At 71.5% G+C, this 57671-nt stretch carries 40 protein-coding genes (2 of these 40 running past the window's edge); 22 read left to right on the top strand and 18 right to left on the bottom strand.

Annotated elements, in window-relative coordinates; genetic code table 11:
* Positions 1 to 1604, top strand: partial view of a D-alanine--D-alanine ligase family protein gene (locus WMF27_RS04695; protein WP_437761451.1) — the 3' portion only. Its footprint begins 757 nt before the window's first position; only the last 1604 of its 2361 coding nucleotides appear in the window; its start codon lies off the left edge, out of view; it ends in the stop codon at positions 1602 to 1604.
* Positions 1601 to 2806 carry a P1 family peptidase gene (locus tag WMF27_RS04690; protein WP_437761452.1) on the top strand — a complete coding sequence of 402 codons (1206 nt, stop codon included), beginning with the start codon at positions 1601 to 1603 and terminating at the stop codon, positions 2804 to 2806. Before WMF27_RS04695 ends, WMF27_RS04690 begins: the two co-directional genes overlap by 4 nt.
* A gap of 150 nt (positions 2807 to 2956) precedes the next feature.
* On the opposite strand, the gene WMF27_RS04685 is transcribed toward WMF27_RS04690, so the two are convergent.
* Entirely contained in the window at positions 2957 to 3334 is a 378-nt protein-coding gene (locus WMF27_RS04685; RefSeq protein ID WP_437761453.1) for an STAS/SEC14 domain-containing protein, read from the bottom strand.
* 336 nt (positions 3335 to 3670) lie between these two features.
* Entirely contained in the window at positions 3671 to 4912 is a 1242-nt protein-coding gene (locus WMF27_RS04680) for a glycosyltransferase (protein ID WP_437761454.1), read from the bottom strand.
* A 179-nt stretch (positions 4913 to 5091) separates the two neighbouring features.
* Between WMF27_RS04680 and WMF27_RS04675 the strand changes: the two genes are divergently transcribed.
* The 5 genes from WMF27_RS04675 to WMF27_RS04655 all read left to right on the top strand — a co-directional run bounded on the left by WMF27_RS04675 (position 5092) and on the right by WMF27_RS04655 (position 12214).
* The gene (locus WMF27_RS04675) at positions 5092 to 6180 is read left to right on the top strand and encodes a Gfo/Idh/MocA family protein (protein ID WP_437761455.1); all 1089 of its coding nucleotides are present in this window, start codon (positions 5092 to 5094) and stop codon (positions 6178 to 6180) included.
* Entirely contained in the window at positions 6177 to 7187 is a 1011-nt protein-coding gene (locus WMF27_RS04670; protein ID WP_437761456.1) for an NAD-dependent epimerase/dehydratase family protein, read from the top strand. The genes WMF27_RS04675 and WMF27_RS04670 overlap by 4 nt, the downstream gene beginning before the upstream one ends.
* A complete protein-coding gene (locus tag WMF27_RS04665) occupies positions 7184 to 9649 on the top strand; it encodes a hypothetical protein (RefSeq protein WP_437761457.1) in 2466 nt (821 codons plus the stop codon). Before WMF27_RS04670 ends, WMF27_RS04665 begins: the two co-directional genes overlap by 4 nt.
* A 106-nt stretch (positions 9650 to 9755) precedes the next feature.
* Positions 9756 to 10721 (top strand): hypothetical protein, encoded by a 966-nt coding sequence (locus tag WMF27_RS04660; RefSeq protein ID WP_437761458.1) that lies wholly within the window; start codon positions 9756 to 9758, stop codon positions 10719 to 10721.
* A gap of 116 nt (positions 10722 to 10837) precedes the next feature.
* Entirely contained in the window at positions 10838 to 12214 is a 1377-nt protein-coding gene (locus WMF27_RS04655) for an O-antigen ligase family protein (RefSeq protein WP_437943879.1), read from the top strand.
* A gap of 73 nt (positions 12215 to 12287) precedes the next feature.
* On the opposite strand, the gene WMF27_RS04650 is transcribed toward WMF27_RS04655, so the two are convergent.
* Positions 12288 to 13019, bottom strand: coding sequence for a sugar transferase (locus WMF27_RS04650; protein ID WP_437761460.1), 732 nt, complete (start codon positions 13017 to 13019; stop codon positions 12288 to 12290).
* A gap of 65 nt (positions 13020 to 13084) precedes the next feature.
* On the opposite strand from WMF27_RS04650, the gene WMF27_RS04645 reads away from it, so the two are divergent.
* From WMF27_RS04645 to WMF27_RS04625, 5 genes are all read left to right on the top strand, one after another.
* Positions 13085 to 13672, top strand: a complete 588-nt coding sequence (locus tag WMF27_RS04645) for an ATP-binding protein (protein WP_437761461.1) — start codon at positions 13085 to 13087, stop codon at positions 13670 to 13672.
* Positions 13669 to 13968, top strand: coding sequence for an STAS domain-containing protein (locus WMF27_RS04640; protein WP_012233514.1), 300 nt, complete (start codon positions 13669 to 13671; stop codon positions 13966 to 13968). Before WMF27_RS04645 ends, WMF27_RS04640 begins: the two co-directional genes overlap by 4 nt.
* A gap of 331 nt (positions 13969 to 14299) precedes the next feature.
* Positions 14300 to 15856 carry a GumC family protein gene (locus WMF27_RS04635; RefSeq protein WP_437761462.1) on the top strand — a complete coding sequence of 519 codons (1557 nt, stop codon included), beginning with the start codon at positions 14300 to 14302 and terminating at the stop codon, positions 15854 to 15856.
* Positions 15849 to 17708, top strand: a complete 1860-nt coding sequence (locus WMF27_RS04630) for a hypothetical protein (RefSeq protein WP_437943878.1) — start codon at positions 15849 to 15851, stop codon at positions 17706 to 17708. The genes WMF27_RS04635 and WMF27_RS04630 overlap by 8 nt, the downstream gene beginning before the upstream one ends.
* A gap of 88 nt (positions 17709 to 17796) precedes the next feature.
* A complete protein-coding gene (locus WMF27_RS04625) occupies positions 17797 to 19206 on the top strand; it encodes a hypothetical protein (RefSeq protein WP_437943877.1) in 1410 nt (469 codons plus the stop codon).
* Positions 19207 to 19245: 39 nt separating this feature from the next.
* Here the strand turns inward: WMF27_RS04625 and WMF27_RS04620 are convergent, their stop codons facing one another.
* From WMF27_RS04620 to WMF27_RS04605, 4 genes are all read right to left on the bottom strand, one after another.
* Complete coding sequence (locus WMF27_RS04620; protein WP_437943876.1) at positions 19246 to 20940, bottom strand: SpoIIE family protein phosphatase; 1695 nt, start codon at positions 20938 to 20940, stop codon at positions 19246 to 19248.
* Positions 20941 to 21403: 463 nt separating this feature from the next.
* On the bottom strand, positions 21404 to 22738 hold the full coding sequence (locus tag WMF27_RS04615; RefSeq protein ID WP_437943875.1) for a nucleotide sugar dehydrogenase: 1335 nt from the start codon (positions 22736 to 22738) through the stop codon (positions 21404 to 21406).
* Positions 22739 to 23034: 296 nt separating this feature from the next.
* On the bottom strand, positions 23035 to 24516 hold the full coding sequence (locus WMF27_RS04610; RefSeq protein ID WP_437761468.1) for an oligosaccharide flippase family protein: 1482 nt from the start codon (positions 24514 to 24516) through the stop codon (positions 23035 to 23037).
* A gap of 2 nt (positions 24517 to 24518) precedes the next feature.
* On the bottom strand, positions 24519 to 25130 hold the full coding sequence (locus tag WMF27_RS04605; protein ID WP_437761469.1) for a polysaccharide biosynthesis/export family protein: 612 nt from the start codon (positions 25128 to 25130) through the stop codon (positions 24519 to 24521).
* A gap of 283 nt (positions 25131 to 25413) precedes the next feature.
* Here WMF27_RS04605 and WMF27_RS04600 point away from each other — a divergent pair, with 283 nt between their 5' ends.
* From WMF27_RS04600 to WMF27_RS04585, 4 genes are all read left to right on the top strand, one after another.
* On the top strand, positions 25414 to 26736 hold the full coding sequence (locus tag WMF27_RS04600) for a 3-dehydroquinate synthase (RefSeq protein ID WP_437761470.1): 1323 nt from the start codon (positions 25414 to 25416) through the stop codon (positions 26734 to 26736).
* Complete coding sequence (gene eboE / locus WMF27_RS04595) at positions 26733 to 28232, top strand: metabolite traffic protein EboE (protein WP_437761471.1); 1500 nt, start codon at positions 26733 to 26735, stop codon at positions 28230 to 28232. The genes WMF27_RS04600 and eboE overlap by 4 nt, the downstream gene beginning before the upstream one ends.
* Positions 28229 to 29110: a UbiA family prenyltransferase gene (locus WMF27_RS04590; RefSeq protein ID WP_437761472.1), complete on the top strand. Its 882-nt coding sequence runs from the start codon at positions 28229 to 28231 to the stop codon at positions 29108 to 29110. Before eboE ends, WMF27_RS04590 begins: the two co-directional genes overlap by 4 nt.
* A gap of 372 nt (positions 29111 to 29482) precedes the next feature.
* The gene (locus WMF27_RS04585; RefSeq protein WP_437943874.1) at positions 29483 to 30862 is read left to right on the top strand and encodes a hypothetical protein; all 1380 of its coding nucleotides are present in this window, start codon (positions 29483 to 29485) and stop codon (positions 30860 to 30862) included.
* A 59-nt stretch (positions 30863 to 30921) separates the two neighbouring features.
* Here the strand turns inward: WMF27_RS04585 and WMF27_RS04580 are convergent, their stop codons facing one another.
* The 3 genes from WMF27_RS04580 to WMF27_RS04570 are packed head-to-tail and all read right to left on the bottom strand — an operon-like array spanning position 30922 to position 33974.
* Entirely contained in the window at positions 30922 to 32295 is a 1374-nt protein-coding gene (locus WMF27_RS04580) for an alkaline phosphatase family protein (protein WP_437943873.1), read from the bottom strand.
* A gap of 12 nt (positions 32296 to 32307) precedes the next feature.
* A complete protein-coding gene (locus WMF27_RS04575) occupies positions 32308 to 33192 on the bottom strand; it encodes a TatD family hydrolase (RefSeq protein WP_437761475.1) in 885 nt (294 codons plus the stop codon).
* Between the two features lie 23 nt (positions 33193 to 33215).
* Positions 33216 to 33974 carry an EboA domain-containing protein gene (locus tag WMF27_RS04570; RefSeq protein WP_437761476.1) on the bottom strand — a complete coding sequence of 253 codons (759 nt, stop codon included), beginning with the start codon at positions 33972 to 33974 and terminating at the stop codon, positions 33216 to 33218.
* A gap of 104 nt (positions 33975 to 34078) precedes the next feature.
* Between WMF27_RS04570 and WMF27_RS04565 the strand changes: the two genes are divergently transcribed.
* The 3 genes from WMF27_RS04565 to WMF27_RS04555 all read left to right on the top strand — a co-directional run bounded on the left by WMF27_RS04565 (position 34079) and on the right by WMF27_RS04555 (position 38425).
* Positions 34079 to 35524 (top strand): PQQ-dependent sugar dehydrogenase, encoded by a 1446-nt coding sequence (locus WMF27_RS04565; RefSeq protein ID WP_437761477.1) that lies wholly within the window; start codon positions 34079 to 34081, stop codon positions 35522 to 35524.
* A 111-nt stretch (positions 35525 to 35635) separates the two neighbouring features.
* The gene (locus WMF27_RS04560; RefSeq protein WP_437943872.1) at positions 35636 to 37495 is read left to right on the top strand and encodes an MYXO-CTERM sorting domain-containing protein; all 1860 of its coding nucleotides are present in this window, start codon (positions 35636 to 35638) and stop codon (positions 37493 to 37495) included.
* A 168-nt stretch (positions 37496 to 37663) separates the two neighbouring features.
* On the top strand, positions 37664 to 38425 hold the full coding sequence (locus WMF27_RS04555) for a YdcF family protein (protein WP_437761479.1): 762 nt from the start codon (positions 37664 to 37666) through the stop codon (positions 38423 to 38425).
* A gap of 17 nt (positions 38426 to 38442) precedes the next feature.
* Here the strand turns inward: WMF27_RS04555 and WMF27_RS04550 are convergent, their stop codons facing one another.
* From WMF27_RS04550 to WMF27_RS04540, 3 genes are all read right to left on the bottom strand, one after another.
* Positions 38443 to 39567 carry a glycosyltransferase family 2 protein gene (locus tag WMF27_RS04550; RefSeq protein ID WP_437943871.1) on the bottom strand — a complete coding sequence of 375 codons (1125 nt, stop codon included), beginning with the start codon at positions 39565 to 39567 and terminating at the stop codon, positions 38443 to 38445.
* 114 nt (positions 39568 to 39681) lie between these two features.
* The gene (locus WMF27_RS04545) at positions 39682 to 42075 is read right to left on the bottom strand and encodes a peptidylprolyl isomerase (protein WP_437943870.1); all 2394 of its coding nucleotides are present in this window, start codon (positions 42073 to 42075) and stop codon (positions 39682 to 39684) included.
* A 2-nt stretch (positions 42076 to 42077) separates the two neighbouring features.
* Positions 42078 to 42623 carry a YdcF family protein gene (locus WMF27_RS04540; protein WP_437943869.1) on the bottom strand — a complete coding sequence of 182 codons (546 nt, stop codon included), beginning with the start codon at positions 42621 to 42623 and terminating at the stop codon, positions 42078 to 42080.
* A gap of 429 nt (positions 42624 to 43052) precedes the next feature.
* On the opposite strand from WMF27_RS04540, the gene WMF27_RS04535 reads away from it, so the two are divergent.
* On the top strand, positions 43053 to 43886 hold the full coding sequence (locus tag WMF27_RS04535; protein WP_020733205.1) for an MBL fold metallo-hydrolase: 834 nt from the start codon (positions 43053 to 43055) through the stop codon (positions 43884 to 43886).
* Between the two features lie 298 nt (positions 43887 to 44184).
* Here WMF27_RS04535 and WMF27_RS04530 read toward each other — a convergent pair whose 3' ends face one another.
* Positions 44185 to 45012, bottom strand: a complete 828-nt coding sequence (locus WMF27_RS04530; RefSeq protein WP_437761483.1) for a sigma-70 family RNA polymerase sigma factor — start codon at positions 45010 to 45012, stop codon at positions 44185 to 44187.
* A gap of 388 nt (positions 45013 to 45400) precedes the next feature.
* Here WMF27_RS04530 and WMF27_RS04525 point away from each other — a divergent pair, with 388 nt between their 5' ends.
* Complete coding sequence (locus WMF27_RS04525; RefSeq protein ID WP_437943868.1) at positions 45401 to 47284, top strand: S41 family peptidase; 1884 nt, start codon at positions 45401 to 45403, stop codon at positions 47282 to 47284.
* Between the two features lie 6 nt (positions 47285 to 47290).
* Here WMF27_RS04525 and WMF27_RS04520 read toward each other — a convergent pair whose 3' ends face one another.
* The 4 genes from WMF27_RS04520 to WMF27_RS04505 form a co-directional block, all read right to left on the bottom strand.
* Entirely contained in the window at positions 47291 to 51502 is a 4212-nt protein-coding gene (locus tag WMF27_RS04520; RefSeq protein WP_437943867.1) for a DnaJ domain-containing protein, read from the bottom strand.
* Positions 51499 to 54327, bottom strand: a complete 2829-nt coding sequence (locus WMF27_RS04515) for a protein kinase domain-containing protein (protein WP_437761486.1) — start codon at positions 54325 to 54327, stop codon at positions 51499 to 51501. Before WMF27_RS04515 ends, WMF27_RS04520 begins: the two co-directional genes overlap by 4 nt.
* Before the next feature lie 138 nt (positions 54328 to 54465).
* Positions 54466 to 55398: a 3D domain-containing protein gene (locus tag WMF27_RS04510; RefSeq protein WP_437761487.1), complete on the bottom strand. Its 933-nt coding sequence runs from the start codon at positions 55396 to 55398 to the stop codon at positions 54466 to 54468.
* Positions 55395 to 57176 carry a hypothetical protein gene (locus WMF27_RS04505; RefSeq protein WP_437761488.1) on the bottom strand — a complete coding sequence of 594 codons (1782 nt, stop codon included), beginning with the start codon at positions 57174 to 57176 and terminating at the stop codon, positions 55395 to 55397. Before WMF27_RS04505 ends, WMF27_RS04510 begins: the two co-directional genes overlap by 4 nt.
* A 321-nt stretch (positions 57177 to 57497) precedes the next feature.
* Between WMF27_RS04505 and WMF27_RS04500 the strand changes: the two genes are divergently transcribed.
* Positions 57498 to 57671: the beginning of an SDR family oxidoreductase gene (locus WMF27_RS04500; RefSeq protein WP_437761489.1), read on the top strand. It continues 969 nt past the right edge of the window; 174 of the gene's 1143 nt are visible here — the first part of the coding sequence; the start codon lies at positions 57498 to 57500; its stop codon lies off the right edge, out of view.

The raw sequence follows: 57671 nt of genomic DNA, 5'->3' as shown, positions 1-57671 counted from the left end.
GGCCCGCGCAGCTGCCCGCGGCCACGCTCGAGCGCATCCGGTCGCTCACGGCGCGCGTCGTGCGCGCCCTGGACCTCAAGGATCACGCGCGCTGCGAGTTCCGGGTCACGCCGTCCCCCTCGCGCGGCCAGGGCCACGACGTCCACTTCCTCGAGGTCGACGGGCTGCCCACCCTCCAGCCGGGCGCCAGCGTCTTCGTCGCGGCGGCGCAGCGCGGCGTCGACTTCGACGGCGTGATCCGGGCCATCGTGAGGAGCGCCTGCAAGCGGCGGGGGCTCCTGCCGCTCCTGGAGAGCAACCAGCCGCGCCGGGCGAAGCGGACCGCGCTCCGCGTCGGCTTCACCTACAACATGAAGCGGAGCGACACGGCCGCGGCCGACAAGGCGGGCCCCGGCACGCTGCACGACCTGGAGGCGGAGTTCGACTCGCCGCGCACGATCCAGGCGATCGCGAGCGCCATCGAGAGCTACGGCCACACCGTGGTCCCGCTCGAGGCGACCCCGGACCTGCCGCGCGCGCTCGCGGCTTCCGGGGTCGACGTCGTCTTCAACATCGCCGAGGGGCTCCGCGGCCGCGGCCGCGAGGCGCAGGTGCCAGCGCTCTGCGAGCTGCTCGGCATCCCCTACAGCGGCTCGGACGCGACGACGCTCTCGCTCGCCCTCGACAAGGGCCTCACGAAGCAGATCCTGCGGGCGGCCGGCATCGACACGGCCGAGTGGCAGGTGGTCACGACCGGGCGCGAGAAGCTGAAGCCGTTCCGCTACCCGGTGATCGTGAAGCCCAACGCCGAGGGGACCTCGAAGGGGATCACCTCCGCGTCCGTCGTCAAGGACGAGGCCGCCGCGCGCGCCGCGGCGAAGCAGCTGGTCGATCGCTACCACCAGCCGGCCCTCATCGAGGAGTACATCACGGGCCGCGAGTTCACCGTGGGCCTGCTCGGGGAGCGGCGGCCGAAGGTGCTGCCGCCGATGGAGGTCGTCTTCGTCGACCCGCCCACCTACCCCGTCTACGGCTACGACGAGAAGCAGTCGGACACGCCGCGCGTGCGCTTCCAGTGCCCCGCGCAGCTCACGCCGTCGGAGCTCCGCCGCATCGAGAAGGTCGTGCGCGACACGTTCGCGGCCCTCGCGTGCCGCGACGTGGCCAGGGTCGATCTGCGCATGGCGAAGGACGGCAGGGTGTACGTCATCGAGATCAACCCGCTGCCCGGCCTGACGCCCGACTTCAGCGATCTCTGCGTGATCGCGAGGGTGGCGGGGATGGATCACCGGATGCTGATCGGCGAGATCCTGGCCGGCTGCCTCAAGCGCTACCGCGACGCCCGCGCCACGTCGCCGCGGGCCGCGTTCACCGCGGCGGCGCCTGCGGCGGGCGCGGCCGCGCCCTCTGCGAGCGCGGCCGCGCCCGCCGCGAGCGCGGCCGCGCCCTCCGCGAGCGCAGCCGCGCCCTCCGCGAGCGCGGCGGTCGCCTCGCCGGCCGCCGATCCGGGCCTGCTGGCCGCGCCCGGCCTGGCGCTCGCCGGGCCCGCGCCGCTCCCGGCGGAGGCCGCGCCGCCCCTCTCCGACACGATCTCCGTCACGAACGGCGAGGTCGCCGGCCCATGAGCGCGCCCTCGGCCGCGCTCAGGCGCCCTCGGCTGCGCGATCTCGGCGTCGCGATCGGCCGCTTTCCGACCGGCCCGGAGAACGCGATCACGGACGTCCCCGGGGTGCGGGTCCACCACGTGACCAAGATCGAGGGCGAAGGCGAGCTCGTCCCCGGCCTCGGTCCGGTGCGCACGGGCGTGACCGCGGTCGTCCCGGCCGACGGCGACGTCTTCCTCGATCGGGTGTTCACCGCGAGCTACGTGCTCAACGGCGCGGGCGAGGTGACCGGCCTCTCGCAGATCAACGAGTGGGGCCTCTGCGAGACGCCGATCCTGCTCTGCAGCACGCTCTGCGTCGGCCGCGTCCTCGACGCGACCGTCGCGTGGCTCTCGCGCAAGCACCCCAAGATCGGCAAGGACTACGACGTCGTGATCCCGGTCGTCGCCGAGTGCGACGACAGCTTCCTCAACGACGCCGTGGGGCGCCACGTGGCGCAGGCCGACGTCGACGAGGCGATCGACAACGCCCGGGGTGGCCCCGTGGCCGAGGGGTGCGTCGGCGCCGGCACGGGCATGCAGACGTTCCACTTCGCGGGCGGGATCGGCACTTCGAGCCGGTCGGTCCCTGTCGGCGGGGTCGACGCCCTCGTGGGGGCGCTCGTGCTGTCGAACTTCGGCGATCGCGAGATGCTCCGCGTCGATGGCGTCCCGGTCGGGCGGCTCATCAGCGACCGCTTCAACCACGTCCCGCGGCGGGGCCCCGCCGGCTCGATCATCGTGCTCGTCGCCACCGACGCCCCGCTCATCCACCGCCAGCTCGCGCGCCTCGCGCGGCGCGCCGCGCTCGCGATCGGCCGGACCGGCGGGTATGCGGCCAACAACTCGGGCGAGATCGTCCTCGCCTGGAGCACCGCGAACCGGGTGCCTCGCCTCCCCACCACCAAGCAGTGGAGCGCCCCCCGGTCGAGCCGCCCGCTCAGCGTGCACCCCCTCGCGCCGGGCCGGCACATGGCCGAGCTCGTCCTCGACACCGAGGTCGACGCGCTCTACGAGGCCACCGTCGACGTGGTGGAGGAGGCGATCCTCAACGCGATGTTCGGCGGCGCCGACATGATCGGCCACAGCGGACACCACGCGCCGGCCCTCCCGCTCGACGCCGTGGCCGAGATCCTGAAGCAGTACCGCCCCCCCCACCCCTCCGACCCCCCCCCCCTCTTCTAGCCCGCCCCCTCTGTCACAGGCCCCGCCGAGCGGCGGTCACCCGCACAGGAGACGGGCCCAGATCGGCGTTTTCGGCGCGGAAGCGCACTCATGTGCGCTGAGCACCGAAAACGTCGAGATGGGCCCGTATCCGAAGCGGGTGCCCGCCGCTCACTCGGGGTCGCCGTGGAGGAGCCACTCGTGGGCCGCGTCCTCGTCCCAGAAGCGCCGGAGGACCTTGTCCGTGCCGCTCTCGCGCGCCACGCGGTTCAGCTGGAGCGCGACGATGTCGCTCTCGATGATCTCGGCGACGCGCATCACCCCGAGCTCCAGGCCGAACTCCTGGACGGCGCGGATCTTCTCCGCCACATCGGGGGACATCGGCCTGAACCCGCGGACATCGGCCTTGATCTTGATCTCCCGGCCCTGGAGGCTCTCGCACGCCTTCCTCAGCTCACTGACGAAGTGCTCCATCTCCTCGAGGCGGACACGCCCCTCAAGGACGAAATCCACCATGGCGATGATCCGGTCGACTTTGATCTCGAACACGTTGAGAGACCTCCTGCCAGTTCCCGAAGGGGCGGGATGGGGCCGCGTGATCATACCTCGGATCGCGCGAGGACGCGCCTGGCACTGCTGCGGGAAGTTGCCCCGAAGCGGCAGAACAACCGCCAAGCCGCCAAGGACGCCATGGGGAGAGGGGGAAGGGGCCGTCCGGGCATCCCCCTATTCCCCGGTTTTCTTGGCGCCCTTGGTGGCTTGGCGGTTCCCTTCCCGGTTCCCTTCCCCGGCCGACTCCCCGCGGTAGAGCCAGGGCTCGCGACGCTCACGCGGCAGCGACGCTGGCCGCCGGCCGTGGGGAGCCCGGGCCGGGGTCGCCGCCCTTCACGCCGCGTGCGGCTCGCCGACGCGCGACTTGCCCTGTCCGCGCCGCACGGCGATCGCCTGCTCGTAGATGGTCTCGTACCGCGAGAGCAGCGTGGGCCACTGCCGCTCCTTGAGGATCCACGCCCGCGCGTTCTTGCCGACCTCCTCGAGGCGCGCCGGGTCCTTGAGCGCCTCCACACACCGCCTCGTGAGGTCGGCGCTGTCGCCCGCCTTGAAGACGAACCCGGTCTCGCCATAACGGACGAGCTCCCCCATGGCCGCGACGTCGCTCACCATCACGGGCCGGGCCATGGACATCGCCTCGAGCGGCTTCAGCGGCGTCGTGAGCTCGGTCGTCCGGGTCCGGATGCGGGGATACACGAGCAGGCTCGCCATCGCGTAGATGTTGAACACCTCGTCGTGCGGCACCCGCCCGGTGAAGGTCACCTTGGACTCCACCCCTCGCTCGCGGGCGAACGCCTTGAGCTCCATCTCCTGGCCGCCGGCCCCGGTGATCACGACGTGCGCGTCCGGGATCTCCCGCGCGATGTCGCCGATCGCCGCGATGAGCGTCTGGAGCCCCTCGTACGGCTGGAAGGTGCCGACGTAGCCGATGAGCTTCTTCCCGGCGAGCCCGAAGCGCTCCCGGGCGCCGGGCGGGGCCTCCCGCGGCGCGAACTTGTCCGAGTCGACGCCGTTGCCCACGACGTGGAGCGCGTCCGTGCTGCGCACCCGCGGCGCGACAGCGCTCTTCAGGGCCTCGCAGATCGTCACCGTCGCGTCAGCGTACTTGTAGACGATCGTCTCGAGGCCGGCCGCGATCTTGTAAGGCGCCGAGTCCTCTTTGAATTTGCCCCGGTCGACGGAGGCGTTCTCCCAGAGGTCGCGCACCTCGTAGACGAGCGGCAGCCCGAAGCGGCGCGCCGCCGCGAGCGCCGGCAGCCCGACGAGCATCGGCGAGTGCGCGTGCACGAGATCGGGCTGAAACTCCCGGATGGCGTCCTCGACGCGCGCCTCCAGCGCCCGCACGAGCTGGAGCTCCCTGACCAGCGGCAGCTTCTTGCCGGTAGGCTCGCGCGTCCGCCAGTACGAGATGCCGCCGATCTCGTCCTTCAGCGCATCCCCGGACCCCTGCTGCGCCGACGTCACCACCGCCGGCCGCATCCCGTGCTCGGCCTGGTGCTTGATGATGTAGTCGCTGCGGATCGTGTACCCCGCAATGACAGGCAGCGACGTATGAAGAACATGGAGCACGCGCACGAATCACCACCCTTCTTTATGCTGCGCCGCGCAGCCTACCCGAGGCCGCAGCGACCGTCATCAAGCTCCTCCACGTGCGTGGAGGCGCGTGGACGCGCGCGCCGCGGCGTCCGCGCTGAACGCGGGCCGGCCGAGAGCCTAGCTCTCGGCCGCCACGTTGCGGTACGCTCCGCCGCCGCATGACCCTCAAAATCGCGATCGTCGGCTGCGGCAAGATCGCCGACGGCCACATAGAAGAGATCCAGAAGATGCCGGAGCGGGCTCGGGTCGTCGCCGTGTGCGACCTCGAGCTCCTGATGGCCGAGCAGATCGCGGTGCGCTACGGCATCCCGAGCCACTACGACTCGTTCGACCGGATGCTCGACGTCGAGAAGCCCGACGTCGTCCACATCACCACCCCTCCGCAGTCGCACCTGTTCCTCGCCCGGCGCGCCATCGAGGCGGGCGCCCACGTCTACGTGGAGAAGCCGATTGCGCTGAACCTCGCGGACGTGCGGCGCCTCATCGAGCTCTGCACCGCCGCCGGGAAGAAGATGACCGTCGGCTGGGAGTACCAGTTCGATCCCCCGGCCGTCGAGATGCGCAGGCTCGTCGGCGACGGCGTGCTCGGCGATCCCGTCCACGTGGAGAGCTGCTTCGGCTACAACCTCGCCGGCCCCTTCGGCACGGCGCTCCTCGGCGACGGCACGCACTGGGTCCATCGCCTCCCGGGCAAGCTGTTCCACAACAACATCGATCACCTGCTGAACAAGATCGTCGAGTTCGTGGACGACGAGCAGCCGACGGTCACCGCGACGGCCTACGCGCTCCGGGAGAAGCGGTTCGGCGACTCGCGCGACGACATGCTCGACGAGCTCCGCGTCACGGTGCAGGGCGCGCGCGTCAGCGCCTACGGGACCTTCTCGTCGCACGCGCGGCCGCCCGGGCACTTCCTCCGCGTCTACGGAACGAAGAACACGCTCCACGTCGACTTCACGAGCCGCACGGTCACCCTCGACGCGTCGCCGAAGCTCCCGAGCGCCATCGGGCGCGTCGTCCCGGCCTTCGATCAGGCCCTCTCGTACCTCCGCGAGGGGGGCAAGAACGTGGTGCGGTTCGCCCGCAGCGACTTCCACTTCTTCTCGGGGCTGAACCGCCTGATCGGCCTCTTCTACGACAGCATCACGCGGGGCGCGGAGCTGCCCATCTCGTACCGGGACATGATCCGGGTCGCGTGGATGATGGATGAGATCTTCCGGCAGGTCCCGCAGGAGAAGGCGCGCACATGAAAGTCCTTGTCACCGGCTCGAACGGCTTCCTCGGATCGGCCCTCGTCGACCGGCTGCTCGCCCACGGCGAGGCCGACCTCCGCTGCCTCGTCCGCCCCGCGAGCAACCGCGCGCGGCTCGAAGAGATCGAGAAGCGGCGGGGCGTCCCCCTCGAGATCGCGGTGGGCTCCCTCGCCACGAACGAGGCCGCCGAGCGCGCGGTCGAGGGCGTGGACGTCGTCTACCACGTGGCCGCGGCCATGGGCGGCGCGCCCGCGGACATGTTCCTGAGCACCGTCGTCGCCTCGAAGAACCTGCTCGAGGCGCTCGTCCACACCGGCCGTTCGCCGCGCGTCGTCCTGGTCAGCTCCTTCGGCGTCTACGGCGTCGCCGACCTCCCGCGGGGGTACATCGTCGACGAGAACACGCCCCTGGAGACGCGGCCCGCGCAGCGCGATCTCTACTCGCAGGCGAAGCTCCGGCAGGAGAAGCTCTTCTGGGAGTACCAGGCGCGCTACGGCTTCCCGCTGACGGTGCTCCGCCCCGGCGTCATCTACGGCCCCGGCGGCAACGCCTTCTCCAGCCGCGTCGGGATGAGCCTGTTCGGCGTGTTCCTGCACCTCGGCGGCCGCAACGTCCTGCCGCTATCGTACGTCGAGAACTGCGCGGAGGCGATCGCCGTCGCCGGCCGGAGCGACGTCGCGCGGGGGCAGGTCTACAACGTCCACGACGACGACCTGCCCACGGCCGACGTCTACCTCGCCCGCTACAAGCGCGAGGTGAAGCCGATCCGCTCGCTCACGGTGCCCTACTTCGCCCTCGCCGGGATATCGAAGCTCGTCGAGCGCTACCACGCCCACTCGAAGGGGCAGCTGCCGGCCATCTTCACGCCCTACAAGAGCGCGACCTCGTGGAAGGGGAACCGGTTCGACAACACGAAGCTGAAGGCGCTCGGGTGGAAGCAGCTGGTCTCCACCGAGGAGGGCCTCCAGCGGACGTTCACGTACCTCAAGGAACGCGCGACATGACGGGGTCGCGGTCGCTCGCGTCGCTCGGCCTCGCGCTCGGCCTCGCGGGTCTCCTCGCCGGCTGCGACCGGCGGCAGACCCCGGGGCCCCCGGCGGTCCACAGCGGCGAGGGCATCCAGTCCGCGACCGCCGCCCTCGCGGTCGCGGCGCCGCGCTTCGACGCGCCGGCCGCGCCGCCGGCCACGCCGGCCAAGGGGCACCCCCGGCTCTGGGTGCGCGCGGCCGATCTGCCGAAGCTCCGGGCGCGCGCCACGCAGGCGAACCCCCTGTTCAAGGAGCTCGCCGCCGTGGCGGCCGAGGCCGCGGCGGCGATGGACAAGGGCAACATCCCCTCGGAGGGCGACTGCACCCACGCCCGCATCTACTGCGAGGCGCACGCGGAGCTGTTCGCCTTCATGTCGCTCGTCTCGAGCGACGAGGCGGCCCGCAACGACCACGCCGCCCGCGCGCGCAAGATCCTGCTCTACATCGTCGATCGCGTGAACAAGGGGGATCCGCAGGATCCCTTCGTCCGCAGGTTCTCGACCGGCGACCGCGCCCGCTGGGCCGGCGAGTCGTTCGGCCTCACGGTCGACTGGATCTACGGGTACCTCTCGGCCCAGGACAAGGCGGCGATACGGCCCGTCTTCCTCCGCTGGGCGGAGGAGCAGCTGAAGTCGTCGACGACGAGCCACGATCACCCCGAGCCCGTGGGCAAGCTGAACGACCCGGCGATGCTGAAGGAGCCGAAGAAGCGCAGGTACGCCGTGAACAACTACTTCACGTCGCACATGCGCAACCTGACGCTCCTGTCGCTCGCGTTCGACGAGGCCGACGATCCGCCGGATCCGAAGCCGAGCGGCACCTACCCGCGGCTCAGGGACTACTTCGCCAACGTCACCGGGGCGTGGCTCTACATGACCGACAGCGTCCTGCGGAACGACGCGCGCGGCGGCGCGCCGCCGGAGGGCTTCCAGTACGGCCCCGCGACGCTGGCCTACGTGAGCGAGACGCTGCTCGCCATCCAGACGGCCGGCGAGGCCGATCCGGCGAAGTGGGGCCCGCAGGTGCACCTCGACGGCAACCCGTTCTGGCACGAGTTCATCCCGGCCCACCTCCACAGCCTGAGCCCCGCCACGCCGGCGGGCCGGCTCGGGCCGACCCACGAGGCCGCGTGGACGGGCGACGGGGAGCGCTACGAGTACACGGATCACATCGACCCGTTCGCGGCGCTCGGCCTCCACGCCGAGAACAGCGGCAACGCCGAGCGCCTGAACGCGCTCCGCTGGATGGCCATCCACGCCGGCCCGGGCGGCGCCGCGGCCCTCGCCCGGCGCGCCCGCTCGCAGCTCGGCCAGGTCCACAAGCGCCACTCGATCATGTACTTCCTCCTGCTCGACCCGGCGGTCACCCCGACCGACCCGCGCCCCTCCACCCCGCTCACGCACTACGGCCCCGGCCTCGGCCAGGTCTTCGCGAGGACGAGCTGGGGGCCCGAGGCCACGTGGCTCCATTTCCAGCTCGGCTGGGAGCAGATCGACCACCAGCACGGCGACGGCCTCAGCTTCGGCTTCTACCGCGGCGGCGAGTGGCTCACGAAGGAGCGCGTCGGGTACGGCTCCTTCATGGGGAGCTCCGAGCAGCACAACACCCTCGCGGTCGAGAACGACAGGAACCGCCGCCACGACGACCCGAACCGCGGCGAGCTCTGGCGGCGCGGTTCTCAGTGGCCGCTCGTGCACACGGGCGATCCCCGGGTGCTCGCGAAGAGCTTCGCGCAGGACTACGTCTACGTCCTGGGCGACGCGACCCCGCTCTACAACTCCGAGTACGAGAACATCCGCGACGTCACGCACGTCAGCCGCGCGCTCGTCTGGCTCAAGCCGGACCACCTCGTCCTCTACGACCGCGCCGCCACGGGCAAGGACGGGCGCTTCAAGCGCTTCTTCGTGCAAACGCCGAGCGCGGCGCAGGTCGCGGGGAAGCTCGCGACGGCCACGACCCCGAAGGGGCAGAAGCTCTTCGTGACCACGGTCCTGCCGGAGAGCGCCGTCGTCGTGGCCGAGCCGTACAAGCCGACGGGCACCTGGGACACCAAGCCGGCCGAGAAAGAGCCGATGCTCGCGACCCTGCGGGTCGAGCCGCCGGCCCCGATGCCGAAGGACACGCGCTTCCTGCACGTGCTCCAGGGCGCGGCCGGCAACGCGACGGCGGATCCGGTGACGCTCGTGCGCACGAAGCGCGGGACGCCGTTCGCCGGCGCGGCGGTGAAGGGCACGCTGGTCCTGTTCCCGGTCGAGCTGGGCGCTGTGTCCGAGGTGCAGTTCACCTCGCTTCCTGGCGTGGCGAAGCACGTCGTCACGGGGCTCTCCCCCGGCGCGTCCTACGACGTGATCAGGAAGCCCGCGGGCGGCGGCGACGAGATCACGATCCGCGCCGGCTCGGCCGCCAAGGCCGACGAGGGCGGAGTCCTCGCCTTCTGAGCGCCGTGCCGCAAACGTGACGCCGGCGCCCTCCGCGCCCGCTTGTCCTCGGCGCGGCGCGCTGCAATAATCCATTCTCCTTGCCCACAGCCTGTACGGAGATGCCATGAGCAAGAAGCGACTCGTCTCTGCCGGTGCATTCCTCGTCGCGCTGGGCGCCCTGTTCATCCCCATCGAGGGCACGGCGCCGGCCGCGACCGGCCCCATCGCGAAGGCCGGCTCGCTCGATCTGTCCGGCTTCGCGAGCACCCGGCCCGATACCCCGCTGGATCTCCTGTTCATCCACCACTCGTGCGGCGGCCAGCTCCTCACGGAGACGGGCGCCGAGAAGGAGAAGGCGTCGTGCGTCTACGAGGCGCACCCGAACGGAGGCGGGCTCAAGAAGAAGCTCACGGAGCAGGGCTACCGCGTCCACGAGGCCTCCTACGGCAGCGAGATCGGCGAGAACACCGATCTCTTCGACTGGGCGCCCAAGTTCCGCGACAAGATGGACAAGGTGCTCCGGGTCGCGCTGAACGACCAGATGCACCCGGACGGCGTGGTGAACCGGATCGTCGTCTTCAAGTCCTGTTATCCCAACAACCGCTTCGTCGGCGAGGGCTCCGCCCCCGGCAACCCGGCCGGCCCGGAGCTCACCGTCTGGAACGCGAAGGCCACGCTGGCGTCCATCCTGCCCGACCTCGCGAAGCGGAAGGACACGCTGTTCGTCTACATCACCGCCCCCGCCAACATCCTCAAACGCTCGAAGGAGCCCGCCTGGAAGTGGACCGCGAAGCGGCTCCTCGGGAAGCCCTCCGACGCCGAGATCGCGCAGCGGCAGGCGGATCTCGCCCGCTCGTTCAACAACTGGGTCAAGTCGCCCGACGGCTGGCTCAGCGGCTATCCGGAGAAGAACGTCGTCGTCTTCGACTACTACGACGTGCTCACGAACAAGGGCGAGTCCAACTTCTCCCTGCACGGCTCGGAGGGGAACACCGACCACCACCCCTCGAGCGCGGGAAACGCGAGGGCCGCGGATGAGTTCGTCCCGTTCCTGAACCAGGCCGTGCGCCGCGTGGGCCTCAGCACGTAGCCTCGATGACCCAGAAACCACGCCGGAGGGAGCGAGCGCAAGTCGCTTGACGCGAGCCGCGATCCTCCGGAACGTCCCCTACCACCCGAACGGCGTCTCCGCCGAGGACCCTCGACATGCTCGCGCTCCCCGGGGTCATCCTTCTCATCGTCTTCATCTACGGCAGGCCTCAGGAGTGGGACGAGCGCTTCGAGAGCCTGCCGTTCCTGTACCTCTGGCTCGGCCTCGCCTTCATGGGCATGGGCCTCGACCTCGCCATGGGCAAGGTCAGGCTGAAGGCGACCCCGCAGCTCCGGTGGGCCATCGTCGTCTACTCCTGGTGCGTGCTCACGCTGGGCTTCCGGAACCCTGCCGAGTTCTCCGAGGGCTTCGTCTCGATCAGCGTGACGTTCGTCCTCTTCTTCCTGATCGGGCACAGCCCCGACGGCTTCAAAGGGTTCCAGAAGCTCGCCGCCACGGTGCTCATCATGGGCCTCTTCGTGGCGGGCGTCGCGATCCACCAGGGGTTCTCCTCGTTTCAGTGCCTGGCGATGACGCAGACCATCGGAGGCTCGCGCGGCGAGGCGGGCATCCCCGACGGCCGGTCCTGCGAGCGCCGCGTGGACTGCCGCGAGGGGCCGGGCGCCGATCCCGAGGTCGAGTACCTGTGCGAGCGCGTCGGCCTCTTCAAGACGTCGACGATCAACGGCCGCGTGCGCTGGCGCGGCGTGCTCCAGGATCCGAACGAGCTCGCCCTCACGGCGGGCATCGTGCTGCCGTTCAGCTTCGCGATGTTCGAGCAGAAGCGCTCCTTCACGCGCGCGCTCCTGGTCTTCGGCTCGCTCCTCCTCATCGCGACCGCGATCATCCTCACGCAGTCCCGGGGCGGCCAGCTCGTCTTCGCGACGGTGCTGGGCGTCTACTTCGTCAAGAAGTACGGCCTCCGCGGCGCGATCTTCGGCGCGATCTGCGCGGCGCCGCTCATGATGCTCGGCGGCCGCGGCGGCGGCGAGGCGGATGAGTCGGCGAACGAGCGCACGGAGATCCTGGGCGAGGGCCTGAACATCTACCGGATGTTCCCGCTGATGGGCGCGGGCTTCCGCCAGTTCACGGAGCACCACTGGCTCACCGCGCACAACGCGTACCTCCTCGCGCTCTCGGAGCTCGGTCCGCTCGGGATGTTCGCGTGGACGGCGATGATCTACCTCACGCTCAAGATCTCGCTGGTCGCGCTCAAGCGGTACGAGCACGGCGCCCAGTTCGCGGCGATCCGCGCCTGGTCCATGGCGATCATGGCCGGGTTCTGCGGGATGATGGTCGGGATCTTCTTCCTCTCGTTCACCTACCACTACGTGCTCTGGATCTACTTCGGCCTGGCGGGGGCGCTGTACTCCGCCATCAGGAGCGTCGATCCGAACTTCTCGATCCGGCTCGACAAGCGCGACATCTACCGGCTCATCCTGGCCGATCTCGCCCTGGTGCTCGTGATCGTCGTGCTCAGCAAGAGGGCCTAGCGGCGCCGCGGGAAGCGCCCCCGGCGCAGCGGAGAGAGCGCCATGGCGCCGGGGTCCGGAGGCGCGGGCCCGCTCAGCGCCCGAGGCCGAGGACCATCACGAGCGGCGTCTTCACGATGATCGAGAGCTCCATCTGCAGGAACGTCGTGAGCTTCTCGAGCGACGCGGCGTACGCGAGATCGAAGAGCAGCTTCATCCGCATGTCGTCGGCCTCGGCCCCCTCCGCCTCCTCGAGGCCGAACGGGTTCGTCAGCGTCGCCTCGAACGCGGCGACCTCGCTCTCCGCCGGGGCGCGTCCGGTATACCCGAGCGACACCTGCGCGAGCCCCGTGATGCCCGGCTTGATGTCGCGCATCCGCTCCTCGAAGAAGGGAATGGCGAGCGCGAGGTTGACGAGCAGCTCGGGGCGCTCGGGGCGCGGCCCCACGATGCTCATGTCGCCCATGAGCACGCTCCAGAACTGCGGGATCTCATCGAGGCGCGTCTTGCGCAGGAAGCGGCCGACCCGGGTGATGCGCGGGTCGTCCTGCTGGGCGAGCACGGGCCCCGTCATCTTCTCGGCATCCACGCGCATGGAACGAAACTTGCGCATATGGAATTCGACGAACCGGGGGTAGGCCACGCCGTCCCGCACTTCCGTGCCGATGAGCATCCCGGCACGGCGCTGCATGTAGAAGATCGGCCCGGGCGACTCGAGGTAGATGGCCGCGCCGATGAGGGGGTAGAGCGGGAGGGTCAGCGTGAGACCCACGAGCGAGCCCGCGATGTCGATCGCACGTTTCGCTACACGAACGCCAGGTGTCACTGTTTACCTTGTGGCTCCCATAGTCGAGAACGTGGTAGGGTACAAGCTCGGATGGAGGTTTGGGCGTGATCCGACTCCGCGTACCAGGTTCGTTGACCTATCGCCACCTCGCCCTCCGCGTGGTGGCGGCCGCATGCAAGATGGCCGCGCCTGGGAGGGTCGAAGGCGGGTCGCCCGGCCTCACCCAGGAGGATTTCGAGGACCAGACCGTCTCGGCGTTCGGCGAGGCGTTCAACAACATCGCGATTCACGGATACCGCGCTGGCCCGCCGGGCGACGTCGACATCGAGATCGAATCCGACGCGGACGGCATTATCATCCGTTTGATGGACACGGGCTGCAGCTTCGATCCCGCGGCCATCGACAACCCTCCCATCGACGACCTCCCCGAGTCCGGGATGGGGCTCTTCATCATCAAGTCGTTCATGGATGAGGTCGATTACTGTCCCGGCAGTCCGAATGTCCTCCGTCTCGTGAAACGGAGGGAGGGCAGCTCGTGTATTGTCGGTGACGGGGGTGAAGGCAGCAGCGAACAAGAGCATTCCGACGCCGATTTCGCCGGGGCGACAGGGCATCGGACGAGCAGTTTTCGAATGCGGAGCGTCTCCCGTTCGGGCGCGACCCGCGCCGCAGGGGGAATCAAAATCCAATGAGTTATACGCGGACCGATAACGGCAGTGAGACGGTCGTGCAGTTCGAGGGGACCCTCGACGCAGTGACCGCACCGGAGTTCAGGACATTGGTGGACGAGCTGGTGGCCGAGAACCGGCAGAACATCACGCTCGAGCTCTCGTCCCTCCGGCTGATCGACAGCTCGGGCGTCGGCGTCATCGTCTCGCTGTTCAAGCGGGTACGGGCCAACGGCGGCCAGGTGCGCATCGTCGGGCTGAGGGATCAGCCGCGCGCGATCTTCCGCCTGCTGCGCCTCGATCGGGTGTTCCCCACGTGACGCCCGGTGGCGGCGCGCGCGCCGCCACCCGGGCCCCTCGGCCCACCCGTCGACAACGGCTGCGGTGGCAGCGCCGCGCGGCAAGTATCGCGCGGGCGGCGCTGAGCGGCAGGAGTCGCCCGGACGGTGCCTCCGGTCGCCGCGGCGCTGGTTCCGCGTGCTGCGCGTGCTGGGGGCGTGTTAGGCGTGGGGTTGCGCGCGGCTGGTACAGCCGAGCGCAACAAGCTGGCGCTCGCGCGTCGCACGTCTACCATAGGCAGCCAGCCTGCCAGACCGGGGTGCGCGTCCTCCGGACCGGGCGGAGCAAGGCAACCTTCGAGGAGCGGGGACCATGGACAAGAAGATGAACCAGCAGCTCTCCGGGCCTACCCCGCCCCAGGAGGCGCTCGGGGCGATCCCCGCCGACGCAACGGCGCGGCCTGCAGGTCCGCAGCCGCCCAGCGTCAGCGCGATGATCAACCGGACGCTGGCGCACTGGTACGTGGCGGTGCTGGTGGCGATCGCGGGGCTCGGGTTCACGGTGCTCGTCGTGCAGTCGAGGAAGCCCGCGTACCGCTCCGAGACCGTGATCTTCTACCGCGAGGGCGTCAAGGCGACGTACCTCGGGCCCGACGGGCCCGACCCGCTCCGCACCCTCTCCGCGCGGCTCAAGGAGACGCTGCTCGCGCGTTCCAACCTCGAGAAGGTCGTGACGGAGTTCAACCTCTTCCCCGAGGTCCTCGAGAAGCGGGGCATGGTCGACGCGGTCGATCGGCTCCGCGCCAAGATCACCTTCAAGGCCCGCTCGCAGGACACCTTCGCGATCTCGGCCGAAGGGGCGACGCGCGAGCAGGCGCAGGAGGTGACGCAGCGGCTCGCGGACATCCTCGTCGAGGAGACGACCCGCATGCGCAGATCGCAGGCGAAGCTGACGAACGAGTTCCTCGACGCCGAGCTGAAGCGCGCCGAGCAGGACGTCGAGAAGGCCGAGACCGAGCTCGCGGCGTTCCTCGCCGAGCACCCCGAGTTCGCCGCCGAGCAGAACTCGCCCGGCGGCGCGCAGGGCGGCGCCGCCATCCGCGAGCGGGAGCGGCGCGCCACCGGGACCGACCCGACCCTCGAGGCGCTCGAGCGGCAGGTGCCCCGCCTGCGCAGCCGGCTCACCGGCAAGCCGGAGCAGCCGGCGGCGAGCGCCGCCGGGGTGCCCTCCCCCGCGCTCACCCGGCAGCGGGATCAGGCCGAGCAAGAGCTCGCCACCGCGCGGCGGGATCTGGCCGACAAGCAGTCCCGCTTCACCGAGCAGCACCCCGACGTCCGGGCGGCGGGGGCCCGCGTGACCAACGCCGAGGCGGCGCTGCGGCGCGCCGAGCAGGCGCTCATCCTGCCGCCGGAGCCGGTGGTGGAGGTCCCCGCGACCGACGAGGCCGAGAAGGCGAAGATCAAGTCCCAGCTCGCCGCTCTCGAGCGGGAGATCGCGGCGCGCAGGGGCGCGAAGAAGGGCAACGCGGCCGACGCGAGCGAGGCGGCGAAGCAGATCATCAACACCGAGACCGACTGGTCGCGGCTCAGCCGCGAGAAGGCGCGCGCGCAGCAGCGCCTCTCCGACCTCGAGGGCAAGTCGTTCCGCGCGGAGATCGCCGCGAGCTCGGAGCAGGGCGGCTACTCGGCGCAGATCGAGGTGCTCGACCCGGCGTACCGGCCGAGCGCGCCGTCGAGCCCGTCGCGGTTGATCATCGCCATCGGCGGGCTGTTCTTGTCCGTTGCGGCCGGCATCGCGGCCGCCGCGGCGCGTGGCATCGTGTTCGACGATCGGGTTTACGACATGGAAGATATCGATCGAATGGCGCTCGCTCCGGTGCTCGTCGTCGTACCGCCCGCCGCGCGCGCGCCCCGAGGGCGCCGTGGCTGAGACAGGCGGAGCTGAGCCGGGAAAGCCCCCGCCGGTCGCTTCCCTCGAGCGGGCGCTCGATCAGGTCTGCGATTTCCTGAGTCGCGCGGAGCAGACCGCGCGGGTCCGCGCCCTCGTCATCGAGGCGCGCCGGCTCCGCAACGTGGTCGGCAACTGGCGCTCGATCGCGCCGGATCCGGACGTGCGCGAGGAGATGATCGCCCGCGTCCTGCGCCTCGCGAACGACGCGGAGGACGTGGTCTCGGCGGAGCGCCCGAGCTCCAGCCAGGACGACGCGAGCGCCGCGTTCGACTCGCCGACCATCCGGCAAGATCTGCCCCCTCCGGGGCCGCAGCACCCGCAGGCGATGGGGCTGCGCTTCGGCGCCGCGCAGGCGCCGGGCGCTCACCCCGGCGCGCAGCAGCCGCTCAGGGGGCCGCCGCCAGCGACGGCGCTCTTCCTCGGGGGTCCCGCGGCGAACCACGGCGAGCACCGCGCGCATCCGGGTACCGCGACGGTGCTGGGCATGCCCACGCCGGCGCTGCCGCACGGCGCCGAGCGGCAAGGCTCATCCCCCGCGATCGCGCGTGTCGTCGATCTGAGCGCGACGCTGAGCAGCCCTGGGCTCGCGTCGAGCGGCGGGAGGCCGGGCAGCTCGCCGGCGCTGCCGGTGCCGATCGAGCGGGTCATCGCCTCGCCATCGCGCGACGTGGGGGTCCGGGACGCGGCGGCGCCCCCCGGGGGAGCGCCGTCCATCGAGCGATCGTTCAGCGGCGCGTTCTCCTCGCCTCCTTCGCTCGTCTTCGATCGCGTGGTGCCGCCCGCGACGCGCGAGGTGACGGTGCGCGAGGTGCCGCAGCCGCATCAGCAGCCGCCGCCGCATCAGCCGCCCGAGAGGCCGCTCGAGCGCTCGCTCACCAGCACGTTCAGCTCGCCGCCCTCCCTGATCTTCAACCGCGTGGTGTCGACCCCGGCGCACCAGGCCGTGGACGCGAAGCTGCAGTCGCTGGATCCGACGTTCGAGGAGCCGCCGTCGCTGCACATCGAGCAGCTGCGCTCCCTGCCCACCACGCCGGAGAGCCCCGGGTTGCTCCCGGAGGAGTCGCTGCGCGGCCCGGGCGAGATCACCGTGCGCCCCGTGCCGCTGCCGGACGCCGTGGATCCGAACATCGTGATGCTCCGCGCGCCCTACTCGCCCCAGGCCGACGCCTACCGGACGCTCCGGCGCAAGCTGCCGACGGGCGCGGGGATCACCATCGCCGTGACGAGCGCGGGGCCCGGCGAGGGCAAGACCTCGTGCGCCATCAACCTCGCCCTCGCGCTCCGCGAGACCGTCCGCGGGAAGATCCTCCTCGTCGAGGCGAACATCCGCAAGCCCGGCATCGCGAAGGCGCTGCGGTTCGAGCCCCCGAGCTGCTTCACGGAGCAGCTCCAGCGCCACGTCAACGAACGGTTCGCGCCCTGGGTCGTCGTCGATCAGGCGGCGCCCGCCGTGACGCCCGGCGACGACGGCGGCGAGTCGTCGTCGGACAGGAACGCCGCGCCGATGGGCGGCAGGTCGCCCGACGCGAGGCTCGCCCTCCAGACGCCCGTCCACATCCTGGCCGTCGATCCGCGCACGGAGCGGCCGCCGATCTTCGACGGGGTGGCGTTCTCGACCGCGATCGAGAGCCTCAAGCGCGCGGGCTACTCGTACATCATCATCGACACGCCGCCGGTGCTCGGCAGCATGGACCTGAACGTCATCGGCGACTCGGTGGACGGCGTGGTCCTGACCTCGCTGGTCAAGAAGTCGACCCGCAAGGCGATCCGCCAGGCCATCGAGCAGCTCCGACCGGCGCCCATCCTCGGTGTCGTCCTTCTCGACGCCTGAACGGCCGGCGCGCGGCGCTCGCCTCCTTGCGCCGAAAGGTCGGGGAGGCGTAGCCGAGCGCCGGCTCCATTGTTACCTTGCAGCCCTCATGCGCTCCGGACGAGGCATTGCGGTCGCGGTCTTCGGCTGCGCGATCCTCACCCACCACGACGCCCGGGCGCAGGACGCAACTCTCCACGGCGTCTTCACCGGGTCGATCGGCGTCACCGACAACGTGACCTCCGCGGCCGAGCCCCCGGCCGGGCCCGGTCCCGACGCCGACGGCCTCGCGACCGCGAGCCCCGGCCTGATCTTCACCTACACGACGCCGCGGACCGCGCAGACGCTGTCCTACACGTTCTCGACGAGCCTCTTCTTCCGGCACGCGGAGGCGAGCTCGTACTCGAACGTGGCCGCGTGGTCCGGCCGCTTCGTCACGTCGCCGCGGACCTCGCTGACGCTCGGGGCGTCCGGATCGCAAGGCCAGCTCAACACGTTCCAGCTCGAGCAGACGCCGGGGACCACGACGCTCCAGGGCAACGCGGGCGGGACGACGAACTTCGTGCAGGGGTCGTTCAACGAGGGGTTCTCGTTCCAGCCCTCGCCGGTCTGGTCGCTCGGGCAGGCGGCGACGTTCGCCGTCTACAACCCGCTCCTGGATCGCCCGCAGCGCACGTACAGCGTGACGAACACGCTGAACGCGAACCGGAGCTTCCGTCACGACGTCGCGGCCCTCGCGCTCTCGGTCGGCTACACCCATTTCGACAACGTTCCGGTCACCGACACCGATCCCACGACCGAGGACACGACTACGTCGCGCGACCAGCTCCTCAGCACGCTCGTGGCGAGCTGGCAGCACGACCTCGGGCGTCGCTTCTCGAGCCAGCTCGACCTCGGCGGGGTCGTCGCGACGGACCTGGCCGGCGGCGCCGGGTCGCTCGCGCGCCCGAGCGGGCTCGCGGCGCTGCGCTACTTGCACGAGCGGGGCGACGCGGCCGAGCTCGCGTACACCTACGCGGCCACGCCGAACGTCTTCCTGCAGCAGATCCAGCTCTCCCACATGCTGACGCTCCGCGCCGCCGTGCCCATCCGCCCCGCCTGGCACCTGTCGGTCGAGGGCTCGGCCAGCGGGCAGCTCTCGCAACCTCTGGAGACGAACGCGGAGGGTGATCTCGACACGGGGCCGACCACGCTCGCGGTGCTCACCGACGTCGGGCTGCTCTGGAGCCCCGTCATCGTCATCCCCGATTTCGCGCTCGCGCTCCGGTACCAGCACGCGAACCAGCGCACCGAGGCGAGGACGGCGGAGCTCCCCGACACGCGCGTCGTCCGGAACACGCTCCTCCTGTCCGTGTCGGGCGCGTTCCCGCGGCAGGTGGCGCCCGGCTCGCGCATCTTGATGACCCAGCCCTTCGGCTCGGCAGGCCCTTCCGGCACGCCGCGCCGGGAGCCGGCGCCGAGCGAGCCGCTGGAGGGCGAGGCGCCGGCGTCGGCTGGCGCCGGCGACGCCGCTCGCTGAGCGCTCAGGGGCTCCGCCGGGCGGCCGACGGCGGCGCGCTCAGGTGCGCCGCGCGAGGAGGAAGGCCCTGTCGTCCTCGGGCAGCTGGTCGCCGCGGAACTCCTCGAGCATGAGCGTGAGCTTGTCGGCGATCGACGCGACCGGGCGGCCAGCGCTGGTGGCGCAGAGCTTGGCGAAGCCCGTGCCGAGCGCGTGCAGGCCGAGCATCTGCTTCGACGAGTTGCGCAGCTCGGTGAGCCCGTCGGTGTACATCGCGAGCACCTCGCCCGGCGCGAGCACGCTCTGGTGCGCCTCCATCGGCACCGGGCCGACCCCGAGCGCCGGGTTGACGGCCGCCTGGAGGTGCCGCAGGCCGCCCTCCGCGGTCGCCACCAGCGCCGGCGGGTGCCCTGCGTTGACGCACTCCATGCGGCCCGTCGCGGGGTCGAGGGCGACGGCCACCATCGTGACGAACGAGTGCTCCGGCAGGTACTCGCAGAGGTAGGCGTTCAGCCGGTCCATCATGCCCGTGATCCCGCGGCCGGCGTCGACCGTCGCGCGCACCATCGTGTGGACGCTCGAGCCGATGAGCGCGGCCTGGAGCCCCTTGCCGCAGACGTCCGCCACGGCGAGCATGAGGCGGCCGTCCGGCATCGGGACGATGTCCACGTAGTCGCCCCCGACCCACCGGCACGGCTCGAAGCCGAGCGCCACGTCCAGCGCCTTGAACTCCAGCCGCTTCGGGACGAAGGTCCGCTGGATCTGGTGCGCCATCTCGAGCTCGCGCTCGATCGCCGCGTGCGCCTGCGCATGGCGCCGCGCCTCCCAGGCCGACTCGGCCTGCTGATAGACCTCCGCCGCGAGCGCGATGAGCCCGAGCCACTCGACGCTGCCGAAGTCGGGCGGCAGGGTCACGTAGAGCAGGTTCATCATCTGCTCCTCGACGCGCAGCGGACAGGCCACGACCCAGAGGGCCATGACGTCGCGCGACATCGTGAGCTCGACCGTGGCGCTGTCGCTCACCAGGTTGCCGGCCAGCACCGGCTCGCGCGTGTCCTGCACCGCCGCGAGCACGCGGCGCGAGATGTACGGCGGGGCGACGGAGTCCTCGCGCCGGAGCGACTGGAACGGGCGGTGCGGCCCGGACAGGATCGTCAGCGCGCCGTTCTGCCGGAGCCGCAGCGCGAGCGCCATGCTGCCGTGGAAGTCCTCGCGGACCATCAGCTGGCAGAGCGCGTCGAACCGATCCGTCGCGTCCTCGATGCTGAGGAGCCGCCGCGACAGGTCCATCAGGGTGAACAGGTGCTTCGCCGCGATCCGCGGCGGGTCGAGCTCGCCGAGCTTGCGGATCGCGGTCGGTTTGTCCTCCTCGAAATGGAGGCCGCCCGGGTCGATCGGCACGCGAGGGGCCCGCGCCGTGAGCTGGAACTCGAGGATGTAGTCGCCGATCCCGATGCGATCGCCCGGCTTCAGCACCTTCTCGTTGATCCGCTCGTCGTTGACGAGCGTTCCGTTGGTGCTGCCGAGGTCGCGGATCCACCACCGGCCGAACGGATCGCAGAAGAGCTCCGCGTGGCGCCGTGAGACCGTGTAGTGGTCGAGCGTGAGCTGCACGCCCGGCGCCCTGCCGATGACGATGTGGGACTCCGTCAGCGGCCGTCGCGTCCCCGGGAGATCGCCGAGCCGGATCTCCAGGTAGCCCTTCCAATCCGAGCTCGACGGCGCAGGGCCCAGGCTGTCATCTGCAGGCGACATCGTTCGACCTGGCCCGACCACGGGCGGCGGCGTGGACATGGACCGTCTTTGATGGGTACCGAACCGGCGCCCTGACATCAAGGGGATGCTCGCGATTTCGCGAGCTCGGCAAGAGCTGCATCGGTTACTGGGTTACCGGGTCACCGGGTTACGGCGTTACGGGGTCACGAGGATATGTGGTGACGAGGATACGCGGATACAAGGTGACGCGGCTACGAGGTCGCGAGGACACGCGGAGCCCCTCGCGGTCGAGTCACCCAGGAGCTCCGCCGCGGCGCCCGCGCCGTGGCGTGGGCGCCACGGCGATGCCCGCGGCGCGCCGCCCACAGCGTGGGTATTGAGCGACACGCCACGGGGCCAGCGGCGACGCGGCAACGACGCCGCCGCTGGAGGCCTGGTCACCAGGACCGCCGCGCTGGCGTGCGACGCCTGCCCGCGCCGCTCCGGACGCCCTCGCCCTCCGTCAGGCCTTGATCACCTTGGGGTTCGCCGCGCGGTAGACGCCGCGGGCGTCGACGATCAGGGCGGCGTGGTTCAGCACCAGATCGTAGTCGACCACGGAGTGGTCGGTGACGACCATGACCGCGTCGTGGCTCTTGAGCGTGTCCTCGTTGAGGGGGACGGACGAGAGCTCCGGCAGATGCGGCCAGGTGCGCATGCGCGGCAGCTTGGGCACGTGCGGGTCGTGGAAGCTCAGCACGGCCCCGAGCTTGCGCAGGAGCTCGATGATCTCGAACGCGGGGCTCTCGCGCGGGTCGTCGATGTCCTTCTTGTAGGCGACGCCGAGGAGCAGGACCTTCGTGCCTTTCAGCGCCTTGCCGCGCTCGTTCAGCGCGAGCTGGAGCTTGTTGACGACGTAGTGCGGCATCTCGACGTTCACCTCGCCGGCGAGCTCGATGAACTTGGTGGACACGCCGTACTCGCGCGCCTTCCACGCGAGGTAGAACGGGTCGAGCGGGATGCAGTGGCCGCCCCAGCCCGGGCCGGGGTTGAACCGCATGAAGCCGAACGGCTTGGTCGACGCGGCGTCGAGCACCTCCCAGACGTCGATGCCCATGGCGTCGTAGACGACCTTGAGCTCGTTCACGAGGGCGATGTTGATGGCCCGGAAGATGTTCTCGGTCAGCTTCGCCGCCTCGGCCGCGCGCGCCGAGGAGACGGCCACGACGCGCGCGATCGCCTGCGAGTAGAGCGCCTGCGAGAGGACCAGCGACGCGCGATCGACGCCGCCGACGACCTTCGGGATGGTCGCGGTGCTGTGATCGCGGTTGCCCGGGTCCTCGCGCTCGGGCGAGAAGGCGAGGTAGAAATCCTGCCCCATGCGCAGGCCTGATTGCTCGAGGATGCCCTTGACGAGCTCATCGGTCGTGCCGGGATACGTGGTGGACTCGAGGACGACGAGCTGCCCCTTCCGCAGCCGCTCCTTGATCTTCTGGGCGGAGCCGACGACGTAGCTCATGTCGGGCTCCCGCTGGGCCGTCAGCGGGGTCGGGACGCAGATCAGGATGGCGTCAGGCTCGCCGAGCCGGGAGAAGTCCGCCGTCGCCTCCAGTCGGCCCGTCTTGGCCGCCGCCGCGATGCGCGCGGGATCGAGGTGCTTGATGTAGCCCTTCCCCTCGCTGAGCGCGGTGACCTTCGCCGGGTCCACGTCGAAGCCCAGCACGCGGAAGCCCTTCTCGATGAACGTGAGCGCCAGCGGCAGGCCGACATAACCCATGCCGATGATGCCCACCTGGGCTTCGCGGGAGTTGATCTTGGCCAGGAAGCTCTCGACCGCAGGGGGATGCGTCTCTGCCATGTCCTTTTATCTCCAGTGGTGGAGGGGAGCCGCCATGCGGATCCCGACCCAGTTTCGAAGAGAGGGGCCCGACGCTACCACAGGCCCCCCAATTTCGCTCGAGTGTCGCGTGGGGCCCCAACGTCCGGAGGGGAAAAATGCTCCTCGTTGCGGTCCGCACGCTGGTTACGCTCGTTACGCTCGTTACGCTGGCCACGCTCGTTACGCCGGCCACGCTCGTTACGCTCACCGCACTCATCACGCTCGCTGCGCGCGCTTCGCTCGTCACCCCGGGTCGGTGACATTCAGGAAACGCCTTAACGACGGCGGCGGACCGCTTCGCGTGCGAGCTGGAGGAAGTCCCGTGATGCCTGCCGCGCGATGAGCAGCGCGGAAGCGACGAAGGCGAGCCCGCCGACCACCACCTCGGCGCCAAGGCGGCCCCCGCGGGGCAGGTCGTGGAGCGACCGCATTCCGTAGCGAACGGCGAGCACCGCGGCGACCATGGGCACACACGCGAGGAGCGGGCGGACCAGCGGGCGCAGGAGCCGCATGTACGGGACGCCGTCGGCGCGCTTGACCACCCAGAGGCTCGCCAGGGCGTGCACCCCGAACGCGACGCCGACGCCGGCGCAGGCCCAGAGGACGCCGCCGATCGTTCCGAGCAGCGCGATGCCGCCGACGATCGCGGCCACCTTGAGCCACTCCAGGACCATGATCGTCCGCGTCCGGCCGTAGACCTGCATGTACGAGGACAGGACCCAGCCGATCGGGCGCGTGACGCCGAGCGCGGACAGCACGGCGAGGAGCGGGCCGGCCGGCTCCCATGCCTCGTTGAAGAACGTGTCGTTCAGGATGGTCGGGGCGACCGCGCCGAGGCCCACGGCGAGCGGGAAGATGATGAGCGCGAGCAGCGTGAGCGCGCGGACGAGCGCCGCCTTGCGCTGCTCCGGCTCGAGCTTCGCGAACGACGGGACGAGCACGTCGCCGATGCGCTCGCCGACCTGGGAGGCCGGGATGTCGGCGAGGTTCCACGCGAGGTTGTAGAGCCCGCCGACTTGCTCCCCGAACAGGCGGATCATGACGAGGTTGTCCCACTTGGAAGCCCCGAAGTTCGCCAGCGACCCGAAGTTGAGCGGGATGCCGAAGGCGAACAGCTCGCGCGCCTTCTCGCGCGACAGCGGGCTCGGCGTCAGCCACTCGGCGAGCTTCACCGCCGGGACCGTGGTCACCACGCGCACGACGGCGCGCAGGAGCGTCGCCACCACGATGGCGTTTCCCCCCCAGCCGAGCACGGCGAGGGAGACGGACGCCGCGGTGTAGGTGAGCTCGCCGGCGGCGTTCCGGAGGCTGACGCTGCGGAAGCGCATCTCGCGGATGAGCAGGCGATCGGGGACGTACCAGATCCGATCGATGAACATCGCGAGAATGAGCCCCGGCATGAACTCGAGCATCCCGGGCGCGCCGACGAGGTGCACCGCGATCGGCTCCCGGAGGAGGTACACGACGGCGATCGCGACGAGGCCCGCCACGTGGAAATAGACGGTCGCGTTGAAGACCATCTGGCGGTCGAGGTTGGGCCTCGACGCGATGAACTGGCCGGTCCCGAGGCTCGACATGAAGTGCGCCGTCATGATCACGACGGACGCTGCCGAGACCTCGCCGTACACATCCGGCGCGATGAACCGGGTGAGCACGAGGGTGCCTATCAGGCCGAGCACGCGCGAGCCGAGCCCGGTCGCGATCGTCCAGACCGCGCCGAGGACGGCCTTTCGGGCAAGCGCGGAGGAGCCGGCCACGATCAGGGCACGAAGACGGTATCGCCAGCCTTGAGCACGAGGTCCTGCTCGGGCCGCTTGCGCGAGGCGATGTCGTCGTAGTTGATGGGGATGTGCCGGAATTTGCCCGGGCTATCCATGCGGATGAGCAGGATCTGATCCGTCGAGGCGAACTGGTTGGGACCGCCGGCGAGCGCGAGCGCCTCGGAGACGGAGACGAAGTAGTTGGAGGCGAAGATGCCGGCGCGCGCGACGTTGCCGCTGACCACGAACCGGTAGCTGTTGATCCCGGTCACGGCGACGGTGATCACGGCCGTCTCGTCCTTCACGAACTCGGCGAGCCGCTTCTTCAGCTCCTCGCGCACCTGGGTCGGCGTCCTGCCGGCCACGTAGACGTCGCCGATGAGCGGCATCGTGATGACGCCATCGGCCCGGACGAGCGCCTCGCTCGACAGGTCGGCCATGCGCCAGACGTTGATCCGGATCTGGTCCCCTACCCCGATCGTGTATTCGTGCTTACGCGGGTCGTACTCCTTCGCGTAGTTCGCGGGATTGTAGACGTACGTGGGCGCGCACCCGGCGGAGAACGCGGCGAGGGCGAGCCCTGCCGCTGCCGTCAGAAGCACTCCTCGCATGAAGGACCGTTTCGTGGGACGGGCTGTGCCTTCCATGGGCGTCTGCATTGAGGAGGATGTCAGGCGGTACGGGGTTGCGATCACACGGCGATCACGGGGCGATCACGGGGCGATCACGGGGAACGAGGTGAACTCGGCCATACGGCGGCGCGATTCACCGAGCGGCGCCAGCATTGCAGGAAGGCCGTCCGCCGCCAAGGGGAAGTTTTCGTACCGCGGCAAGACGCGGGATCCTCGCGAGGAACCAACTTGACGGGCCGATGACCTCTCTCGAAAGTCGGCTTTGATGCTGCTTCATCTGCAACGGATCGCGGTCCCCTTCGAGTACCCCGTCTACTTCACGGAGGGCGTCTTCTCGCCGAGCAACGCCGACCTGGCGGCCGCCATCGCCGCGAAGGAGCCGCGCCGGCGTCACCGCGTGCTGCCGGTGATCGACGGCGGCGTCGCGGCGGCGTGGCCGTCTCTGGCGGACGAGATCGCGCGGTACGTGGACGCGCGGCCGGACCTGCTCACGCTCGCGGCCGAGCCGATCGTGGTGCCCGGCGGCGAGGCGGCGAAGAACGACGGCGCGGCGACGGCGGCGCTGCAGGCGAGGCTCGACGCGCTGGGGATGGATCGGCAGTCGTTCGTGATGATCGTCGGAGGCGGCGCGGTGCTCGACATGGTCGGCTACGCGGCGGCGACGGTGCACCGAGGCGTCCGGGTCGTGCGGATCCCGACCACGGTGCTCGCGCAGGCCGATTCCGGGGTCGGCGTGAAGAACGGCGTCAACGCGTTCGGGAAGAAGAACCTGCTCGGCACGTTCGCCCCGCCGTTCGCGGTGCTCATCGATCCGCGCTTCCTGGAGACGCTGCCCTTGCGCGACAAGGTGGCGGGGATGGCGGAGGCGGTGAAGGTCGCGCTGATCCGGGACGCGCGGCTGTTCTCGTGGCTGTCCGAGCACGCGCCCGCGCTCGCGTCGGGGTCGCTCGCGCCGCTCGCGCAGCTCGTGCGCCGCTCGGCGGAGATCCACCTCCAGCACATCGCGAGCGCGGGCGACCCGTTCGAGCTCGGGAGCGCGCGGCCGCTCGACTTCGGGCACTGGGCCGCGCACAAGCTGGAGTCGCTCACGAAGCACAGGCTCCGCCATGGCGAGGCGGTCGCGATCGGGATCGCGATCGACACGCTGTACGCCGAGCTGGCCGGCCTGTGCAGCCAGGCGACGGCGACCGCGGTGGTGGCGGCGCTCGAGGCGCTCGGCTTCACGCTGTGGGACGACGCGCTCGCGCTGACGCGCACGTGCGAGAGGGCGGAGCGGGGCGAGCGGGGCGAGCGGCTCTGCGTGCTCGATGGGCTGGACGAGTTCCGCGAGCACCTCGGCGGGGAGCTCACGGTGACGTTGCTCGAGGACGTGGGGCGCGCCCGCGAGGTGCACGCGATGGAGGAGCGGCACATCGTCGCGGCGATCGCGCGGCTGCGCGAGCACGCCGGGCGGCGGGGCGCGCTCGCGGCGACCGGCGCGACGGGAGCGGCGAGCGCGGCCACGGGAGCGGCGAGCGCGGCCACGGGAGCGGCGAGCGCGGCCACGGGAGCGGCGAGCGCGGCCACGGGAGCGGCGCAATCATGAGGCTCGCGTGCGCGGGCGCGCCGCACCTCACGTACTGCACGAACATCCACGCGGGCGAGACGTGGTCGGAGGTGAAGCGGAGCCTCGAGACGCACCTGCTCGCGATCTGGTCGCGCGCGGCCGGCGGGGAGGAAGGAGCGCTGCGCGGAGGAGGCGGCGGAAGCGGCGGAGGCGGCAGCGGGGCGGAGGGCCTGGGACCGAGCGCGCGCCGCCGGTGCGGGGTGGGGCTGCGGCTCTCGGCAAGGGCGGCGGCGGAGCTCGCCGAGCCGGCGGAGCTCGACGCGTTCCGCGATTTTCTCGAGCGGAACGGCCTCTACGTGTTCACGCTGAACGGCTTCCCTTACGGCCGGTTCCACGGCGCGCCGGTGAAGGAGCGCGTGTACCTGCCCGACTGGCTCGACGAGGAGCGGCTCGCGTACAGCGATCTCCTGGCGACGCTCCTCGCCGAGCTGCTGCCGGCGGACGAGGGCCTGATGGGAAGCGTCAGCACGTTGCCCGGCGCGTTCAGACCGCGGGTGCGCACGCCGGGCGACGCGGCGGCGATGGCGCGGCGGCTGGTCGAGCACGCGGCGCACCTCGTGGAGATCCGCCGCCGCACGGGCAAGCACATCGCGCTGGCCCTCGAGCCGGAGCCGTGCTGCTTCCTCGAGACGACGCCCGAGGCGATCGGCTTCTTCGCCGATCACGTGTTCGCGCCGGAGCGCGCGCGCGAGCTGTCGGCGCTGGCCGGGATGAGCCTGCCGGGCGCCGAGGAGGCGCTCCGGAGCCACCTCGGCCTCTGCTTCGACGCGTGCCACATGGCGGTGGAGTTCGAGGACGCCCCCGCGTCGCTCGCGGCGCTCCGCGCGGCGGGCATCGGCGTGCACAAGGTGCAGCTCAGCGCCGGGCTGCGCGCCCGCGTGGCGGAGCGCGAGCCGGCGACGATGGCGAGGCTGCGCGCGTATGCGGAGGACGTCGTCTACCTGCACCAGGTGGTCGAGCGGCGCGGGGGCCCGGGCGGGGGCGAGCTCGTCCGCTACCTGGATCTCCCCGAGGCGCTGGCGGCGCTCGACGGCGGGACCGCAGCGCCGCCCGGGGCGCAACCGGAGGAGTGGCGAGTCCACTTCCATGTGCCGATCTTCCGGGAGCTCGAGGGCGCGCTCGCGACGACGCAGCCGGAGCTGGCGGCGCTGCTGTCGCACCTGCGAGACTCGCCAGCGACGCAGCACCTCGAGGTGGAAACCTACACCTGGGATGTACTGCCGGAGGACCAGCGCCGCGGCGGGCTGGTCGAGGCGGTGGCAAGGGAGCTCCGCTGGGTGGAGGACCGGATGGTGGGTAACGGAAACGTAGGCGCCGGCGAGGGCAGAGGCGTCGGCGCGAGCCGTGGAGTCGGGGGTGGCCGCGAGGTCGGGGCTGGCCGCAGAGTCGGCGCGAGCTCCGCTGGGCGAGCGGACAGCGAAATCGGCGCGAATTCCGATCGCCCAGCGGACAGCCGAGCGAGGGCAGGGCGATGAGCTCGCGCGCACGGGTATACCTGCGGCTCGGCCGCGTCTCGAACCTGCCCACGGTGTGGACGAACGTGCTCTGTGGCATGGCCCTGTCGGGGTCTGCGCCGCGGGCGCCCGAGGTGGCGCTGGTGGGGTTCGCGGTGTCGCTGATGTACGTGGGCGGCATGTTCCTGAACGACGCGTTCGACCGGGAGATCGACGCGCGCGAGCGGCCCGAGCGGCCGATCCCATCCGGCCTGGTGAGCGCCCGCGAGGTGTTTGCGGTCGGCTACGGCCTGCTCGGGGCCGGGGTGCTGCTCGTGGGCGGCCACGCCTATGTGGCGAACCGGGGGATGGCGCCCGCCCTGGCGAGCGCGCTGCTCGCCGGGGCGATCGTGCTTTACAATGCCTGGCACAAGGGGAACCCGCTGAGCCCGGCGCTGATGGGGGCGTGCCGCGTGCTGGTCTATGTGACGGCGGCGTTCGCGGCGGGGGGGCACCTCGGGAGCGCGGTGATCGCCGGGGGGGTGGCGCTGCTGTTCTATTTGATCGGGCTGACCGCGATCGCGAAGCAGGAGAACCTGCTGGCGGTACGCAGCCTGTGGGCGCTCGGCTTCATGGCGGTCCCGTTCCTGGCGACGCTCGGCGCGCCGCTCACGGGGATGATGGGGACGATCGCCTACGGGGCGCTCGCTGGCTGCGTGATCCACGCGGTGAGGTTGCTGCGGGGGGCGCGGAAGGACCGGATCCCGCGCGCCGTGGTGACGCTCATCGCAGGGATATCGCTGCTGGACGCGGTGCTCATCGCGAGGAGCGGCGCGCCGGGCGCCGGCGGCGCGGCGGCGCTCGCCATGCTGGGATTTCCGCTGACGCTGGTGATGCAGCGGGTGGTGAGGGGGACGTGAGGGAGAGGTAAGAAGAGCCACGCCCTACCTTCCGGCCGAGCATCAGCCCGAGTTTCGGGAGAACACGTGAGTCACAGGAGACACGCGCACATGTCCACATATCGCCCCCGAATGAAACAGGCCGGCTTTCTGGCGTTCGTCCTCGCCGGGTCCGGGTGCGGGCTCCTCCTCGGGCTTGGCGACTTCGAGGACGCTTCCACTTCAGGGAGCCAGAGCGCTGGCGGGAATGGCGGCTCAAATGCGTGCCCCCCTGACACATCAGAGCAATGCTATAGTGGCCCGCCTAGCACCGCGAAGGTTGGGCTCTGCCGCCCCGGAACCCGGACGTGCGACAGCCGAGGCGAGGTCTGGAGCGCCTGCCAGGGCGAGGTGGTGCCCCAACAGGAGAGCTGCGCCTCCACCGAGGACGAGAACTGTGATGGGTTCGATTGTGCGCTGTGGGCAAAAACGTTCGATACATCCAGCAGCGCTGCAAGCATCCACTCGATAGCCTTCGACAGCGAAGAAAACATCATCGCGGCTGGCTCGTTCGCGCGCTCGATACAGTTCGGACCCGAGCCGCTGGTCGGCTCCGACGACGACGACTCTGGCGTCGACGCTTTCATCGTCTCCTTCGATAGCGCCGGAAACCATCGCTGGAGCCGCCAGATCGGCGCTCCGCTGGCCCAGGAAGCGACATCTGTGGGCGTCGACAGCGTGGGCGACGTCATCGTCACAGGGATCAACACCGGCAGCTTGAACCTCGGAGACGAAAACGTGGGCCCGGGTATCTTCGTCGCGAAGTTCGACAGCGACGGGAACCACCTGTGGAGCAAGGGCATCGGCGGATCACCGGCGGGCGATTCCGGCTTCGTGGCAGGTCATCCAAAGGTCGAGATCATGCCCGACGGCGACGTGCTCCTCGCTGGAAACTTCGCTGGCACCCTCCAGTTCGACGATGACCAGTTCACCACCTATCCCGCGGAGGCGTATGACATCTACGTGGCGAGGCTCGACGGAGAGACCGGGTCCAGCAGCGCGGCGGACGGCGGATGGGTCCAGCGATTCAAGAGTCAAGGGGACGACACCTTGACCGGGCTCGCCGTTCACTCGAGCAGCAACATCATCATCACCGGGAATTTCGCTCAGAGGATCGAGTTCGGCTCTCTCTCACCGGCGATCAACGAGGGAATGTTCCTCGTCAATTTGAACAGGGACGGAAGCCCCGCCTGGGCCCGCGGCTTCGCCAATGCTGAGCCGACCGCGCTGAGCATCGACACGCTCGGCAACATCTCTGTGACAGGCGCCTACGAACATCCCACCGATTTCGGGGGCGGCGCTCTGCCAGAGTGGAGCCAAATGGCGTTTACGGCGCAGTTCAACATCACCGGAAACCACATATGGAGTCGCGGCTTCAGAGGGGACATCACGACGGCGAGCATCAGCACCGACGCGAACAACAATGTCATCGTGCTCGGCACTGTGGCGTATGAAGTGAGAATCGACGACGGCGAGATACTGTATGTGGAAGAGATGCCATCGCCCATAGTCATCAAGCTCGACCCCGAGGGAAGAACGGTCTGGAAAAGGTGGTTCCCTCTCGAGCCTTTCGGCGCGGGACCTGCAGGGGCCGCCAAAACACACCCCGGAGGCGGAACCGTTATCGCAGGACGAGGGGTCAACACCACCGACCAGAGCACGACCATCGATTTTGGGACCGGCCCGCAACCCATAGTAGACAACGCTCTCTTCATCGCGAGGCTCGGCAAGTGAGCGCCTCGCGATGCCGCACGAGCTGACCGGCAGGCCGCACCGAGGCAGCTCGTGAGCGTTCAGTCAAAGATGTGACTCAGGACGATCTCCTTGATGTCCGCAGCATGAATGCTCCTGTTCGGCAGCAGGGACGCATCGGTCGACGCCACGAGCGGCCCCTCTCTGGCGCTCTCGGTCACGCGACCGTGAGAGCCCTTCACGAGCGAAGCGTCCAACGAGATGACATCCATCAGATAGCGGAAACCGAGCTTCTTCTTGAGTAGCCTCCACGCGACGTGGGCCGGCGGGAGACGCAGGCCCGCATCGACGAAGAGCTCCACGGGGTCATAGCCTGGCTTCCTGTGGATATCGACCGTCCTCGCGAACTCGGGGGCCTTGCTGTCATCCGTCCAATAATAGTACGTGAACCATCGGTCCTTCTTGGAGACGGCGACGAGCTCACCTGACCTCGGGTGATCCAGCCCGGCGGCGCGCTTGCCCTCGCCGTCGAGGACGAAGTCCACGCCAGGCAGCTTCACGAGCAGGCTCTTCACCTCGTCGATCCTCTCCGGGCGTCGAACATAGACGTGCGCAATCTGGTGGTCGGGCACCGCGAACGCCTCGGAGGCTCCCGGATCCAGCTTCTCCAGGCCACGCTCGACGCGCACGCGAATGAGCCCTTGCTCCCGCAGCGCCCGGTTGATGTGCACAGCGCCCGTCACAGGCGTGATGCCATACTCGGAGAGCACCAGCACCCGCGCTCCGTCCTTGCGCACGTGCTCGATGAGCTCCCCGCAAACGGCATCTACCGCTCTGAGATCCTTCTCGACGGCTGGGTCGCCCGGGCCGAGCCGCTGCAGGTTGTAGTCGAGGTGCGGAAGGTAAACCAACGTCAACGTTGGCCGTCGCGTGTCATACACATGGCGCGCACATCGCGCAATCCACTCCGTCGACCGGATATCCGCATTCGGACCCCAGAAATTGAAGAGCGGGAACTCACCCAACCGGCAGACGAGCTCATCTCGCAACGACGCCGGCTCGGTGTAAATATCCGGCAGCTTGAGCCCGTCCGCCCAGTAGATCGGCCTCGGCGTTACGGCATAGTCTGCCGAGCTGTACATATTGTACCACCAGAACAGCTTCGCGCAGGTGAACGTCGGATCGCGCCGACGCGCGGCTTCCCAGATCTTCTCACCTGCCACGAGCTGGTTCGCCTGACGCCACAGGTTCACCTCGGCGATGTCGCGGAAGTACCAGCCGTTCGCGACACAGCCGTGCCCGCTCGGGAGGAGGCCTGTGGTGAACGTCGACTGGACCGTGCACGTGACCGCCGGCAGGACGGTCTGAAGAGGACGCATCACGCCCTCCCGTGCGAGCCGCTTCAGGTTCGGCGTGGAATCGCCGAGAAGCTCGCCGGTGAGCCCGACGACATTGAGGACGACGGTGCGGTGCATACGTTGGTTCGATCAGCCCTTCACGACGGGGGCCTGCCCGCGCAGGACCGAGTTCCCCTCGAACAGGGCGCGCTGATCCACCGCAGGCGCTTCGCCGAACTCTGCGAGATCCAGCCGGCCGCTCTGGGAGAAGAAGGCGAGGGGGTTCTTCCAGACGATCCGCTCGATCACCTCGTCCGCGATCCCATTCTCACGCATCCGGGCCGCCGTCTTCGGCACTTTCAGGGGATCGCTCACGCCCCAGTCCGCGGCGCTGTTGATCAGCATCCGCTCCGCACCGTATTTCTTGACCAGCGCGACCATCCGGTCTTCGTCCATCTTGGTGTTCGGGTAGATGGAGTGACCCGCCCAGCAGCCCGACGCGAGCACGAGCGGCAGCGTCTCCTCGTTATTGTGATCGATGAGCACGCGCTCCTCGGGGAACCGAAGCTCTCGCACCGCGGCGAGCGTCCGCTCGGTTCCCCGCTTCTTGTCACGGTGCGGCGTGTGTACGAGGATGGGAAGCTCGTGCTCCCTCGCGAGCTCGACCTGCAGGGCGAAGTACTTCTCTTCGTCGGGCGTCATGTCGTCAAACCCGATCTCGCCGACAGCGACCACGCCCTCCTTGTCGAGGTAACGCGGCAGGAGATCGATGACACCTTGCGCCACGCGAGGGTTATTGGCCTCCTTCGGATTGAGCGCCAGAGTACACAGGTGACGGATGCCGAACTGGCTGGCCCGAAAGCGCTCCCAGCCGAGCAGGGACGTGAAGTAGTCCTCGAACGAGCCGACGTGCGTCCTCGGTTGACCGAGCCAGAACGCCGGCTCGAGGACGGCCACGATGCCGGCCGCGGCCATCGCCTGGTAGTCGTCCGTCGTCCGCGATGTCATGTGGATGTGGGGATCGAATAGCTTCAAGAGTCCCTCCGCAGCGCGCCGCTTCACTCGGGGATCCGCGTCGCGCGCTCGCGCTCATGGTCCAGGGAGAGCAAACCTATGTCGACCGGGATGCCCCGGCCAGCCGCCCTCCGTTCGCTCGCGAAGTCCTCCGCCATCCTGGCGAGCTCACCCGATCGCCGCCGGTCGAGCCCGACGATCCGGGCGAGCGCCACGCCCATGAACATGGCCTTGAGGACCATCTGGTTGAAGTTGAGATCGGGAAAATAGGCAGCCGGGTAGGGGTTCTCGCAGGCGATCGCTTCGAAGATGGGCAGCTCGTTCGTGCGGCACGCCTCGACCGCGAGCGGAACGAAGCGCTCCGCCTCGGTCAAGAGCGGCAGTGCCCGCAAGAGCGCCTGCCGCTCCCGGCCGTCTCCCTGCTCATAACAAACACGGAGCAGCGATTCGAGCTCCGGTGCGGGCAGGCGCCTCGAAACCTGCGCCAGCATCGTTACCCGGCCGAGCTCATCCAGCGCCCGGCCATCGACCACCCCGGCGACACCGGCAGCCTCCAGGGCATCCCGCTCGTCGGGGTGAAGCCCGAGCTGCGCCCTGCCGAGCACGCGTACCGCCGCAGTGAACGTCGCGAGGAAGCGGTCGAGATCGAACCACGTCGACGACTCGCTCTCCCGCGCGTCGGGCGTGCCACCGAGACCCGCACCGATCCCGGTCGCCCGTTCGACGCGCTCCAGCCAGGAGCGCGCCGCCGGCGGAATCCGGCGCGATAGAATTCCAAACAGCAGTAGGGAAGCGTCTTGCATTGTAGCCATGCCCGCCGGTCCGGGCGCCTGCCGCAAGATGCCGACGTCGCCGAGCGGTGGAAAGTTATACCAAGGGGCGCGCTGTTCGGATAGTGTCCTACTGCATGATGGACCAGAAGCGTTTCCTTTTTCCTTTTATGCCCATCGCAGCCGCCCTTTTCGGGCTTGGCTTCACCCTGAATGGCTGCGGCGGTAGCGAGAGCGGCGCAGGCGGAGGAGGCGGGGGAGGATCCGGTCCCGGGACAACGGGCTCCGGCGGCGGCACCTCGACCGGCGCCCCCACGAGCAGCGGAAGCGGCTCCAACACCAGCGCCAGCGGCAGCACCAGCGGCAGCACCAGCGGCTCGGGCACCACCACGAGCAACGGAGCCGGCGCCGGCCCTGCGACCGGCTCCGGCTCCGGCGCCGGTGGGAGCGGGACGATCGAGTGCGACGAGCCGGGCGGGACCGTACCGCCGCTCAAGCTGACGGAAGTCGTACGTGGTCTGGATCAGCCCCTCTTCGTGACGAGCGAGCCGAAGGACGCCAGCCGGCTCTATGTGCTGGAGCAGGGTGGAACGATCCGCCTCATCAGCGACGGCGTACTGGAGAGCACTCCATTCCTTGATATTACCGACGACGTCCAGCAGGTCGAGTGGGAAGCCGACGAGCGTGGACTCTTGGGGTTTGCGTTTCACCCTGACTATGCGGCCAACGGCCGGTTCTTCCTCTACTTCAACACGACGAACAACTTGCTGGTTCTTCGAGAGTACAGGCGTTCTGAGAGCGATCCGGACCGAGCTGCCCCACAGGCGCAAAACGAGCTTCTCTCGATACGGGTGCTGCGAAAGAACCATAACGGCGGCATGCTCGCCTTCGGGCCCGACGCCATGCTCTACGTCGGCGTCGGCGATGGTGGCAGCGAAGGCGACACGCAGGACCCGGACAGGAACGGTCAGAATATCGACGTGAAATACGGAAAAATCCTGCGCATCAACGTTGACACATATCCGACTCCCCCCGCCGGAAACCTCGCCGGAGGAGACCCGGACATCTGGGACTACGGCCTCCGCAACCCATGGCGGTTCAGCTTTGATAGCTGCAATGGCGACCTGTACATCGGCGACGTGGGGGCGAAATCGGTCGAAGAGATCAACGTCGAGCCACGCGGCCAGGGGCACAAAAATTACGGATGGAGCATCTTCGAGGGGAGCGGCTGCTACCCGCCGAGCCAGACGAACTGCCAACTCGCAAATCACACACCGCCTGTCGCGGTGCACGGGCACGGCACCGGCGATGGGTCAATCACTGGAGGGTATGTGTACCGTGGCAGCAGGATCCCTGCGCTGCGTGGCACTTACATCTATGGCGATTTCTCCTCCAACCGCATTCATAGCTTCGTCTGGAAGAACGGCAGCAAGGTGGGAGAGAGGCCTCTCACGACCGATCTCGAGAGCGCGGATACGCTGCAAGCGCTTGCGTCCTTTGGAGAGGACGCCGCCGGGGAGCTCTACGTGGTTGACTATGGAGTCAACGGTAGCGGACGGCTGTTCCGCATCGATCCTGAATGATCGGGGGCGTAGCGCCAGGGTCACGCCGCCAGCGCGGAGAGGGTGGTAGCTGAGGCACTTCGGACAGAGCACATCGAGCAGAGAAACCAGGTGAGAAAGAGGACGGGATCGATGCTGAGCACACGGGGGAACACTGCTGCCTGGGGATTGCTTTTCGCGCTCGGGCTGCTGAGCCGAGGCGCTGCCGGTGGGATCGACGATCTCCAGGGGACCAAGCCAGGAGATCTGCCGAACAACGGAGATTTCTTCTCCGCCGAGGCATGCACCGGCTGCCACCGAGCCTTGCCTAATACAGATCCACCACAGTCGAAGGACTACATGCCGTCCGATACATGGGCAGGCACCATGATGGCCAATGCGTGGCGCGATCCCGTCTTCATCGCTGCCCTCACCATCGCCAACCAGGACGCGCCCGGAGTCGGCACGTTTTGCATACGCTGCCACTCCCCTATCGGCTTCGTACGCGGGCGTGCGACGCCTCCGAACGGGTCCGCGTTCGACCCCGATACGACCCTGGACGGTATCGTCGATGGCCAGGGGGTCGGGTGCGATGTGTGTCATCGAGCGACGACATCGCCCGCCCCCAACGATCCGTACATCCTGGGCAACGCGCAGCTCGTATTTGGCTACGAGATCGACCCGGAGGAGCAAAAACTGGTCAAATACGGCCCTTACGAGAACGTGATCTCTGAGCACCACGGCGGACAGAAGGCTCCCAGCCTCTCCACCTCCCGTTTTTGTGGTCAATGCCACCAGGTCACGAATCCGGAAGTGATGCTCCGGGACGCGAGCGGCGCTCCGACGGACATCGAATTTCCCCTCGATACGACCTTCGAAGAGTGGGCATCCAGCGACTTCCGCGACGGCGGGACGAATGCACAGAGCTGCGTTGACTGCCATATGCGCAAGAAGCTCGGGGAGTGGTCCGTCGCCAAATTCGGGCCTCCCCGCACCGACCCGCGGGACCACCTCATCGTCGGCGGCAACCACTGGGGCATCCAGGCCGTCATGGCGGCCGACCCGACGCTCGCGGCGGAGCGCGCTGATTCCTTCGAGCGCGCGCTCAAAGGCACCCTCGAGAGCCTCGCCTCGGCCGCCTCGGTCACCCTCGTCGACGCCCCGCAGGAGGCCGCGCCAGGAGAGGAGATCGCCGTCACCGTCCGGGTCGAGAACCTCACCGGTCACAAGTTCCCGACTGGCTATGCGGAGAGCCGGCGCGCCTGGATCGCCGTGTTCCTCGTCGACGAGAACGGCGACGAACGGCCGCTGCTCGGCGGCTACGACGCCGACACGGGCGAGATCCAGCACGAGCCGCCCACCCACGAGTACCGCGCCGTGCACGGGCGATGGGACAGCGAGGCGGGCGTGGGGGAGAAGGAGGAGCACCTCGCGCTCCACGACATGATCATCTCCGATACGCGCATCCCGCCGAAAGGGTTCGTCCCGTCGCGGACCACCCAGCCGACCCAGGAGATCGACTTCACCGATGGGAACGGCGGATACCGCAACTACGACGAGGCGCGCTTCACGCTCACCGTCCCGGCCGACGCCTCCGGCAGGCAGACGCTCTCGGCGCGCGTGTACTACCAGTCGATGACGAAGGAGTACATCGAGTTCCTGCAGTCCGAGAACCGCACGGACGGCACGGGAGACGACCTCCGGGCCATCTACGAGGAGACCGGCGAGGCGCCGCCCATCCTCGTCGCAGCCGATGACGCGGAAGCGCCGCTCGATCTCGGAGAGCCGCTCGCCAACGCCAGCAGCGGCAACGGCGCCGGCGGCAGCGGCGCAGGCGGCAACGGCGCCGGCGGCGAGAGCTCGACCGGCGGCAGCGGCAGCCGCTCCAGCGACGACGGCGGCTGCGGCTGCCGGATGCCCGGCAACGCCCCCGACGGGTGGCTCCCCGCGGGCCTCGCGGGGCTCGCCCTCGCCGCCGCCGCCAGGCGCCGGCGCACCCACCGGCGGCATTGAGCCTCGCTCCACCACGAACCGCCGCAAGCGCGCGCCGCTGCAGGGCGGACGATCCCCGAGCGGCTCCGTCCCGCCCTTCCACCTGGAGACGGCCGCTTTTTCGCTCGCATCGCCCCCCCGGCGCCTTCATAGAGTGAGCCCACCCAGCGCCTCACGGCGAGCCTCGCCTTGCCCATCTCCCGCCTCGTCGATCCCCTGCTCGTGCTCCTCGTCGCCGCGGGCGTCGGCCTCGCGCTCTCCGGCGGCGACTGGAGCTTCCGGACACGCGGGGCGAAGATCGGGCGGGCGCTCGCGTGGAGCGCGTGGCTCGCGCTGTGGCTCCTCTCCACGCCCTGGCTCTCCAGCGCGCTCGCGCGCCGGATCAGCACGGTGCCGAGGGACCTGCACGCGGAGCTCGCCGGAAGCTCACCCGAGCGGCGGGTCCTCGTCATCCTCACCGCCGGCATCGACGCCGACGAGTTCGGCGAGCCAGCCATGGAACGGCAGTCGGCGGCAGGCCTCGAGCGCGGCCTCGCCGCCGTGCGGGTCTACCGCGAGTACGGCTTCGGCCACATCATCGTCTCGGGGAAGGACGTCCGAGGCGCGCCCACCCAGCTCGCCAGCGCGATGGCCGATCTCCTCGTGGAGCTCGGCGTTCCCAGGAAGAAGATCATCCTGGAGACCGAGTCGCGCGATACCCGAGAGAACGCCCTCCACTCCACGCGGATCGCCCGCGGCCTGTCGGCCGACGCCGTCGTGGTCGTGACCAGCGCGCTCCACATGCCGCGCTCCCTCCGCATGTTCGAGCGCGCAGGGCTCGACGTCCTCCCCGCGCCGGTCAGGTTCCAGTCGCTGCCGCCCGAGGGGCCTGAGCGGCTGCTGCCGGAGTCGCTCTCCCTCAGGCGGTCGCAGCGCGCCGTTCACGAGCTCGTGGGTCTCTTGGAGCCGTAGCCCCGGCGCGCCCCGCGCTACCAGGTGACCTTCTGCGAGCCGCGGAGGTATCGCCAGAGGCCGACCACCGCCGCCGCGTTCAGGACCACGAACGTCCGCGCGAGCGCGCCGAGCTTGCCCGCAGCGCCCCCGAGCGCCGCGAGCAGGTAGAAGGCCACCTGCCCGCCGAACAGCGCGCGCGCCGCGTAGAGCGTCCACGCGGCGTCGCCGCTCATCTCGGCGCCCATCCACGCGACCGTCGACGTGATCAGCAGCGCGACGAGCGCCCAGGGGCACACGAGGCGGAGCAGCTTGTGCGAGAAGATCTCGAACCAGGACGGGTTCCTGAACGGGACGAGGAGCGCCGGGAGCAGCGAAAAGAGCTGATAATTGCCGGCCAGCGTGCGCACCTTGCGGCCGAACTCGCGCTCGTCGCCGAACGCGTCGTCGTACGCGATCGCGTCGGGAGCAAACAGGATCGAACGCCCCTCGAGGCGGAGCCGCATCGGCACCCACATGTCGTCGAGGATGACGCCCTCCGGGAGATGGCTCATGTCGGCGCGGCGGATCGCATAGATGGGACCGGTCACGCCCACCATGCTCCTGAACCGCCCTTCCTGGAGGCGGATCCAGTTCTCGTAACGCCAGTAAGCCCCCGACCCGGCCGACCCCTTCAGCACCAGGTTGCCAGAGACGCAGCCCGCGTTCGGATCGGCCAGGAGCCGCACGAGCGCGCGCAGCGCCCCGGGCACGAGCGGCTGGCGGATGTCCGTCATCAACAGCACCTCGCCCGTCGCGACCCCGAGCATCGTGTTCACGCCGATCGGCTTGCCACGACGCGCCTCGCTGACGATCACCTTCACCCGAGGATCGCGCTCGGCCAGCTGTCGCGCCACGAGCACGGTGTCGTCCGTCGAGCCGTCCGAGAAGAGAAGGACCTCCAGCTTGTCCTTCGGATAGTCGAGCGCGAGGAGGCTCTCGACCTTCGCCGAGAGATACGACGCCGCGTTGAAGACGGGTATGCACGCCGTCACCGTGGGGACGTAGTCCGGATCCTCCTTCCGCTGCGCAGGCCGGAGGCGCGCCAGGATGCCGATAACGATCGGGTACCCGAAGTAGGTGTACACGAGCACCGCGACAGCCAGAAAGGAGGCAATGACCACGCTAAACTGTAGAGCGCCGGTCGGGGGCGGTTGTCAACCGACATGGATGGCCACGCCGCGACACGGCCGTTCATGTTGCACGCGTTGCACGCGTTGCACGCGCGCCGCCCGCGATCAGTCCCGCACCTTCACGCTCCGGATGATGTCCCCATCCGCGAGCGCGGCCCACGGCCCGGCGGCGACGCCGACGGCCGCGTACTGGCCGTCGAGGTGCGGCGCGCGCGCGTGCATCACGAAGAGCTGGCTCGATCCGGTGTCGCGGCCGGCGAGCGCGACGCCGACCCGGAGCGGCTCGAACGCGACCGGCGACGTCTCGCAGCGCAGCGCCGGCCTGCCGGGCGGACCTCCGGCGCCGTCGCCGAACAGCGCGCCGAACTGGGTGACGAAGCCGGGCACCACGCGATGGACGATCTTGCCGTCGTAATAGCCGGAGCGCGCGAGATCGACGAAGCGGGTCACCGCGACCGGCGCGAGCGCAGGGTCGAGCGTCATCGTGAGCTCGCCGGCGTCCGTGTCGAAGATCAGCACCGCCGGCGCGCGCACGAGCGCGGAGGCCTCGGCCGGCACCTCGCCGACCGGCGGCGCGACGGCCGACCGCCCCGCCGCGCCCGCGTCCCCCGGCAGACCGGCGTCGCACGCGATCTTGCGGCCCCTGAGCACGCCGAGCGCCGTCCCGGCGCGCGCCCGCGTCGTGGGGTGGCTCGATCGGCAGAGCTGCTCCAGGCGAGCCTCCGCCGGCTTGAGCGCCAGCGCCCCCACCGCGTCGACGACCGCGCCGATCAGCTCCGGGTCGTCGCGCGCGCCTGGGCGGTCGAGGAGCGCGAGCAGCGCGGCCTCGATCGCCGGCGACGTGACCGCCGCGAGAGCGTCCTTCCCGTCGCTCCGCTTCCTGCGCTTCCGCTTCCCCGGCGCCTCGGACGCGCGCTGGGGCTGCCGCGCGATGACCTCCGCCGCGGCGGCGACGAGGCCCGGCTCCTCGGCGGCGAGCGCCTTCGCGAGCAGGTCGGGCGCGCCGGCGATCTCCTCGTGCGCGGCGATGAGCTCGATCGCGGCCTCCCGCGCGCGCAGATCGCCCGACGCGGCGTACGCGCGGAACGCGGCGAGCCGCGCGCCCGTGATGGCGTCGCGGCCGATCACCTCGACGACCGCCCGGGCGCCGATCGGGCCGCGCACCGGCGCGCCTGCGTCCGGCTTGCTCCCCGGCTCCGCCGGCGCCGTGACGTCACAGCCGAGCAGCAGCGGATCGCGGTAGTCCCCGCCCGCGAGGAGCCGGGCCGCGCCGCAGCGGAGCCACGCGACGCGGCGGAGGATCGCCGCGGGCGCGCTCGGCGGCGGCGGCAGGGCGGCGAGATCGCGGAGCGCCTTGCGCGCGGGGCCCGCAGATCCGAGCGCCTCGAGCGCGGTGAGCAGCACGCCGAAGTCCTCGCTCACGAGGCCCGTGAGCGCGATCGGGTCCGCGCTCGGGGCGAGCGCGGCGACCGCGTCGGCGAGGGCGCGCTGGCCGGGCAGGCCGAGCCGCTTGAGGGCGCGCGCGGCCTCGGCGCGCTCGCTCGCGGTGAACACGCCCTTCGCGGAGAGGACGCGCGCGAGCTCGGAGGCGGCCGCCTCCCCTGCCCGGCCGAGCGCGCGCACCGCGAAGAGCCGCGCGTCGGAGGCCTCCGCGAGCCGCGCGGTCGCGACGTCGCGGATGCGAGGGATGACCGTGAGCGGGACGTGCTCGAGGCGCCCGATCGGGTAGAGCGCCTCGGGGACCGGCGGGCTCGCCGCGCTCCCCGAGGCGAGGTTGAGCAGCGCGACGAGCGTCTCCTCGCGCAGCTTGAGCTTGATCGCGGCGAGATCGCCGAGCGCGTACGCCGCGTGGATCGCGCGCTCGCGCGGGCCGTCGAGCCACGCGACCAGCGTCGGCTCCGACGCCTCCGCGCCGCACCGCCCGATGGCGCGGGCGAGCGCGCCGCCCGCGTCGAGCGGCGGCGCACCCGCAGCGGCGCCTCCGCTCGGCGCCGCCGCGGACGCAGCGGCGCTCGCCGCGGACGCAGCAGCGCTCGCCGCGGACGCAGCAGCGCTCGCCGCGCCCGCGGGGCCCGGGCGGGCGTCGCGGGCGAGGGCGCGCGCGACGAGCGCCGAGACCGCCTCGGCCTCGCGCTCCTTGCACGAGAACCCGAGGCCGTAGGCGGCCCACGCGACCACCTCGTCGTCCTCGTCGGCGAGCGCCCGCGCGAGCCCAGGCCACGCCGCGTCTCCGCCGATGCGCGCGAGGGCCCGCGCGGCGGCGCGCCGCACGCCGACGTCGCGGCTCTGCTGGTCCGCGGGGCTCACCTCCAGGGCGGCGCGGCGCTGCTCGGCCGCGAGGAGGGCATCGAGCCGCCCCGCCGCCCCGGCGCTGGCGGCCGGCGCCGCCGCGGAGATCCCGGCGTCGGGCGCAGTGCCCGGCGCCGGCTGCCCGGTGCAGGCGGAGAGGGAGAAGAGCAGCGCGAGGACGAGGAGCGGAAAGGAGCGCCTTCTCGGCATGATCACGGTTCACCCTGACGAGCGGTGTCGAGCAGCCAGGCGGCGCTCTCGCTGAGGATCCGCTTGCGGCGCATCGCGCGCGCGTCGAGCCACATCGAGATCACCTCGTGACCGCGCTGCCATGCGCGCGCAACCGCCGGCTCGCCCACGCGCGACGCCGGCAGCCCGCAAGCGTCGATCCCGACGTCGTGGAAGTTCTGGAGAGCCCTGGCCATGTGCCAGGAGCAGGTGACGATCGCCGCGCGCCGCGCGCCCACGCGGCGCAGGAGGGCCGCGCTGAAGATCGCGTTCTCGTGCGTCGTCAGCGACCAGAGATCCTGCAGGATCGCGTGCGCCGGCACGCCGGCGCGCCGCAGCTCGGCGGCGAGCACGCGCGCCTCGACCTGCGCGCCCCAGCGGCGCCCGCCGCTGGCGATCACCCACGGCGCGACCCCGGCGCGGTAGGCCTCCGCGGCGCGCGCCGCGCGGCGCGCACCGGGGGCCGCCGGGCGCCCGGAGGGAAACACCCTGCAGCCGAGGACGACGATGGCGTCCGCGTGGAGCGGCATGCGCCCGACCATAGCCCATCGGCCGCGGCCTCCGCGTGCCCGCTGCGCGCGATCGTCCTGCCCTCCCGCCGCCGCCCGCGGGCCGCGCCGCCCCGATGCCTGCGCCGCCCGCAGGCCGACCTGTGGCCGCCACCTGCGCCCCCCGCCCCGCCGCCCGCGCCTCTGCCCCGCCACCTGCGCCCCCCGCCCCGCCGTCACCGCCTCCGGCCCCGCCGCCGCGCGCTCCCGCCCCCCAGCGGCAGGCCGCGCCGGCCGCCGGGCCCGCAACCTATCCCCTGACTACATTGGCGCCTTGGCCCTGCTCCCCCGGCCAGGTCTCCACGTCTGCGACCTTCCTTGCTCCCGGTGCACCAGGCGGCTTGACGCTGCCCGCGCTCGGAATCTAATAGCTCTACCTTGAAACGGGCGGGGTTCAGCGAGCGAGGCAGGATGCGGATCAAGATGTGGGGGGTTCGCGGAAGCATCCCCACGCCCGGTGCAGGCACGGTCGAAGTAGGCGGCAACACGAGCTGCTATGAGATTCGTGCCGGCGAAACGCTGGTCATCCTCGATGGCGGGACGGGGCTCCGTCTCCTCGGCCAGGAGCTGGTCAAGGAGATGCCCTTCGAAGCCTGGATGTTCTTCAGTCATGTGCACTGGGATCACATCCAGGGCTTTCCGTTCTTCACGCCCGCGTTCGTGCGCGGGAACAAGATCCATCTCTACGGTGGCCTCAACGTCTCCCGGACGCTCGAGGAGACGCTGGCCGGGCAGATGGACTACCCGAGCTTCCCGGTGCACCTCACGGAGATGGGCGCGGCGATGACCTTCCGCGACCTCTACGAGGGCGAGGTGGTCACGATCGGCCCGAACGACGATGTGCGTGTGACCAACGCGCGCGGCAACCACCCGAACGGCGTGTACGCGTACCGCGTCGAGCACGAGGGCAAGGTGGTCGTGTACATCACCGACTCCGAGCACTACGCGATCGTGGATCCGAAGCTGAAGAAGCTCGCGATGGGCGCCGACGTGCTGATCTTCGACGCCATGTACACGCCCGAAGAGTACGCGGGCGAGGTCGGCGGCGGTCCGAAGACGGGCTGGGGTCACGCCACGTTCGTCGCGGGCTGCGAGCTCGCGAAGGCGGCGGGCGCCAAGCAGCTCGTCCTGCACCACCACGATCCCAACCAGACCGACGCGATGGTGCGCGAGAAGGAGATGCGCGCCCGCGAGCTCTTCCCGAACACCATCGCCGCGCGCGAAGGCACGGTCATCGAGATCTAGCGCGACGCCTCGCCAGGCGCGCAGCGCGCCCCGATCGCCGCCCGTCGCCGCCGACGCCGGGCGACAGCGCGCCGTCCCCAGCAGCACCACCGCGGCGCTCTCCCCCCACCGCACGCATCCGCAGCGCAGCACCACCGCGGCGCTCTCCCCCATCGCACGCATCCGCAGCGTCGGCGCGGGGCTCTCCCGCACAGGAGACGGGCCCAGATCGGCGTTTTCGGCGCGGAGGCGCACTCCGGTGCGCTGAGCACCGAAAACGTCGAGATGGGCCCGTATCCGAAGCGGGAGAGCCCCGCGCCTAGGCGCTCTTTGCCATCGGCTCGCGGGTGATCTCCTCGAGGCGCGCGCGCATCCGCTTCTTGGCGCGCTCCTCGATCTGCCGCACGCGCTCCTTGCTGACGCCGAAGTCGGCGCCGAGCTGCTCGAGCGTCACGGGGCTGTCCGTCAGCCAGCGCTGGTTCATGATGGAGCGCTCGCGGGGCGACAGCTCGTTCACGACCTGGAGCAGCGCGCGCGAGAGCTGCGCGCGCTCGTCGGCGTCGCAGGCCTCGTCCTCCGGCGTGTGCGCGCCCGACGCGAGCCGCTCCACCGGAGCCACGCCGTCCTCGGTCGGAGAGCGCTCCAGGCTGACGTCGCGCGCCATGAGCAGCGGCAGCAGCTCGGCCGCCCGCTCCTCCGACAGGCCGCTCAGCTCCGCGAGCACCGCCGGGTCCTTCTCGTGCGTCTTACGGTAGATGCGCAGCGCGCGCCGCTCGCTCTTCGACGACCCGAGGCGCACGATCCGGTACCCCCGCGCCACGTGCTCGCGGATCTCCGCCCGGATCCAGTAGGCCGCGTAGGTCGCCAGGCGGCAGCCGCGGTCCGGATCGAAGCGCTCGGCGGCCTTCAGGAGGCCGATGTTCCCCTCCTGCACGATGTCCTCCATCGGCAGCCCCCAGCGGCGGTACTCGAGAGCGATCGTCATCACGAACGGCAGGCACGCCTCGATGAGGCGCCGGCCGGCGTCCCGGTCACCTGCTCGCCAGCGGAGCGCGAGCTCCCGCTCGGCGTCCGGGCTCAGGGTGGCGTAGTTCGCGAGCTCTGTACGATAAGCCGAGAATGCCGCACGATCCCAGGTGGCGCTCATGATCTCTCCGCTCTTCTCCCACCGCGCGCGCCGATCAAGCAGGGCTGGTTGGCGAGCCCCTACGAGCCGGCGGGCGGCACTGGCGCAGATGCAGGCGGGATGCCGGGATAACCCCTAGGAAATCGCCTTTTTTTGCGCTGGAATGCGCAACGTGTTCGGATCCCTCGACCGAAGCGAAAGCTTTGCGGGAAAGCGGAGGAGCACGAATGCGCAGCGCTGAGCCCAGATCCACAGCGCACGAGCGGCGAACGAGGCGGACGACGTGCGCGCCGAGGCCCCAGGCCGCGGGCGACGGCGCCGCCCGCGCGGCGCGCGCGCTCGCTCTCCGCGCGGACGCCGCCGCGGTCGCCCCTGCCCCCGCGCGCCGCATCGTGATATCCGGGGAGCAGTGAGGACGCGCGTCGCGGGCTCCGTCGCGTGCATCGCCGCAAGCCTGGCGACGCTCGCCTTGCTCTCGCGCGAGGCGGAGATCCCCCTCGCGAGGGCGCGGCGCGGGATCGCGCGGCCCTTGCTCCACACCGTCGCGCCGGACGACGAGGAGATCGACGGCGTCGGCTGCGACCCGAACGCCCTCGACCGCGGCATCGCGGTGCCGACCGGGGCGCCGACGTCGCTCGGCTGCGAGCAGGCCCGCGCCATCGTGGCCCAGGCCCGCACCACGCTGGCCGCTCCGCCGCTCCGCGTCGATCCCGCAAAGTTTGCCGAAGCGACCTCCGACTGGCTGGACCCGCACGGGCTGTGGTCGGTCGCCCCCGACACGCCCGTGGGCGCCTCGCTGCGGCGGGAAGCCGTCGCGCTCCTGGACGAGCTGCAGGCGCCCGTGGGCAGCGGGCCGTGCGCGGCGGCGCTGCGCGTCGGGCAGGAGCTCGCCCGGTGGTCGCGCGAGCTCGAGGGGCTCTTCGATGACGGCTACCGGCGCGGCCTGGCCAGCCCGCCCGCGACCCACGCCGCGGCGTGGGAGCTGGTGTCGTCGGCGCCGTTCGAGGACGGCGAGGTGACGCGCAGCGCCCGGGACCTCGCGCGCAAGCTCGGCCGGGAGGTCGGCGGGCTGCGCGCGCATGTCGGGGAGCCGCTCGCCCGGTACGCCGACGCCGTGCGCGAGCGGGCTGCGCCCTCGATGAGCGAGGACGGCTGGGCGCGCACGGTGATCGCCGCCGCGGTGCGCGCCTATGTGCCTCAGCTGGACGCGCACGGCGCCTGGGCGCCGCTCGCGGAGGAGGTCTCCATCTACGATCTCGACCTCGAGGCGCACCCGCCGGCCCGGCTCTGGCAAGAGATGACGCGCACCGCGATCGGGGTGCGCATCGACCGCGGCGCGCTCGCGCCGCTCGAGGACGGGGACGTGGTGATCCGGATCCAGGATCTGCCGATCTCCGGCATGAGCGTCGAGCAGGCCGAGCAGCTCGCCGTGCTGTCCGACGTGCCCCCCGGGACGACCGCTCGCGTGGCGCTGCTGCGGCGCGGGGTCGCGGCGCCCCTCGAGGTGATCGTGGCGCCGCACCCGGTCGGACCGCAGCCGGCCGAGGCGGCGCCCTCGGAGCTGCCGCTCGATCTGGTGCGCTACGGGGACGGCAAGATCGCGGTGATCGCCATCCCCGACGTGCCCGACGACCTCGGGGATCGGGTCGCGGCGGCGCTCCTCCGCGCACGCGCGGAGGGCGACACGCGGGGCGTGATGCTGGACGTGCGCGCGAACGGCGGCGGCTCGACCGACGGCGCGATCGCCGCGCTAGGACTGTTCCTGCCGGGCGTACCGCTGTTCCCGATGCGGCGCCGCGACGGCGGCGTCGAGGTGGAGCGCTCGCCCGACGTCCCGGAGGAGCGCGGGTGGAGCGGGCCGCTCGCGGTGCTCGTCGACGGCGACTCCGCGAGCGCGGCGGAGATGATCGCCGGCGCGATCGCCAGCTACCGCCGCGGCGTGATCATCGGCGATCGGACGTACGGCAAGGGGTGCGCTCAGGAATACCTCGACGACGACGCCCACGTCGGCGTGCTGCGGCTCACGACGCTCCTCTACGCGCTCCCCGACGGCGCGCCGGTGCAGAAGGTGGGCATCGTGCCGCAGGTGCAGCTGTCGCTGCCGGCGACGAGCGAGCGAGAGGCGCGCGTGCACCGGGCGCTCGGCCCGTGGCGAGGCCCCGACGTGCGCGATCTGCACCGCGTGCGCGACGTGCCCTGGCCGGCGCACGCAGGGCGGATAGGGCCCTGCCGCGACGAGACGGTCTGCCGCGCGCTGCGGTCGCTCGGCGCGGTGCGCGCGGCAGCTCGCTGACGCGCGTCAGCGCTTCCAGAACTTGCCGAGGAGGCCGCCCGCGGGCGTCGGATCGCTCGTCGTGCGGCTCCGCATCTCCTGCAAGCGGACCTCGCGGATGGCGTCGAGGTTCTTCGGGTTGAGCTCTGCCGCCAGGCGGAAATCGCCGATCGCCTTGTCGATCCTCCCCGAGCGCTTGAGGAGCATGCCGCGGTAGAAGAGCGCCCGCTCGTAGCGAGGCTCCTTCTCCAGGACGGCATCCAGCGTCTGGATCAGATCGTCGTAGTGCGCGCTCGTGGCCCCCTCCGCGAGCACGGGCGGATCGCCGCGCCGCTGCGCCTGGATCCAGACGAGCAACGTCATGTACTCGGGCTGCTCCGGATCGGCGTTCAGCGCGCGCCGCGCGCGGGCCTCGGCGCCCGCGAGGTCGTTCTTCTTGAGCAGGATCTCGGCCTTCTGGAACTCGAGCGCGGCGTCGACGGCGCGGGCGATCCGCTGCTCGTCCTCGGCGGGGGGCGGGGCCTCCTTCGGCGCGCTCTGGTACTCGGCGCGCCGCTTCGGATCGCTCAGCGTCTGGTAGGCCTCGCTGATGCGGGCGAACACGCGCGCGACGAGCGGCTTGACGTCCTGGAGCTCCGCGGGCGTCCGGTCGGGGTGCCACCGCTTGGCGAGCGCGAAATAGGCGCTCTGCACGCGCTCCGGAGGGGCGTCCTCCGCGACGCCGAGCATCTCGAAGAAGCTCTCGCCGTCGATCGACGCGGCGCGCGCCTCGATCTCCGCGCGGCGCGCGGAGAGCTCGGGGTTCGGCGCGGCGCGCGGCAGCGGCGGGAGATCGGGCGCGAGCGCCGCCGGTCCCTGCGGCTTCGCCGGCTCCGCGGCGCGCGCCGGCGGCACAGGCGGCGGCGCCTCGGCGCGCCCCGCCCCTCGCGCGGCCCTGCTGCCCTCCAGGCCGACCGCCGCCATCTTGACGGTGGGCGCCTGCTGGGGCGGCGGCGGAACGCGGGCGCCGGCGAAGGTCGGCGCGGGAGGCGGCCTCAGCGCCTTGGGATCCACGCCGCGGTAACCGCCGCCCGGATCGCCGCCGAACGCGCGCGTGTCGAAGGGCGCCACCGGGCTCGGGGCCGGCGCGCCGCTCCACGATGCCGCCTCCGGCGCCGCGGCCGGGGGTGGCGCCGTGGAGCGGCGCGGGGCGACCGGGACCCCAGCGCGCCTGCTGGACGGCGCGGCGACGTCGTCGGGCTGCCGGTGCGCTGCGCGGCCTTCGGCCTCGCCGCGCGCCGGGCGTGGACCGGGCATCGTCGAGCCCGCGGTGGGGCGCGGCGAGCGCGCCGCCGCGCCGGAGGGCTCGCGCTGGGGCGCTGGCCTCGCCTCGGCCGGGGGCGCGCCAGCGGCCCGCTCCCGGCCGGGTCCGGCGGGACCGCCGACCCCGACGGGGCGCCGGCCCGTCGCGCCGAGATCGAGGTGCCGCGTGATCGCGAGCGCATAGATCATCAGCCGCACGACGCGCTCCTGCGCGACGCCGGCGCCGAGCAGCTCGGCCAGCGTCATGCGCCGCATCCGCAGGAGATCCACGATGGCCGCCTCGTCGCGATGGAGCTGGAACCGCTTCAACTCGGCCTCGACGTGGAGCCCGAGCTGCCGGTTCTGGATCCGGTCCAGGGTCGTGTCGATCAGCGGATCGTCGGCGTGGAGCCGCACGCCCGCCATGATCACCGCGAGGGGCTCGCACCCGATGAGCTCCGGACCGCCGTAGGACGACAGCAGGTTCTGGGCGTCGTAGTAGGCGTAACGCGTCGCGGGCGGGAGATCGTAGAGCGCGACCAGCTTGCGCGCGAGCTGCTCGCGCAGCACGCCGAACACCGTCTCCCTGTCGAGCAGGCCCCGGGAGACGAGCAGCCGGCCATGCAGCACCCGTCGCTTGGTGATGTCCCGGAGCGTCTCCCGGAGCGTCGCCTCGTCGAGGAGGCCGAGATCGAGGATCACCCGATCGAGCGGGGCGATGATCGACCCCGTCCAGATCTTGGCGGGCACGCCGTCGCTGAAGAAGATGCCGTGGCGGACGCCGTCGGGGTCGATGAAGCACGTCGTGCCGGTGAGGCGCCGGTCGAGCATGTACACGAGCAGGTGGACGAGCGGCGTGCGCGCGAGCGTGCCCTCCGCGGTCGGCGGGTCGCCCGGCAACGACAGCACGGCGATCGGACCGGCCATCGCCGACGGAGGCAGATCGGACACGGGGTTGCGCTCGCGCCGCTGCGGCGGATCTCCCCAGCCGCGGGCGCGCACCGACGGCGGCCGCGCGCTCTCCTCGGGGACCTCGTCCGGATCGCTGTCTGTCTGCACCGACCACGACTCCTCTCCATGAGCGCCCGGGGCGGGCGAGGTTGGGGCCGCCACCGCGGCGGGCTCCAGATGCGGTGGATCGGGCCAGCGCGCCGTCGTGCGCCCTGACCGCAAGGGCGGAGATTGCCTGCCGGACGGCGCAGGCGGCAGATCCGCGAGCATCCTGGCGTCCGCGCCGTCGTCGGGCAGCCCCCCGAATGTGGCCTCGGGCGGCGAGGCGGGCCCGCGGGCGGCGTCGCTGGCCCGCGGCTGCGTCTTCCGGCTCGCCGGCGCGTTGGTCATGGGCAGCGTGGGCGACGAGGGCCGCGTGATCTGCTGCTGCTGCGGCGGCATGCGCAGGTTGCCGAGCGGCGACGCCGGCGCGTTGCGGATCGGCGGCGGCTCCGCCGCGAGCACCGGCGAGCGGAGCGACACCTGCGGCGCCTCCTGGATCGCCGCGTGGGCGCGCATCGACGCGGCGGCGGGGTCGTCGCTCGTCGCGACGATCCGGCGGATGTGCCGCGGCGGCTCGCCCTGGCGAGGCCGCTCGGCGAGATCGACCTCGAGCGCGCGCGGGATGGGGCCGCCGGCGGCGTCGAGGACCAGCCGGACGCGCGGCTGGGAGTACCGGGCCGGGTGCGCCGGCGTCTGCACGACGAGCGCGACCTCCCCGGTCGAGAGCTCCACGAGCGTGCCGGTCGGAAAGATGCCGAGCGCGCCGACGAGCAGCCGCAGCACCGCGCGGTCCGACGGATCGGCCGCCTCCTGCTCGAGCTTGGCGATGGCCTCGTCGGCGGAGAGCGGCGCCTCGCCCGGGGCCGCCGTCAGGAGGTCGTTGAAGGCGCGGGCTGTCGCGAGGATCCGCGCCTGGAGCGTCGGCTGGCGGAGGCCGCGGTAGACCGGGCCGAGCGCCGGCTGGCGGCGCACCCAGTGCGCCTCGTAGGCCACGACGGTGCGCATCACGCTGGGCTCGTTGACGAGGCCGAGCGCGGTCAGCACGACCGCCGTGCCCGCCGGGACGTCCGCCTCCTGCTGCTCGCTCAGCTGCGGGACGAGCCCGCCCGAGCCGCTCGTCGCGGCGCCCGTGAGGCGCGGCCGGGCGATGTCGAAGAGCAGCGCCGCCATCGAGAGCCGCTGGAGAAGGACGACGTCGCTCGTGATCTGCCGCGCCATCGCGAGGCTCAGGATCGCGGTGTTCACGGCGCGCCCGGCGTCATCGTAGTTCTGGTTGCGCAGCGCTGTGACGCCCAGGAAGGCCGGCGTCTCGTTCGCGGAGAGGTCGACGAGGCGCTGCGTGATGCGCTTGACGCCCTGCCGCAGCGTGTACCGGCCGTGCCGCAGGTCGTCGTAGAACCGGCGGATGATCACGATCGCCGTCGCGTAGGTGCGCACGATCGCGGAGGTCTCGTCGCCCTCGCGATCGATCGCCACCTCGCGGCGGAGCACGGCCTCGTCCACGGCGCGCAGGCGGATGCGCGGCGCCGGGCGGTCGGCGAGCGCCGGCCTGCTGCTGCGGAGGGCCTCGGCGAGCGCGGAGGCGAGGGCGTAGAGATCGCTCGCGCGGACGTCCTTGGCGACGCCGATCTCGGAGTAGCCGCAGCGGCTCAGGACGTCGCCGAGCTCGAGCGCGCCCTCGTAGACGGCGCGGTTCGCCTTGAGGAGCTGCCCGGAGACGAACACCGAGCCGCGGGTGAACAGGATCGAGACGTTGTGACCGGAGCGCTGGCCGAAGTCCTGGACGAGCGAGACCGTCTCCTCGACCTGCCGCACCATGGCCTGGTTGTCGATCGCGTGCAGCGTCGAGAGCTTCACCAGCCGGAAGAGGGCCTGCACGACGCTGGCGGCGAGATCGCGCGCCTGCTCGCGGCGGATGTTCTCCGACACGTTCTGGCTGATGACGTCGACCTGGGGCGCCGTCACGGGACCTCCCCGGCGGTCGAGATCCGCTTGCCGAGGCGCGCGGCGATGGCCTCGGCGGCGGCGCCCGCGGCGTCGCGCAGCGCCTGGCTGTTCCAGGGCCGCCGCTTCGTGGCCGCGAGCGCGGCGTCGAGCGCCTCCTGCGAGCGCGCCTCGCGGCCGAGCAGCTCCGCCGAGAGGCAGCGGGTCTGCTCGGCCGCGTCGTCGGCGAGGAGGCCGTGCCGCTGGAGCAGCTCGACGGCGACCGACTCGCCGCGCGCCGGGTTGAGCGTGTAGAGCGCGCCGAGGAACTCGCGCCGCTCGTCGAGCGTGAGCTGGTGGAACGAGCTGTCCTGCACGCGGCGGACGAGCAGCGGGCCGGCCGCGCGGACCTGGTGGTGCGCCAGCGTGCGGAGCGCCGCGACGCGCACGTCGGGCGGCGCCGACTCGGCGAGCGAGAGCAGCTCGTCCCGGATCTGCTCGGGGCTCGTCGCGAGGTGCGCGATCGCCTCGCAGCGGAGCGCCGCGTTCGCGCACCCGGAGAGCCGCTTCAGCGCGCCCAGGGCGCCCTGCGTCCGCGACGCGGCGAACATCTTGAGGATCGGGCGGGCCACGTCGAGATCCAGCGTCATGAGCGCGTCCACGACCCCCTCCTCGTGCCCGGGCAGCGTCCGCTCGACGTGGACGAGCAGCGCGCGGCGCAGCGCCTCGTGGCCGGTGTGCCCCACGACTTCCATCGCGACGGGCAGGGTCTCGCTGCCGAGCTTGTGCAGGATGGGCGCGAGCCGCTGCGCGACCAGATCGAGGTCCACGGGGGCGGGCTGCGCCGCGCCGCCGGGGGCGGCCGTCATGACGACGCGCGTCGCCTCGCGGAGGAGCAGCCGCATCGTGTCGGGCGGGAACATCCCCCGGGCGAGCTCCGTCGCGAGCGCGCCCCCCTGCTGCCTGGGCGCGAGCGCGTCGAGGGCCTTCTCGATGGCGTCGTGCATCCCGAAGAGCACCTCGAAGCGGCGCGCGAGGATGAGATCGCGCGCCGAGGCGGCCATCGGCTCGGTCACCAGCTCGACGTCCTTGTACCGCCTGGTGTTCAGGAAGGCGTCAGCCACGACCTCGACGAAGCGCTCGCTCCAGCGGTCCGGGCTCATGACCAGCTGCGTGCCGAGCGCGCGCTGGGCGACCGGGTCGAGCGCGAGCGCGCTCGCGGCGCGGCGCGCGGCCCGCAGCGCGGCGGCGTCGGTGTCGATGACCATCGCGGCCGCCTCGGCGCGGTTCGCCCTCTCCTCGGCGGCGCGCCGGGCCATGCCCTCGAGGTCGTCGGCCTCGTGCCAGAACTGCTCGCGATCGGCCGCGTCCCCCTCGACGAAGACGCTCACCACGTCGTAGCGCACGTGCTCGAGGCGGCGCTCCCACAGGGCGGCCGCGACGTCGTCCTCGGGGGCGAGGTCGCGCAGTGGATCGAGCAGCAGCACCTCGCAGAGGGCGCGCAGCTCGTCCTCCGTGATGCCAGGGAGCAGCTGGACGCGCCGCACGCCGGCCGCGAAGAGGTTGTACGGGACGAGGTCGAGCGGGTGCGACGGCTCCCACACCGTCCGCCGGCGATGCTCGAAGGCGTACGGCGTCAGCGTCCAGTGGACGAGGCCCCCGTCCGCGCGCAGCGCCTCCACGATCGCCTGGAAGGTCGCGCGGAGCTTGTTGTCCGCGTCCGGGTGGGTCCAGCCGTAGTGACGCACCGCCGGGAGCAGCCGCTCCATGCGGCGGAACACCTCGGTGAGCCGCGTGACCGCGGGGTCGTCCGGCTCCGCCTCGCCCGGCTCGTCGTGAGGCGCGGGCTCCTCCGCCGCCCGCATCCCGACGGCCGTGGGCGAGTCGTCCGGCGGGGGGCGCCTCGTGCTGTGCGGCGAGGAGCGGCGGGGCACGGACGCGCCGGCCTCCTCGAGGACGCGCAGCGCCTCCTGGCGCATCTGCGCGGCCGACTCGAAGCGGTTGCGCTTGTCCCAGGCGAGCGCCTTGTCGACGAGGCCGATGACCGAGGCGGGCAGCTCGGGCGCGATCCGCGCGAGCGACGGCGCCGGCGTCGTCGCCGCGAGGATGAACGCCTCGTTGTCCGAGCGCCCCTGGTGGAGGCGCTGCCCGCTGAGCACGGCGTACAGGGTCGCGCCGATCGAGAAGAGATCCGCCCGCCCGTCGACCCCCTCGGTCAGCCCCATCGCCTGCTCGGGCGCCATGAACGAGGGGGTCCCGAGCGCCGTGCCCGCCTTGGTCTTGTCGCCGGGCGCGCCGCGCATCCTCGCCACGCCGAAGTCGAGCAGCTTCACCACGTTGTCCTTCGTGATGAAGATGTTCGCGGGCTTCAGGTCGCGGTGGACGATGCCCTCCGCGTGGAAGCTCTCGAGCGTGAGGAGCACCTCCCCCGCGATCCAGAGCGCCTCGGCGACGGGGAGCTTCCGGCTCCTGCGCTTCCAGAGCTGCTGGACGGTCTCCCCGTCGAGCAGCTCCATCACGAGGAACGGCTCGTCCTGCTCGGTGATGTCGTCGTCGAGGATCGCGACCCGGCCGGGGTGATCGATCTTGTTGGCGACGTAGCCCTCGCGCAGGAACCGCTCGCGGATGCCGACGTCGCGCGCGAACTCGGCGTGCAGGATCTTCAGCGCGGCGCGCGAGCCGTTCCGGTGGTGGGTGGCGGCGTACACGGAGGCCATGCCGCCCACGCCGAGGAGCGAGTCGATCCGCCACTTGTTCTTGACGGTCATCCCGAGGCGGGCGCGCGCCCGCTGCTTCTCGTCCGGCGCGTCCGTGACTTCCGAGGGCGGAGGGATGACGGACTCGGGGAGGACGCCACGTGAAGTCATTCGGCCACCGGAAGGCGGGAAATCGTATCACCTCCCCGCCCGCACCAGGTTCCGGATTTCACGCGGGAGGGCGGCCGGCCTTACGGTCCCTCGCGCTCCCTCCGCGGGCGCCCCCGCCGGCGCCGCGGGAGACCGCGCTCAGGAGGCCCCCCGCGCGGCGAAGATCGCGCGACAGCGCGCGTCGTCGAGCACGGGGCGCACGCCGCGGTTCGACGGGAAGAGCGCGTTGAGGCGCGCGGTGACCGCAGGATCGCCCGTGAAGACGTCGATCTGCCGCCCGACGACCTTGATGCCGCGATCCTCGGCGACGAAGCACCCGTCGTGTCGGCCCCCGCCCGGGAGCGGCAGCCCGACGAGCTCGGGCACGAAGAGGGGCGTGCCGAGCGGAATGACGCTCGAGTCGACCGCGACCGTGCGCAGCGGCGTGATCGGGCGCCCGGTCGCGCCGCGGCCATACGGGAACCGCCGCGGATCGAGCCGCTCGAAGCAGACCTGCTGGCCGGTGCGCGGGCAGACATCGGCGCACGCGCAGCCGCGTCGCGCAAAGCTTACCGTGTCACCCGAAGCGAGCCGGCCGCTGCCCTGGACGCAGACCTGGTCGTGGAACGCGCGCGGGACGCTCGCGAGCGTCCCGCAGGCAGCGTCGTAGAGGACCGCATCCTTCGGCCCTCCGCCCTCGCTCGGGAAGTCGTAGTAGGTGTTCCGGAACATCCCGGGCGCGAGCCCCGGCGCCGCTTGCGGCGCCGGCGTCGCGCGCGCGGGCCGGCCGTGCTCGCGCACGAGGATCACGGGGTCGTCCTGCGCCGAGGCCGCGCCCGCGGCGCCGCCCAGCTCGGCCTGCGCCTCGCCGGGCGCGCTGCCGACAGCGGCGCTGGCGCGCCGGTCGCGATCGCCGTCGTCCGGGGAGGGCTCGTGGAGCCAGCCGCCGCCTCCGCGCGCGATCTGCGGCTCGCTCGAGCCGTCGTGGACCCAGTCCGCGCCCCCCTTGGTCGCGCACCCCGCGGGGAGCGCGAGCAGGAACGCATGGATCCCGCCGAGGACGAGCGCTCGCGCGCGTGCCGCGCTCGTCAAAAGGCGCCTCCGAGCCGGGCGAGCTCCCGGATCGCCGCGGCGGCGACGTCGGCGCGCGCCCAGAACGCGGCGGGTGAGCCGGCGCTCTCGGGCGCGGCGCCGGCCGCGATCACCACGGGCGCGGTGTCGCCCGCGCCCGGCTGGCCAAGGCGGCTCGCGACGAGCCGCAGCGGCTCGACCACCAGCGCGAACGCGATGTCCGAGCCGAGCGGCGCCAGCGCGGTCTTCATGGACGGGATCTCGCCGAGGCGCTCTCCCTGGAGCGCGCCGACCACGCTGCGGAGCCCCGCGCCCGGATCGTTGCCGACGGACGCGAAGAGGCCGTCGTCGCGGACCAGGTAGAGCAGCTCGATCGACGACGGCGGCAGCGACGCTCCCTGCGCGGCGGGCCCGCCCTTTCCGCCCTGCGGCCCCTTGCGCGCCTGCGCCCCTCCCGCGCCGGCGGGCGCGCTCGCCCCGGCGGTCCGCTCGAACCGCACCCGCCGCACGTCGCCGTCGAGCAGCGGGAGCGCCGCCTTGGCCGTGGAGACCCGGAGCCCCTCGCGCTGCAGCGCGGCCTTGATCGGCGGGATCTCCGCGCTCCCGAGGAGATCCTGGATGGAGGCCTCGAGCTTGGCCCGGTCGCCCACGGCGGCGCGCACGAACGCCGTGGGACCCGCGCCGTCGAAGCGGAGCCCACCGGCGAACCAGTCGCCGCGCGCGTCCGACGCCGCGCGGATCGCGGCGCCGACCCGCTCCCGCTCCGCGGCCGGGAGGTCGCCCTCGACGAGCCCAGCGAGGGCGTCGACGAGCCTGGGCACGTCCTCGGCGCGCGTCGCGGCCCGATCGCGGACGAGGATCCCGACGAGCGAGTCGGCGGGCAGATCGAGCAGCGGCTTCACGTCGCCGACGGCGAGCTCGGCCGACGCCTTCGACGCCGGACCGCCCCCTGGCTTCGGCGTTCCGGAGACGCGCAGGTGCGCGTTCTCGTCCAGCACCAGCGTGAGGCGCGCTCGCTCGAGATCGCCGAGCATCGCGAGCGCGCTCTCGATCATCGGGCCGAGCGGCACCGCGGTGGCGCGCGGCGCGCCGTCGGGGCCGCGCGCCTTGTCCCAGGCGCTCCGCGCCGCCTTGAGCACCGGGCCCTCGAGCGCGGCCCTCGGGATCTCGACCGCGAGATCCTCCTTCGGCACCTGCGCCTGCGGCATCGTCCGCGCGACGTAGGGGCCCAGGGAGATCAGGTCGCCCGGCGTCTCCGCGACGAGCAGGTAGTTGCCGAGGACGCCGAGGGCCACCGGGCTCGCCCCCTGGAGCGGCTCGAGCAGCGCGATGGCGGTCGCCGCGTCGGGCTTCGCGCGGAAGCGCGCCCCCTCGCCTCGCGTGAGCTGGTCGATGAAGCGCCCCCCGTCCTTCACGTGGATGCCGAGCGCGGCCCGCGGGCGCGCCCCATCCGCGGCCTCCACGGCCGCGCCGAGCACCGGCACCCCGCCGTCGATCTCGGACGCGACGGTGATGGGCAGGCCGAGCAGCGACGCCGCGAGGGCGCCGGCGCTGCTCGGGAGGAGCGCCGCCGAGCCGCCGACGAGGGCGCGCGCCCTGGCCCACGTGGCGTCCGGCGTCGGGAGGAACGCCTCGGCGATGAGCCCCGCCGGCGCGGGCACGGGGCTCAGGGCCGCGGCGCCGGCGTCGGACGGCGCGCCAGGCGATTTGCAGCCCAGAGCGCCCGCGCTCAGGCCGAGGACGGTGGCCAGGAGCGCCGCAGCGCCGCGGCGCACGGCAGAGGTCGATCGCGCGATCACGACCCGAACGGTAGCGCCTTCCCGCTGCGATCGACCACGAACCTGCAAAATCACAGCGTGCGCGCCGGGCGACGCACGGGAGGTCCTCGCCGGGCGGCTCGTGCGCGGGGAGGCGACTCCCGGGCACGTCCCATCGACCGAGCGAGGAACCGCCGGGCCGCGGTGGCGGATGGCGAACGCCCTTGGCTGCAGCCGCGGGTGCACGCCCCGGCCGGACGGCGCGCGCAGCGTGGCAGCTGCCCCCATCACCCCTGCGCTCGTGCGAGGCGGCGTCAGCGGAAAGCTGCGGAGCAGGCGCACCGCTGCGGTAAGCTCCAGCCGATGCCTCGCCCCGGCTACGACAGCGTGGTGCTCATCACCGGCTTCCCCAAGTTCATCGCGCGGAAGATGCTGCAGCACATCCTCGCGTCGGAGCCGCGCACGCTCGTGGTTGCCGTCGTGCTCGCCAAGTCGTCGGCGCAGGCCAGCGCGGAGCGGGACGCGCTGCCGGCGGCG

The organism is Sorangium sp. So ce281, assembly GCF_051527395.1.
GTDB lineage: Bacteria > Myxococcota_A > Polyangia > Polyangiales > Polyangiaceae > Sorangium > Sorangium cellulosum_B.
The sequence above is the reverse complement of the archived record's forward strand: the minus strand, read 5'-3'. Positions and strand labels throughout refer to the sequence as shown.

Coding starts and splice junctions, on each gene's coding strand:
- WMF27_RS04690 (WP_437761452.1), top strand. CDS start 1,601: ATGAGCGCGCCCTCGGCCGCGCTCAGGCGCCCTCGGCTGCGCGATCTC.
- WMF27_RS04675 (WP_437761455.1), top strand. CDS start 5,092: ATGACCCTCAAAATCGCGATCGTCGGCTGCGGCAAGATCGCCGACGGC.
- WMF27_RS04670 (WP_437761456.1), top strand. CDS start 6,177: ATGAAAGTCCTTGTCACCGGCTCGAACGGCTTCCTCGGATCGGCCCTC.
- WMF27_RS04665 (WP_437761457.1), top strand. CDS start 7,184: ATGACGGGGTCGCGGTCGCTCGCGTCGCTCGGCCTCGCGCTCGGCCTC.
- WMF27_RS04660 (WP_437761458.1), top strand. CDS start 9,756: ATGAGCAAGAAGCGACTCGTCTCTGCCGGTGCATTCCTCGTCGCGCTG.
- WMF27_RS04655 (WP_437943879.1), top strand. CDS start 10,838: ATGCTCGCGCTCCCCGGGGTCATCCTTCTCATCGTCTTCATCTACGGC.
- WMF27_RS04640 (WP_012233514.1), top strand. CDS start 13,669: ATGAGTTATACGCGGACCGATAACGGCAGTGAGACGGTCGTGCAGTTC.
- WMF27_RS04635 (WP_437761462.1), top strand. CDS start 14,300: ATGGACAAGAAGATGAACCAGCAGCTCTCCGGGCCTACCCCGCCCCAG.
- WMF27_RS04625 (WP_437943877.1), top strand. CDS start 17,797: ATGCGCTCCGGACGAGGCATTGCGGTCGCGGTCTTCGGCTGCGCGATC.
- WMF27_RS04620 (WP_437943876.1), bottom strand. CDS start 20,940: ATGTCGCCTGCAGATGACAGCCTGGGCCCTGCGCCGTCGAGCTCGGAT.
- WMF27_RS04615 (WP_437943875.1), bottom strand. CDS start 22,738: ATGGCAGAGACGCATCCCCCTGCGGTCGAGAGCTTCCTGGCCAAGATC.
- WMF27_RS04605 (WP_437761469.1), bottom strand. CDS start 25,130: ATGCGAGGAGTGCTTCTGACGGCAGCGGCAGGGCTCGCCCTCGCCGCG.
- eboE (WP_437761471.1), top strand. CDS start 26,733: ATGAGGCTCGCGTGCGCGGGCGCGCCGCACCTCACGTACTGCACGAAC.
- WMF27_RS04590 (WP_437761472.1), top strand. CDS start 28,229: ATGAGCTCGCGCGCACGGGTATACCTGCGGCTCGGCCGCGTCTCGAAC.
- WMF27_RS04580 (WP_437943873.1), bottom strand. CDS start 32,295: ATGCACCGCACCGTCGTCCTCAATGTCGTCGGGCTCACCGGCGAGCTT.
- WMF27_RS04570 (WP_437761476.1), bottom strand. CDS start 33,974: ATGCAAGACGCTTCCCTACTGCTGTTTGGAATTCTATCGCGCCGGATT.
- WMF27_RS04565 (WP_437761477.1), top strand. CDS start 34,079: ATGATGGACCAGAAGCGTTTCCTTTTTCCTTTTATGCCCATCGCAGCC.
- WMF27_RS04560 (WP_437943872.1), top strand. CDS start 35,636: ATGCTGAGCACACGGGGGAACACTGCTGCCTGGGGATTGCTTTTCGCG.
- WMF27_RS04545 (WP_437943870.1), bottom strand. CDS start 42,075: ATGCCGAGAAGGCGCTCCTTTCCGCTCCTCGTCCTCGCGCTGCTCTTC.
- WMF27_RS04540 (WP_437943869.1), bottom strand. CDS start 42,623: ATGCCGCTCCACGCGGACGCCATCGTCGTCCTCGGCTGCAGGGTGTTT.
- WMF27_RS04535 (WP_020733205.1), top strand. CDS start 43,053: ATGCGGATCAAGATGTGGGGGGTTCGCGGAAGCATCCCCACGCCCGGT.
- WMF27_RS04530 (WP_437761483.1), bottom strand. CDS start 45,012: ATGAGCGCCACCTGGGATCGTGCGGCATTCTCGGCTTATCGTACAGAG.
- WMF27_RS04515 (WP_437761486.1), bottom strand. CDS start 54,327: ATGACTTCACGTGGCGTCCTCCCCGAGTCCGTCATCCCTCCGCCCTCG.